Raw genomic sequence first — 46,490 nt, forward strand, 5'->3', positions numbered from 1 at the left:
GTCTCTGGCCGTCCAATTGCCGTCTGGTCGACGCTGAAGAGACAAAGCTCGCTGGGGCCGGTGACGGCAGCTTTCACATGGTCGTTCTCGGCTTCGAATCCGGCGACCATCCGGTGGATGCGTGGATGGCGCGCGCGCTGGAATGCGTGCGCGACAAAGGTGGCCAGTTCAATGCGGCGGGCGAGCGCGATGAAACTGCTGATGCCTGGCGCGAGGCGTTTATCAGCGCGCCGTTCAAGCGCGAGGGCCTGATTTCTTGCGGCATCCTGCACGATACATTCGAAACTGCGATCACCTGGGAGCGCCTCGCCGATTTCCACACCAATGTGAAGGCGGCGACGCACGAGATTATCAAACAGGCAACCGGCGTGCCGGGGCATGTGAGCTGCCGCTTCACCCATGCCTATACCGACGGCTGCGCACCTTATTTTACCCTGCATGCGCAAACCACGCCGGGGCGCGAGCTGGCGCAGTGGAAAGAGATCAAGCAGGCGGCATCGGAAGCGCTGATCCGCGAAGGTGGCACGATCACCCACCACCATGCGGTGGGGCGCGATCACATGCCGTGGTACGGCGCCCAGCGCCCGGCCCTGATGGGTGAGGCGCTGGCGGCGGTGAAAGCGCGGCTTGATCCGAACGGCATGCTGAATCCCGGCGTCATCGTTCCGCACCGGCAATGAGGGCGTCGGCGATGCACGCTCCGATCGCTGTGACCATGGGCGAGCCGGCCGGTATCGGCAGCGAGATCGCGCTCAAAGCTTGGCGCGACCGCGCTCTGGGCGTGGCGCCGTTCTTCGTCATCGACAGCCCGGCGCGGCTGCAACAACTCGCAATCGACTTGGGCCTGGCGGTGCCAGTGCAAGAGATAGATGATCCGAGCGACGCCGCCCTCTGCTTTGAGACCGCGCTGCCAGTCCTGGCGCTATCGCAAGAGGTCGAGGCACAAGCGGGCCAGCCGGAGACGAGCACTGCGGCGGCGGTCATCGAATCCATTGAGCGCGCTGTACAACTGGCCCAGAGCGGAGACGCCAGCGCTGTGGTGACCAACCCTATTCAAAAATCCGTCCTCACGGCGGCGGGGTTCGCCCATCCCGGTCACACGGAATTTCTCGCCGCACTTGCCGGCCCGGATGCCGAAGCGGTGATGATGCTAGCGTGCGCGGAATTACGTGTAGTGCCGGTAACGATTCACGTCGCCCTGGCCGAGGCCGCCCGCACACTGACGGGTGATAAAATTATATATTGCGGGCGGGTGACGGCGGCGGCCCTGACGCGCGATTTCGGCATAGCCAAGCCGCGCCTGGCCTTCGCCGGACTCAACCCGCATGGCGGTGAGAAAGGCAGCATAGGGCAGGAAGAAATCAACATCATCGAACCGGCGCTCAGCCAATTGCGCGCCGAAGGCATCGATGCGCGTGGGCCCCTGCCAGCGGACAGCATGTTTCACAGCATCGCACGCAAGACATATGACGCGGCGATCTGCATGTATCACGACCAAGCCCTGATCCCGATCAAGACGATCGATTTCGAAGGTGGCGTCAACACCACGCTCGGCCTGCCGTTCGTGCGCACTTCGCCCGACCATGGCACGGCGCTCGACATCGCCGGCCAAGGTGTGGCCAGCGCAACCAGCCTGATCGCGGCGCTGAAGTTGGCGGCGGAAATGACCGAGAAGCGGGCGCTGTGGGATAAAGCGGTAGCGGTGAATTCCTAAATCGATACGCAGTTCAGCATGATGTCCTCCGCTGACCGAGGCCAATTACGCGAGGGCAGCGAAGACGAAATCTGAAGGAAGCTGCGAAAACAGGACAAAATCTTGACGGCAAGCTCAGGATGACCGCTCACGTGCGATGGGGTATCCTCCGGGCTGCTGATCGGGCATCGAGTAGCGAAATTTAATAGTTTTGAGGGGCGATATGAAAATTGGTTTTATGCTTCCGGTGATGGGTGCGATGGCGACCCAGGGAAACATGGTCGCGATGGCTCAATTGGCCGAGGCGCGGGGCTTTGAATCTGTTTGGGTGCCCGACCATGTGATCATGCCAACCCGGATCGTGTCGACCTATCCCTATACCAAATCCGGTGGCTTTATCGCTGACCCGAAAGGGAGCCACCTCGACCCAATTACCGCCCTCGCCTTCGTAGCCGGCTGTACGAAGCGGGTGCGTCTCGGGTTTTCAGTGTTGGTCGCGCCCTATCGGCATCCTGTGGTGACTGGAAAGATGATGGCCACGATCGATGTGCTGTCGAACGGCAGACTCGATGTGGGTGTTGGCGCTGGCTGGCTCAACGAGGAATTTGAGGCGCTCGGCGTTCCGACCGAAAGAAAATGGGCGCGTACAGAGGAGCATATTCGGATCTGGAAGGAATTGTGGACCGCGGAGGAGCCCAAATATGACGGCGAATTTCATAGTTTCTCCCACGTCCAGTGCCGCCCCCAGCCCTTGCAGAAGCCGCATCCGCCGATCACCATTGGCGGCAACGGAAAAGCTTGTTTTAGGCGGGTTATTGCCTTGGCCGACGGCTGGCAGGTCGTGTCGGAAGCGCCGGATGACGTCTACAGTATGGGTGGAGATTTGAAGACGGCGCTGGCGACGCTTTATCAGATGGCCGAAGAGGCGGGTCGAGATCCAAAAACAATCGAGATAAACGCGGTGATAATTGCGGGCACCGCGGAGGGTGTGCTCAGAGATATTCCGCAATATGACCGCATCGGCGTGACACGCCTTATTCTGGATTTTCCATCATTTGTCTCTGACCCAAATGAGATGGCGTCTATCCTGGAAAAGATATCGGCGGAAGCGCCAATGGAAGTCACCTAGAACAGTCAAAGACCACGCCTGTTCCTGCGCATTCTCTAATTTTTACGGTCGGATTTTTGCGCCTGTCTCGGTTTCAAAAAGGCTTGCCGCTGCGCTCATATCAGCATCCATACCATATTTAGCGATCGTGCGGTCGAGCATTTCTTGAGCAACTTTACCGAGTGCCATATCTAGGTCATGCTTAAGGCCAATTTTTAGCGCCAAGCTACTATCTTTTTCCATCATAGCTGTAGAAAAGCCCTGATTCATTTTTCCCGATAAAATATTATCGGGCAACGTTATTTCTGTTGCGTAATTTCGACCTGAGCTTTTTTGGATAATATCAACTGCCATGGCTGGCGCCACACCCTCCCGAACAAGCATTGAGATTACCTCAAATGTTCCCATCCGACAGATTAGATTCAGCAGATTATTTCCAAGTTTAATAGAATGCGCGCTTCCCAATGGCCCAGCATGTATAATGTTATGACTTATAAAACCAAGTACTTTTTTAACGCGTTCAAACTGTGTATCAGAGCCACCCACCATAATTGCTATGGTGCCTTCCCGGGCGCCGCGCGGGCCACCGCTGACGGGGGCATCAATAAGCTCTATTTTTTTCTCAAGAATAAGCCCCGATATTTCCCGAGTTACTGTCGGGTCACCAGAGGTCATGTCCGCGATTAAACTTCCCGGTGCTAAGAAATTGGATATTCCATTTTCTCCTAGAACGATGTTTTTAACTTCATTAGAAGTTGGAAGGCAGGTGAGGACCACGTCAGATTCAAGCGCAAGTTCTCGCAAATTTTCTGCGACCGTAACTCCCTCCTGATTCCAAATATCTGGTCTCTTAATATCTGTATCAAATACCGTAAGGGGGACTTTTCCAACTAACCGGCTCGCAAGCGCACCACCCATATTACCAATACCGATAAAACCAACTTTCATTTCATTTATTCCTTCTGTTTTTGGGAGAGCTTGCGGAGCGAGCGCAGCGTAGGCCGAGGGAACCAGCCTGAGCAAGATCGTTTCTGATGCCCGTGTCGATATCTCAGACACCTGTGTTATCACGGCATTGACAAATCGATTCAATCAGACACGCTACCTTCATAGACCTGCGGGGCCTCAGCTATACCGCCACCATAGTGGATAGAGGCGAGCGAGCAGTGAAAAGAAGCCACAGGGAGACGACTTCATGTCAGAGACTAAACAAGTTTGGCATTTTTCAGAGATTGGCACGGACGAAGAAACCAAACGGCTGATGCCGGGATTTGAAATCCAGTATGTCATCACCGACGAAACCACCAAGGACAACGACCAATCCGTCTTCGGCCATTGCGTTTTTCCGCCGCGCTCGCAACATTTCCCACATAAGCACACCGTCGCGTCAGAGGTCGTCTATGTCATCAAGGGCCGAGTGGTAAACGGCTCGGTCGACGAAAATGGCGAGATGGTGGAACAGGAATGCGGCCCCGGCACCGCTTGCTTCGTGAAGACCGGGCAAATCCACTGGACGCGCAATCCTTATGACGAGCCCTGCGAATTCGTCTTCGCGTATTACGGCACGCCAAGCCTGCACAAGAGCGGCTATATCGACCATAAGGACGATATACCGGTTGAAAATACCATGGTGAGCGGCACGGCGAAGCTCGATCATGTGGTGGACAAGAGCCTGCTCTAGGTCGAATTCAACGTACCGGGCATAGCGCCTTTCATTTGCCAAGCATTGACGCCGTCGCATATTTTGAGGCGGCGCCGGGGACGAGCCGCACAGACAGCAGCCGAGTGCGGGTGAGCGCGGGATCGAACAACACTACGCGCAGCGTCTTCCAGCGCGCCGCGGCAGCGCTCGGCCAAGAGAATTGCGCGCTTTCGGATATCGTCGAGACGACCGTGCGGCTAAAAGACCCGCGCGACGTCATCGGCCTTAACGATTCTTATAAGGAATTCTTCAATCCGCCCCTACCAACTCGCGCCATCTTGCGCGCCGACTTTATGTTTGACGCTTTGGTCGAGGTGAAGGCAAGCGCCTATGAACCGCGCGTCTGAAGTTGCTCCAAGGGCGAGAGAATATCGGCACATTGCTATCTACAATATTTTGAAATAATTGCGGATTTACAAAGCAGAATCTAGCCCGCGTGCCGCTTGCCGACATGCTATCGTCCCGCCGCATGACAGTAAATTCCGCGCTCCCCTCCCCGACGCCCAGCAAGGAAGGCAATTTGTGGCCTGCTGTTCCGAACCAGCGCTCCGCGATTATGCTGTCGCTGCTGTTTCAGCTCGAGCAGAGCCAATGGTGGGACCCGGAACGGCTTCAGGCGGCGCAATTTCGCCAGGCCGCCGAGGTGCTGCGCCATGCGCGGCGCACGACGCCCTATTACGCTGATCGATTATCCGAAATCGGCTGGCGCCATGGCCAGCCGTTAACGGCGGACATATGGTCTGAGCTGCCGTTGTTGCGGCGCGAGGATATCCAGGATGCCGGAGAGCGGCTACATAGCCGAGCGTTGCCCAAAAGCCATGGCAAAACTGGAACCATCTCGACATCCGGCTCGACCGGCAAGCCGGTGCGGGTTCTGACCACCGATCTGACCGCCGCGATGTGGATCGCGTTTACGCTCAGAGATTATATCTGGCGGCGCTGCGATTTCGGCGCGAAGCTCGCCGCGATCCGTTACGACTCTTCCAACACCGCGCCTTACCCTGATGGCAAGCAGGCGCAGTCTTGGGGCGGGGCTTACGACGGAGCGCTGCCCACCGGCCCGGGGGCCATGCTCAGCATCATGACTCCGGTGGCGAAGCAGGTGGAATGGTTAGCGCGCCAAGACGCGAACTATCTGATTACCTACCCCTCAAATCTCGAGGCCATCCTGCGCCACTGCCAGGCCGAGAACATCCGCCTTCCGGAATTGCGCGAAGTGCAGACCATGTCGGAGCTGCTAAATCCGACGATCCGGGAGCTTTGCCGGGAGGTCTGGGGGGTGCCGCTTACGGATATGTATACCTGCCAGGAAGCCGGCTATATCGCGCTGCAATGTCATGGCCACACGCATTACCACGCGCAGTCGGAAAATATGATCGTCGAGGTATTGAGCGACGATGGCAGTCCCACCGCGCCGGGAGAAATCGGCAAAGTGGTGGTTACCCATTTGCATAATTTTGCCTCGCCGCTGATCCGCTACGATATCGGTGATTTTGCCGAGGTCGGTGAGCCCTGCCCGTGCGGCCGGGGCCTGCCAGTCTTCAACCGTATTGTCGGGCGGGCGCGTGGATTGATCACTTTGCCCAACGGCGATCAATTCTGGCCGTTCTTCAGCAACCGAAAATTCACAGAAATTGCGCCGATCCGGCAGTACCAGATTGTACAAAAAAGCCTCGAGCGCCTGGAAATCAAACTGGTGGCTGAGCGCAATCTTAGTGCGGAGGAGGAAGACAAGATGCGCACCCTCCTTGCCGAACGTCTGGGTTATCCATTCGCCATGACGTTCAGCTATTTCGATGAAATCCCACGCAGTGCAAGCGGCAAATTCGAGGACTTCAAGTCGGAGCTTTGAGTTTTCAGCTCGCGCCTCACGCTCGAGTGGCAATAAATTCTGCGTATTCGGCGCTTTGACTTGTGCCCGGCCCGGCCTGCGGCCGCCCCACTCTGCCGGCAACGGTGACGATGTTCAACATATCGAAGGTGAAACCCGATGCTGTGAAAAGAGTCCGCAGCTCATCCTCTGAGGTAAGCGAGAAGGACTTCATCCGGCGCATGTAATTTTCTGCTGCAGCAGCCAATTGCTCGGCGTCGATGCCGAGTACGCCCTGCCATTTCAACGCCTGCCGCTGCGCGTTTTCGCGAAACCCTTGCACCCGATCCAGATCCGGATGAATGTCGGCCTCGGTCCATTCGGGATTGATACGGGTCGTCGAAACGACTTCCCCCCCCGGGCGCAGAACTCCCAGCCACTTCGCCACCAAGGACTGGCGCGCCGCAGCGGGCAGCATGGGGAGAAAGGAGTGCGTCACAATGAGATCAAATTGTCGCGTGGTTTCCCACTGAACAATATCTGAGGCCTGAGTCTCGATCCGCACGCCCTGCCGCGCGCCGTACCATTTGCACAGCATCAATGGCGTTTCGCAGATATCGAGGACCATGATCTCGATATTCTCGATGTGCCCAGCATAGGCGTGAAGAAGATGCGCCAGCATGGCGTAATCCGCATTGGCCGAAATCAGAATGCGCGGATAATCCCCGCTTTTCGCCAAACCGCCCAATGCCTCGGCATAGAATCCAGCATGACGCTCGGGCGCGGCAACAATTCCGATAATGCGCAAATATTGCCAAAATCCGTGATACCAGGAGCAGTCTTCGTCCCCACCTCGGCGGCACAGCGCCGACGCCGCCAATTTTGCCAACGGCGCAGAGGTCAGGAGCGGCTCGTAGAGTTCCGCCGGGGCAAAGGCCCCCGCCACAACCGGCATGCTGTTGCGCCGCAGATTTTCGATGAGCGCCCGGCGGGTCGCAATGTCATCGGACCGGGCGGAGAGCATCCAACCTGGCGCCGCAGAGCCGTTGACCAAAAGACTGCTGCCGTCAGCGCCGCGCCACAGCGTGCAATCGAGAAGCAGGGCGATCGGTAGTTCGCTGGCGGCTATGCTCGGGCCGATATTGAGGATCGTGGTCCGGATGCCCGCCCCGCGGTCGAGCGCCAGATGGTCGTCCAAGGCGCCATCCGCCGCCAAAGCGGGCTCCGGCAATAGATACAGGCGCTCAACAATATTGCCAGCGCGCGCTGCCCGGCGCGGCAATTCAAACAGCGGCCCCGCACAGGCCGGTGCGCCCGGCGTGACGACACATTCATCAATGCATTCAAGCGGCCATGCATTTTCAAGACCGGCTGCTAGCAGCGCCTCGTCGCGCGCCATGCAGTGGAGAACGTCCTCACCGTCTTCCCGATGGCCTTTTTCCAAGGCGCTACCAAGTGCTGCCAACAAATCCGCCGTCATTGGGAAACTGCCCTCTCAACCAGTCGTCCAGCATACAGGCCAGGCGTGACTGAGGCAGTTGGAAAACATCATTATTTGTGGCGGTGCGCGCGCCCGGATGTCGATTGCGTGTCGGTCAAGAAATCCCGGATCGGCAAGAGAGAGTCTGCTGCGCCCGCCAACTCATGCTCGGCAAACGCAAGGAGCGCGGCTTCGTGGCGGACCAGGACGTTGAGTGCGGGCTTGTCTTCGTCCGGGCCCTCGGCCTCCAGCGCTTTGAATTTCTCGATGAAGCCGGGATAGCGAGTGGTCATGTTTGTCATCAGATCTCGCCACTGCCGCAGGGCGCGTTCCGTGACCCAATATTCTCCCCGCGCCGCCAGTGCAGGACGGTCGAGGGGTTTCAACCGATGGCGCTCTATTAATGGCAGGAGGATTGTCCATGTCCGGTGCTCGACTTTGGCCAGCTGCACCAATTTTTCCTGCTGGCTGGGTTCCGGAAACACGTCGCAAAGAGCGGTGAAGTACACTTCACCAGCCATTTCGGCCTCATAAGCTTGCAGGAGACCATCCAAATAAAATTGTTCGGCTGAAACGGAAATAGGCATTGATTGAAGGCCGTCCACGTCAGGGTCCAGAGAGAGGGTAAATGGGCTGTGGCCACCAGTTTATGTTTTGACGACCCGTGCCAGCAGCTGACAGCAGGCTTGAACCTCCGCCCGGCAGAGCCGCACACGGCAGAGCCAACTGTATCTTGTGGGAGAGATCAATCGGCTGAAGGGCTGGTCGATCCGATCATTTCGGCGATGCGCGTAGCCAACAATCCTTCGTCATAGGGCTTCTCGATAGTGTTAATTTCGCCCGGTTTGGTATCGCCCAATTGTGCGAAAATTTCTTTGCTGGAACCGAACAAGACCTTGAGACCGGGGAGCCGATGTAGCGCTTCCTCTACAATTTTTAGGCTGCCCATATCTCCCTCCAGCACGACATCGCTCAGCAGGAGTTTGATGTCCGGCGTGCTTTCCAGCGCTGCCAAAGCCGCCCTTCCGTCTTCCGCATGCAAGGGAACATAGCCGAGATTGGCCAGCATCCGCACGACTTCGCGCCGCTGGCGGTTGTCATCCTCGACGACGAGTATTTTTTGGCCCGATCCGCGCGGATGATCCGCGCCGCCTTTTGTCTTCCCACCCGACAACGTCTCGATGATAGCCGGCAGAAAAATGGAAACCGTCGTGCCCTTGTCGGGTGCGCTCGTGATGGTCATGTGCCCACCGGATTGCGTGACGAAACCTTGCACCATGCTGAGCCCGAGGCCGCTCCCTTTGCCGACGTCTTTGGTGGTAAAAAACGGCTCTGAGATGTCGTCAATAATATCTTCGGCGATGCCGCTTCCGGTGTCGCTGACAGAAAGCACCACATAGTGGCCGGCGTCCACCGCACCGCGTTCCGCCTGCGCCGCGTCGAGAGTCACATTTGCCGTTTTAATGCTGAGTTCGCCGCCGTCCGGCATGGCATCGCGCGCGTTGGTGGCAAGATTAATCAACGCCGTCTCAAGTTCGTTCACATCGATCATTACCTGCGCCAATCCCGCTCTCGACAATGTTTCAATCGATATATGAGCGCCGAGCGTACGCTCTAACAAATTCAATATTCCGGTCATGACTTCGTTCAGATCCGCCGACACCGGCTGGAGCGTTTGACGGCGCGAATAGGCAAGCAGGCGGTGGGTCAGGGACGCGCCGCGCTGGCACGCTTCAAGAGCCTCTTCAACGAGCTGCGGCTGAAGGTTGGCATAATTTCCATCTTGCAGCATCGACAGGTTTATCTTCACGATCGTCATGAGATTGTTGAAATCATGCGCGATGCCACCGGTCAGCCGGCCCACGGCGTCCATTTTCATCGCTTGACGAAGCTGCTCTTCAGCCTTCGATTGCTCGGTAATATCCTGAACCGTGCCGGCACGGCGGCTCAATTCCCCGCCCTCATCGGTGAACGCTAGCGCGGCGACGCGGACCGTTCTTATCTCGTCGTCCGGGCGGACAATACGCAGTTCATACGAATAGTCTTTGCTGCCCCGTTCACTTCGTTCGAGCGCGCGCGACACGATCATTTGGTCGTCCGGATGGACCATTTCAGAGAAGCTGTCGAGGTTCGGGCGAAAGACACCCTTCTGCACACCAAATATTCGATACACTTCATCGGACCAAGTGAGCTCCCCGGTTTGCTCGTTAAATTCCCAGCTACCTATGTTGGCGATGCGCTGCGCTTCTTGAAGATGGCTCTGGCTTTTGTGCAATGCCTCCTCGGCGCGCTCATTCTCGGTGATGTCGCGGCCAACGGAGAGTATCGACGGCTTGCCGCGATAGGTGAACGCGCGCCCTGCAATTTCGGCGATTATGATGCCACCGTCCTGCCGCAACAGGCGTCTTACGACGCGCGGGATTACGCTTCCCTTCGTCAGCATTTCGGAAATGCGCTGCGCGGCGGCGGCGTGCTCGTCCGGATGCAGGATGGACAGGATAGTCCTGCCGATCAGCTCTTCCGGAGACTTAAGCCCCAACGAATGGGCGCAGTAATCGTTACAGTAGACCAGGACGCCGTCGGTGTGGATCCAGATCAGTTCCTGCGCGAGATCAGCGACCGCGCGGTAGCGCTGTTCGCTCTCGCGCAATGCATCCTCGGCCAGTTTGCGCTCGGATATGTCGATCGTCGCGCCGGTCCAGTGGCTGCCCGCGAGCGCCTTATCCTTAAAAGATCGCGCCTTGGTGAGAAGGTATCGCACCTCACCACTGGGGCGCACGATCCGATGTTCCAAAGTATACGGCGTGTCAGGTTCCTCGCGCGCAGTGGACCATGAATGCTTCACCCGGTCGCGGTCTTCCTCATGCACATGGCGCAGGAAAGATTCGAAATCGGGGGGAACAGCATCTTGCGCAATCCCGAAAATGCGGCAGAGCTCGGCAGACCATGCCGGTTCGATTTGTTTATTTCCCTCAATATAGACGCTCCAACTTCCGAGATTGGCGATTTGCTGTGCTTCGGCCAGACGCGTCTCGCTTTCGTGCAGCGCGTCCTCAGTGTTTTTCAATTCGGTAATATCCTGAGACAATATGTAGTAACCGCGGACGACGCCGCGCGACCCGAAGTCGGGCATGTAACGTGCGAAAACATATGATTTTCGCCCATCGGTCGAGACAAATTCGCCAAACCGGGTGGTCGCTTCTCCGCACAGTGCTTTTCTGTGCGAATCTGAAATGACCGCAAAATTATCTGGCCCCATGACGTCTTCGACATGGCGTCCGACGATCTTGTCGACCGAGCGCGTGAACCAGATTTCATAGTATCTATTGGCAAATCGGTAATACCCATCAACGTCTACATAAGCGACAAATGCGGGCAAATTATCGGTTATCAACCGAAGACGCCTTTCACTCTCTCTCTGCGCCTCCTCGCTGGCTTTTCGGTCAGTGATATCGATGCTTGAACCAACCATGCTCAGCGCTCTGCCATCGGCCGCGCGTATTGCCTGACCGGTCGAACGAATCCAAATATATTCGCCGCTCGGCAGGCAATAGCGATATTCAACTTGGTAGGGCGTATCGTTCTCTAGGTGATCGTGCAGGCGCCGCAATACCTCGGCATGGTCGTCGGGATGCAGGTTCGATGTCCACGGGTGGCCGCCATCATCAAGGTCGAATCCTCCGGCGAGTTCATCGTCGCCGCGCCCGAAAAGAGCCTGAACGCCGAGCGAGTTCCACGGCAAATTTTGTTCAATGTCCCAATCCCAGACAGCCGTGTTCGCCGCCTCTAGCGCGAGGGTGATGCGTTCCGCCAGCGCGGCACTGATTTTGCTATCGGGATCCGGATCACCGGGCAAGTCAACCGCCCCCCGGGTGCTGCGCCGCGTGATCGATAATCAGAGACTGCAACAAAGACCGAATCATATATCTGACCGATATTTTCTAATTTCCATTTCCGCGCGGTCTTGCCGAACGGCGTGTCCCACAATATCGCATGACAAATTGCCAATGATATTTATTTCGATATTCCGCGATGCCGTCCTAGAACGGCGACGCCTAGAAAGGCGCTCATACAAACAATGGGACCAACCGAAAGTGCTCGAGCCCGGTGCTGGCCCGATGTCAGCGCAGTGACTAGTCGATGCCGTTGGCGCGCTGTACCTCTCGGATGAATTTGACGATGACGCTGACGTCGGCATCCGTCACCTGGGGCTGGGGCGGCATGTCGCCGAAGCGCCAATGATGCGCCCGTGAGCCTTGACGAACGGCGCGCTGGAACGCGAAGTCGCCGTGATGGTTGGGTTCGTAAATTTTGTGGATGAGGGGTGGGCCCTTGTCTGTGCCGCCGCCGACCATGCCGTGACATTGGGCGCAGTTTTGGATGAAGGCCTGGCCGCCGGCCCGCGCCTCGGGCGACAGCTCCGGCAGGGTTACAGATACCGTCTCGGCGGCGGCGGGCGCCGCAAGAAACAGCGCAACGGTGACGGGTGCGGCGAGCAACAGCGCAAAGGCGGCAACGGCGAATATCCGGGCGCCAATTATTCGCGGGTTCATTCTTCAGCTTCTTGAAAATGTTTGGCTAGCGCCATCAGCCGCTTATCGCGCCACGCTTGGCGCGCCGGATGGTCGTCGAGCGGCACGCGGGCGCGCATTTCGCTGTCGGCCTTGGTGATGATCGCATCGGACCAGGGTTCCGCCGGCTCGCCCTGCTTGATGAATTCAAAAAATCCCGGGGCGAGGCGCGCAGCATAATCCTTGAGGCCCCCGGGCGCGTTGAGGTCGATGGTCTCGAACGGCCCGATGAACGTCCAGCGCCGCCCAAGGCCCGCCGAGATAGTCTTGTCGATATCCTCCGCCGTGGCGATTCCGGCTTCAAGCAGGCGAAACGCCTCCCACAGCAGCGCCGCCTGCAGGCGGTTGGCGATAAAGCCGTCGATTTCGCGGGTGAGCCGGACCGGCTCCATGCCGACCGCCAGCATGATATCCCAACAGCTCTGCACCGCCGCATCGCCGGTCCACGGCGTCGGCACCACTTCGACCAGCGGGATGACGTAGGGCGGATTGATCGGATGGGCGATCAAACAGCGCGGCGCGCAAGCAAGGCCCTTGGTAAACACCGACGCCGGAATGCCGGAGGAAGAAGAGCCGATGACCAATTCCGCCCCCGCCACTTCGTCGATCTCGGCGTAGAATTTGGTCTTCACATCGGCGCGCTCGAAGACGCTTTCCTGGGCATAGACCGCACTATCCAACGCGTCGGCGAGGTTGGCGGCGATGGAGATACGCGCCAGGGCCGCTTCAGCATCGTCCAACAGACCGAAACCGACCAGTTCACGCATGTTGTCGGCGACTCGTGAAAGCGCTTGTTTTGATTGCGCCGCGTCGCCGTCAAACAGCGAGACTTCATAGCCGGCGCGGGCGAAGACGATGGCCCAAGCGCTGCCGACCAGACCAGCGCCCAGGATTGCGACTTTGTCAGACATATTCTGCTCTCCTAACGGCGTGATGACATCATGCGGCCAAGGCGGCGGCGTTGAAGGCGGCGAGCGAGCGCTCGATCAGCTTACGATCGATATCGTCGACGATGAAAACAATGCGCGAGCGTCGGTCTTCGTCCGGCCACGCCTTGAGATGTATCGGCGGGTGCACGACATGCTGCACACCGTTGATCACGACCGGCTCCGCCACATCCTTGACGTTGAGAATGCCTTTGACCCGCAGCACTTTCTCGCCATGGGCATGCAGCAGCATGGTCAGCCAGATGCCGAAGGCGGTCCAATCGAGCGGTGCGTCAAAGGTCAGCGTAAAGGTGTGAATATTTTCATCGTGGCGGTTAACGTCATGGCGGTGGCCAGGTTCGCGCGCGGTTTTCTCTTCCGCCGCCAACCAGCGCCGCACCTCGGCGCCCTTGGTCCGGGCATCATAAATATCCGCACGCAACAAGCGCTTGACGTCTACCTCTCCGTCGATTGCTTCAATTAGTTCGGCGGAAGGATTGAGGCGTTCAAGCTTGGTGCGAAGACGCTCGGCATCGGCCGGCTTGGCGATATCGGTTTTGGTCAGCACGATGCGGTCGGCGACGCTCGCCTGCTTGACCGATTCGCCGTGGCGCTTCAATTGCGCCAGGCCGTTTACGGCATCGACCGTGGTGATGATGCTGCCCAAGCGGTAATGATGCTTGATGATAATATCGGAATTGAGCGTGAAGATGATCGGCGACGGATCGGCGAGACCGGTCGTCTCGATGATCATGCGCTTGTAGCGCGGCACCTCGCCGCGCTCGCGCTTGCCATCAAGCTCGATGATGGCTTGCTTGAGATCGTCGCGGATGGTGCAACAGAGGCAACCGCTCTCGAGAAGCACCGTGTTCTCATCCATTTTCTCGACCAGGAAATGATCGAGCCCGACATCGCCGAATTCATTGACCAGAACCGCGGCATCCTTGAGCGCCGGATGGCGCAACATACGGTTCAACAGCGTCGTCTTGCCGCTGCCGAGAAATCCGGTGACGATGAAGAGTGGCGTAAGGCGGCTATAGGCAGCCATGAACTACAACGGCGCAGGCTATTGTGCGCCGGCGGCGCGCGCTTCGAGGCGGCCGATCAGCTTGGCGTCGAGGGGATCGGCGAGCTTGCGGGTCATGTTTTCCATGGCCTGCCAGATCTGAGGCAGATTGACCACCACCTCGCTCGCGCCACCGCTGGCGTTTTGCACGACATATTGATTGCCCGCCCATTCCCGCGCGTTGCAGCCATAATGGCCGAGCACATCATTGATCAGGGTGATGCGGTAATCGCGCTCCAAATAGCGATCGCGCCCGGCGGGCGGATCGTCGGAGCGGCCCGCATTGGTTCCGGCTTCGGTCCAATGCGGGCCATCCATCAGCACACCACAGAGCGCGCACATAAGAGCGCTCCCCGGCCCCGGCCTATTTCTTTTTCTTGGCCGATTTTTTCTTCGCGTTTGGCCGCTTGCCTTTAAACGGGCTGCGCTTGATGAAGTCATCGGCGATTTGGTCAAACGTCATCCAACGCACGCCGGAATGCTTGTTAATATGGCCGAGTATGCGTTCCAGCATCATGAGAGTCTGCGGGCGGCCGGAAATATCAGGATGGATGGTCAAGGCGTAGACGGCGTAATCCATCTCGCGGTAGACCCAATCGAATTGATCGCGCCACCAATCCTCGATATCGCGCGGGTTGGTCCAACCGCCACTGTTGGGCACGTTTTTCATGAACATCATCGGCGGTAGATCGTCGAGGTACCAACTGCCGGGAATCTGCACGATCGGGAAAGTCGTGCCCTTGTCCATTGGCTTCATCCAGCTTTTTGCTTGCTTGGAATAATCGATCAGGGTCCAGCTTTCGTTGATGCGCATCCAATAGGGCGTGAAATCGTTATGCATCTGGCTGTGGTCGTATTTGATGCCGCGTTCCATCAGCAAATGTGGCGTCGCAGCACTCATTTCCCACCACGGCGCGACATAGCCGGTGGGCCGCTTGCCGGCGAGTTTTGTGACCTGGTCAAAAGTTTTGTCCAGCACGTCGGCTTCTTGCTGGGGCGTCATGGCGATGGGGTTTTCATGGGTATAGCCATGCAGGCCGATTTCGTGCCCGGCGTCTGCGACGGCCTTCATTTCCTTGGGAAAGGTCTCGATCGTATGCCCGGGAATGAACCAGCTTGCCTGAATGCCGAGGGTATCGAACAGCTTCAGCATGCGTGGGGTGCCGACTTCGGCGGCAAATACGCCGCGTGAGATATCGGACGGCGAATTGCCGCCCGCGTAAGAACCGATTTGTCCGGCGACCGCATCAACATCGACGCCGATTGCGCAGATGATTTCCTTCTTCGACATAACGCCCTCCATGGCATTTTAGAATTGCCGGGAGATTAGGCAAGCGGCGGTGTGATATCAAGCGCGCATGCCCGCCGCGATAAGTAATTTGTTCCGCATTAACCGGGTAATTAGGTGTGAACCCTGTCATCATGGATATGCGCAAGGAGGGTAGCGGCGTTTGTTAACGACGATAAGACTGACATCGGGTTTGGTGCTGTTCGCTTATGTGGGCACACATCTGATAAACCACGCCTGGGGCCTGGCCTCCATTGAGGCGCTCAATATAGGGCGCGACATTTTTGTTGCCGTGTGGCGTAGTTGGCCTGGCACGATCCTTCTGTACGGCGCCCTTCTTACCCATTTCATCCTGATCTTGTGGAGCCTCTATAACCGGCGCACTTTCCGGGTGCGCGCCTGGGAGGCTGCGCAAATTTTGCTCGGCCTGGCGATCCCCTTTCTCCTTGCTGAACATGCCTTGGGGACACGCGGGCTCAACGCCACGACCGGGGTCATCGATGACTACATTTATGAAATCCTGGTTCTCTGGGTTTACGCGCCGGAGAAAGGCGTCGTGCAAACCGTGCTGCTCGTCGTCGCATGGCTGCATGGCTGCATGGGCGTTCATTTTTGGCTGCGCCTGAAACCCGGGTACAAGAGCTGCTCACCTTATCTGTTCGCGTTCGCCATTATCCTGCCGGTCACGGCGGTGTTCGGCTTCGTCGCGGCCGGCCGCGAAATCAAGGTGCTGGCCGAAGATCCGATGTGGCTCGAGAGCATGACCCTCCACATCAACTGGCCGGACCAGGCGGCGGTCGTCTGGGTCGGCTATTGGAAGGAGATAATCTGGGAAATTTGCGGCGGGCTGCTGGCGCTGGTCGTGGTGGCGCGCGTTGTCCGCTGGGCGGTTGAACTCCGGCGCGGCTTCGTCCGACTCACCTATCCTGGCGGCCGCGTCGCACAAATTACACCCGGTATCACCGTGCTCGAAGCCAGCCGCGAAGCCGGTATCGAACATGCCAGTGTGTGCGGCGGGCGGGGGCGCTGCTCGACTTGCCGTATTCGTTTGGGTGAAGGGCGCGAGCATGTCGAGGCGGCGAGCGCGGACGAACAAAAGGTCCTCAAACGGGTGGGTGCGCCGGAGCATGTGCGCCTCGCCTGCCAGTTGCGCCCGACGAAGGACCTTGAGGTTATCCCGCTGCTGCCGCCTAACGCTTCACCCAAGGACGGCCACCGCAGGCCCGCCCATCTTCAGGGCAGCGAGCGCGAAGTCGCCATTCTGTTCGCCGATATTCGCAAATTCACCCAGTTTTCGGAAAACAAGCTGCCCTATGACGTAGTCTTCGTCCTTAACCGTTACTTCCGCGCCATGGGTGAGGTGGTCGGCCAGACCGGCGGTGAATTGGACAAATTTATCGGCGACGGTGTGATGGCCCTGTTCGGCGCCAATACAACGCCCGAAGAGGGTTGCCGGCGGGCGCTTGAGGCGGCGCGCCTCATGAGCATAGCGCTCGATGACTTAAACCAATCACTGCGCGCCGATTTGGATGAGCCACTCAGAATCGGCATTGGCATTCATCTCGGCATGGTGATCGTCGGCGAGATGGGGTTCTCAAATGCGATCTCTTTCACAGCCATCGGCGATGCCGTCAACACGGCGTCACGCTTGGAGCAGGCGACCAAGGAATATGCCTGCCAACTGATCGTCTCAGAGGATGTTTGCAAGCGCGCTGGGGTTTCTCTGGACAATTTCCCGCTGCATGAAATTCCGATTAGGGGGCGCAGCGCACCTGTGCAGATACGTTGCGTCGACAAGGCCTCGAATATGGCGGATGTCGATTTGGATCTTGGCCGGCGCACCAAGCGGGAGCGCTCTTCGGCGGCGGAGTAAACGCCGCCGGTCAGCGATACTTCGCCGTTCGTTCCTCGGGCAGCGGCGTGTCGGCGCGGAGATCGGTCGCAAATCCAGCGCTGGGGCGGACATCCGGCAGGCGCAGATATGCCAAGAGCGCAAGCAACACAATGGCTGCGAGAAAGCCAAAGACGGCGCGGTAGGCATCTGTCGGCGAAGCGCCGGCCACTTGCGGAAACGCCCCCATGATCAGGCCTGACGCGGATTGCACAATCGCCGGACCGCCCATCAGGGCGATCGCGATCATGGCAATGCCGCGGCCGGCCAGGCGGTCGGGAAATAGCGCCCGCCCATGTCCGGCGATAACGATGTTATAGGCGCTGCAAAAGCTGATCAGGACGAACAGCGCCGTGGCCAAGGCGAGCGGTGGGCGGGGAATGAGCGCCAGCAACAGGAAGGAAATCAGCACCAACGCAGCGCTCCCGGCGACCAACCATTTGCGCGTATCCAGCCGCTCTTCCAATGGGCCATAGGCGATATTGCCGATGATCAAGGCGACCGCCATGATTAGCAAAATATTGCCGCTGGCGATCGTGTCGAGACCGTAGACATCGATCAAATAGGGACCGCCCCACAGACCGACAATGGCCGTCAGCACTGGGTAAGAAGCGAACGCCATGCCCATGACCGTCGGCAGGCGCGGCGTCTTCAAGACTTCAATAACTCCGGTAACACTCTCTTTCAGGCCCTCGGGCTTGATGATATCGGGTTCCCTGCCTAGCGGTGAATCGCGGACCAGCAGAAAAATCAGCAATGCGCCCAACGCGGTCACCGCGCCGGCGCCGTAGAACGCGTAGCGCCAACCAACGCTCTCGGCAATTAGGCCGAGCGGTGTGGTCGATAGCAGCACGCCGATACCGCCGATCGCGATCATCCGCCCCATCCAGGTGGCATAGCGCTCCGCCGGCACCCAGCGGCCGAACACGAACAACGCGCCGACCAGCACGCCGCTGACACCGAGGCCCATCATCAGGCGGCCGGCCAAAAGACTAGCGAATCCGCCAGCCAAGCCGTAAGTCACCGCGCCGGCGACGGCGAAGGTCAATATGACTGGCAGCGTCCGGCGCACGCCGAAACGGTCAAACAACATGCCAAGCGGGATCTGCGCCACCGCGAAGGATACGAAAAAGACTCCGGTCAGCCCGCCCAGCGCCTCTGCCGATAGCGAAAATTCGGCGCTCAATTCCTTAGCTATGACGCCGTTGGACATGCGGTAGAATTGGCTCATCGCGTAAGCCACGCCGATGACGGTGACGATCGTGGCGAACTGGCGTTGGCGATTGTCAGATTTCATCGGATGCTGGCCGGGTTAAACGAAACGGACGGTCTGTGCGGAATAACGGCGGCACGGCTTGGCCTGCCCGTCGGGCCGCGATAAACTTGACTACTATTAACTGGCTATGATGGTAAATTCGACTTAAGTGAATAGAATAATTATCAAAATGCTCGAAAGAAAATGACGAGTTCGCGGGCATTCGCAAGAATCCTCACCCTTTGCGCTGTGCTTCTGGCTGGGATTTTTTCCACCCCGCCGGCGCACGCCGAGTTTGACGAAGGCGTGCAGGCCTATTTGGCTCAGGATTATGAAGCCGCGCTGGCTGCTTGGCGGCCGCTCGCTGATAAGGGCAACGCGGAAGCACAATTCGGCATCGGGCTATGCTACGAGAACGGACGCGGTGTGGAACGGAACCTCACGCAGGCCGCCGTTTGGTATCGCAAAGCGGCTGAACAGGGCCTGGATGAGGCTCAATTCAACCTCGGCAATCTATATCTTAACGCCGCGGGCGTACCCAGGGATTTGGTCGAGGCGGTAAGATGGTATCGCCGCGCCGCTGAACAGGGCATGCCGCATGCACAGGTCAATCTCGGCTATTCCTACGAGACCGGTTCGGGTGTGACGAAAGACGCTGAAAAGGCGGTGTCGTGGTATCGCCGCGCCGCCGAGCAGAATTTTCCCCAGGCGCAATATTATCTCGGCGCCGCCTATGAGCGTGGCAGTGGCGTTGAAGAAGACCTTCCCCTCGCTGCCGCCTGGTATCAACGCGCCGCCAAGCAAGGCGTCGTGCTCGCCGTCAAACGCCTGGAGGCGCTCACGGACAAAGATATAGAGCCGGCTGTGATCGTCGCAAACAGCGCGCCGGCAGAACGGGAACCCGTGGCGCCCAAAGCGCCGGCCGTGGCGGAGCAGAAGACGCCGCCTGAGACAACGGCAGTTGAGGCTGAGGTTGAGGCTGAGGTTGAGGTTGAGGCTGAGGTTGAGGTTGAGGTTGAGGTTGAGGCTGAGGCTGAGGTTGAGGTTGAGGTTGAGGCTGAGGCTGAGGTTGAGGCTGAGGTTGAGGCTGGGGCTGAGGTTGAGGCTGAAGTAAAAGAAAACAATCCGGTTGAAAGCGCACCGACACCCGAGCCTGAAGCGCCGAGCGCCGCCGCAACGGCAGCGCAAACAGCGACGGCGGCAGCGCCAGCAGGTGACATGCCGACAAACAACCAGACCGCGACCGCATCCGGTGCGGCGCCGACAACCGCCCGGGCCGGCGAGCGTGTGGAGAGCCTAAGCGGCAGTTTCCGCCTCCGGCTCGCTTCCTACCGCCAGCCAGCGAATGCCGAAAAAGGCTGGCGCATCCTGTCCACCAAGTACAATGATCTACTTGCCAGCTTCAACTATGCTGTTGCTGAGGTGGATTTGGGCGCCGACAAGGGCATCTATCACCGCCTTGAGGCGGGGCCGGCGGGGTCTCTGAACGAGGCGCAAGAACTGTGTGCCAAAATCAAAGCGCGCGGCGATAGCTGCACCGTGGTGCAGCCGTGACCCGGGCGCCTGGCGGCTAGCCAGCGCGCTTCCAGTCCGGCCCTATAACCCGTCCCGGGGATCAACGCGCACATGAATTCGGCGGCTCGCGAAGGATGGCTTGAACGGCAGGAGACGGCCGAGGCACTGGTACTCAGCCTCGGCGGTCGTTGGGACATGCGCTGCGCCGAGCGCTATGAGAAAGAGCTGCGCCACCTGACGATGCCGGGTGAGAAAAATTTGCGCATCGATTTTTCCGCCATCGAATCGCTTGATACCGCTGGGGCCTGGCTGGTCCACCGTCTGGCGAAGCGGCTGCGCGACGACGGAATTGGCGTGGATTTCGCCAATTTGCCGGCGGCGCATGCCGATATTCTCGAGCGCTTGGCGCATATCGATAGCCATGTCGAGATCGAGCCGCCACGGCCAAACGCTATCGCGGCGGTGGTCGCCCGCTGCGGCAAAGGCGTGATCGATATTGGCGTCGAGATCCTGGAAAGTATCGCTTTCCTCGGCCTCACGGCGGTGAGCCTGGCGCGCGCGGTGGTGCAGCCGCGTTTGCTACGCGTGCCGGCCATTTTTTATCACATGGAACAGGCCGGCCTGAACGCCATCCCGATTGTCGCCCTGATCGCCTTTCTCATCGGCCTTGTGATCGCCTATCAAGGCGCAATCCAGCTGCGTCAATTCGGCGCCGAAATATTCGTTGTCGATATGGTCGCAGTATCAATATTGCGCGAACTGGCGATCCTGCTGACCGCAATCGTCGTTGCCGGGCGCTCCGGCAGCGCGTTCACGGCGCAAATCGGCGCGATGAAAATCAATGAAGAAGTCGATGCCATGCGCACCATTGGCCTTGATCCGATGCAGGTATTGGTCTTGCCGCGTGTGATCGCGCTGATGATCGTGTTGCCGCTTCTCGGGTTTGTCGCCGATGTGATGGGGCTCATCGGCGGCGGTGTGATGTCGATGATCGAGCTTGGTATTTCGCCAGCGCAATTCATCGATCGCCTCGGGCAATCTTTCGCGCCCTGGACGCTCGGCACCGGCCTGGTCAAGGCACCGGTCTTCGCCGCGATCATCTCGACCACGTCATGTTATATGGGTATGAAAGTTACTGGCAGTTCCGAAAGCCTCGGCAAACTGACGACGCGGTCCGTGGTGCACGCCATCTTCGCGGTGATCGTTGCCGACGCCGTGTTCTCCATATTCTTCGCCTATATTGGGATCTGACGGTGATGGAAACAGCGAACGATATCGCCATTCGGGTTGATAACATCACGGTCGGTTTCGACCGGGTGACGGTGCTTGAAAATCTTAGCCTGGACGTCCGGCGCGGCGAAGTGATGGGGTTCGTCGGGCCCTCCGGTTCGGGGAAATCGGTTCTGCTGCGCACTATTGTCGGGCTCAACCAACGGCGCGCAGGGCGCATCGAGGTATTGGGCCAGGATTTGGATACGCTCAATCATCGCCGGCGCCGCGACCTAGAAGCGCGGTGGGGCGTTCTGTTCCAGAGCGGCGCGTTGTTTTCCTCTTTGACGGTAGCGCAAAACATCGAAGTGCCGCTGTTGGAACATAGCAAGCTGCCGCGCGACGTGGTCGAAGAAATATGTGCCCTCAAGATCGGCCTGGTCGGACTGCCGCGGGAAGCGGCCGCCAAATTTCCGATGGAGCTGTCAGGCGGCATGCGCAAACGCGCCGGATTGGCGCGGGCGCTGGCGCTCGATCCCGAAATACTCTTTCTCGATGAGCCGACCGCCGGTTTGGACCCGATCGGCGCGGCGGCCTTCGACGAATTGCTGCGCAGCCTGCAGCGCAGCCTCGGCATCACCGTATTTATGGTCACCCATGATCTCGACAGCCTCTACGCGGTCTGTGACCGCATCGCTGTACTTGGCGACAAACATGTTATCGTTACCGGTACTGTGGAAGACATGCAGCAACAGGTGCACCCCTGGATCCGCGACTATTTTCATGGTCCGCGCGGGCGGGCCGCACAAATCCCGGGTCCGCGCGGGCAGGCCGCAAAAGGGGTGGAGAGCGCATAGAGATGGAAACCAGGACCAATCATCTTTTGGTCGGCGCGTTCGTTCTGCTGCTAGTTGCAGGGTTGGTGGCGTTTATCATCTGGGCGGTCAAAGCCGATGTAGACGCCAAACACACCAACTACCATGTCTACTTCAGCGGCTCGGTTTCCGGCCTTAGCAATGTCAGCGAAGTTCGCTATCGCGGTGTTCCGATCGGTACGGTGACGGATATCCGCATCGACCCCGACAATGTGGAGCGCGTGCGCGTCACTCTCGACATCAGCGGCGAAACGCCAATCAAAGAGGATTCGATCGCATCGATTGAAATGCAGGGAATCACCGGCGTGGCGCTGGTGCAGATTTCCGGTGGCCGGCAGACGAGCTCGAACTTGAAAGCACGAGAAGGCGAAAAATATCCGATCATCAAATCAAAAAAATCCGGTCTTGAAAAACTCTTCACCGACGCGCCAGAACTTATCAACCGCGTTCTGACCCTGGTCGAGACCGCGACCCGCCTATTCGATGAGAAGAATATGGCGGCGATCAGCGGCACGCTCGCCAACACTGAAAAAATGACTGCCACCCTCGCCGGCAGCGCTGAGAAAATCGATGCGTTCCTGGTTGACGCCTCCGGTACCGCAGCGGAATTGCGCGCGACCATGAAAGAAATGCGCGGCGATATTGCACATTTGATGGCAAATGCGGATGCGACCTTGATCTCGGCACGTGCCACCATGGACACGATCGGCGACGAAACTGCGGCATTGGGCGGTGACGCCCGCGCCTTGATCGCGGATCTGCGCGGCTCCGCGCATTCGCTCAGCAGTATGAGTGAAGAAATTCAGGGATTGGTGGCGGACACTCGCGTGCCGCTAAATGATTTCACCACCGAGGGCCTGTATGAATTTTCCCGCTTGATCACCGAGATGCGGACACTGGTGGCGAGCCTGTCGCGCATTGCCGACGGTTTGGAGAGTGACCCAACTGGTTACTTATTCGGCAACAAAGAAGGAGGGTTCAAAACGGAATGACCATAACTCAACAAATATATTTGGCCCGAGGATGGCGGCGCATCGCCGCAGCAATGCTGGTGCTCGCAGTTGCCTTCACTGCTGGTGGCTGCTCGCTCGACGGCTTATTGGCGGGCAGCGGCCCGGCGCCCAGTCTCTATGTGTTATCGCCAAAAAGCACCTTTGCCGACGATCTGCCCTATGTGGAATCCCAGCTCGTCGTCGAGCTGCCGATCGCCTCGGAAGGGCTGAATACGCACCGGATTGCGCTGCGCGAGAGCCCGCTCACTCTCGATTTTTTTGCCGGTGCAAGATGGACCGAGCGGGCGCCGCAAATGGTGCAAACGCTGCTCGTTGAATCCTTCGAAAATACCGGCAAGATCGTGTCGGTCGCCAGACAAGGCGTCGATCTTAGGGCCGATTTCGTGCTCAAAACTGAGCTACGGGAATTTCAGGCGGAATACTCCGGCAATGATGAGGCGCCGCATGTTTGGGTCAAACTGAACGCAAAACTGGTGCGCATGCCAGCGCGGACCATCATCGCGTCGGAAACATTCGAGGCGCGCTACGCCGTCGGCGGATCGTCGATGAAAGATGTCGTCGTGGCGTTTGATGAAACGCTCAACAAAGTGTTGAAGAAAAGCGTGCTCTGGACGATGGGCCGGCTACGTTAAAGAGAATTAACCGTCAGGCGGGATAGCGCATAAGCGCTGTCGTCGGCAAGCCATCCAAGCGCTCGCGGCCGCCGAGGCCGATAAGCTCGATCAAGAATGCGGCGCCGACCACATTGGCGCCGACCTGATTGAGCAACTGCATGGTTGCCCGCGCGGTCCCGCCGGTCGCCAGAAGGTCATCAAGAATGACAACTCGTAGCCCCGGTTTGATGAAGTCTTTTTTTATTTCCACCGCATCGGTGCCGTATTCGAGCGAATATTCAAGTTTGATCGTATCGCCAGGCAGCTTGCCCTGCTTGCGAATCATGACGAAGCCACAACCCATTCTGTATGCCAGGGGCGCAGCCACAAGAAAGCCGCGTGATTCAATCCCGACCAGGAGGTCCGGCGCATACGGCCCGATCGCGTCGGCGAGCTGCTCAACGGCCTGGGCCCATGCGCCGGAGTGCGCCAATAGCGGCGATATGTCGTAGAACAAAATTCCCGGTTTCGGAAAATCGGGAATTTCAGCGACATGATCCTGAAGTCTTATCGACATGATTTGAGCGCCGCTACGGAGTCAGCTGAACGCCCGGTTTACTTGGTCGCCTCTTTCAAATAGGCGATCAAATTGGCGCGTTGTTTATCCTTTTTGACACCCTTGAACGCCATCTTGTTTTTCGGGATATAGCCCTTGGGGTCCTTAATATAGTCGTTGATGGTCGTTTCATCCCACACAATGGCCGCAGTTTTCATAGCGTCCGAATATTTGAACCCTTCCAAGGTGCCAGACGTGCGCCCGAACAATCCGTGCATATTGGGCCCGACCTTGTTCTTTCCGCCGGCTTCAAGGGTGTGACAGGCTTTGCACTTCTTGAAAACTTTCGCGCCCTTTTCGGCGTCTCCGTCGGCAAACGCCGCGCTGCTGGCGATGGCAATTATGGCGGCGGCGCTCATCGCCAGAACGTTCCGTAAGATCATGACCTGTCTCCTTAAAACTGTGTCCGTGAGAGGGCGGAGAATATGCTGCGACCGCGCGCTGTTCAAGCGGCGCAATTGTCGCAGGTAAAACTTCCTCGCGCCGCAGATTTACCATCGCACGCCGCCACCACCCGGAACTTGGAGGCTATTGTTTGCGATATTCCTCATCGAGGAAGAAGCGGCTGTCTTCCTCTTCCTGGACGGCATGACACTCGATGCAAAATCCCACCTTGGCGGAACCTTTTCCACCCGTGGTGCCGAGAATCTTGCCGTTGGGCAGAATCAGCGTGTACCGCCAATCACCGGATTCGGCATTGAACCCGGCGGCCATCTTCTCCATCAGGAACATGGGACCGGCGCCCACTTTGCCGTTCGGCTTGACCGAAAAACTATCTTTGGCAAGGACCGTGCCCTCCGGAGACGGGCCGGCATTTTCAAACAAGCCGTAGTTGGAGCCTCTGGCGTTGGCGTAATTATTGACGAAACGGCCGCCATGCGTGCCGGAGGTGTAGGGCTGGGCCGCATAATTGGTCCAGGATTGGTAGGCCGTAACCCACTGATTTCCGGATTTGGCGTAGCCCGCCTTCAAACTGCCCTTAATGCAGGCATATGCCGCGTTCGCCTGAGCAGCGCTAAGTTCAACATCGTCCGCCGCACCGCACGGGCCGCAGGGATTGCAGGCGCCACACGGGTTGCACGGGTTCGCTGCCGCACAGGGATTGCAGGGATTGCACGCTGCGGCGCAAGGATTGCACGCGCCGCACGGATTACAGGGATTCGCTGCCGCGCAAGGGTTGCAGGCCGCAGCACAGGGATTGCATGCGCCGCACGGATTGCAGGGATTTGCCGCCGCGCAAGGATTGCACGGGTTGCAGGCGCCGCCCATGCCCGGGACCGTACACTCCGCCGCCGCGCCGCACGCTCCGGCCCCGCAGGGGTTACAAGGATTGCAGGCCGCGCCGCAGGGATTACATGGGTTACAAGCCCAACAAGGATTGCAAGCGCCACAAGGATTTGCCGCCGCGCACGGATTGCAGGGATTGCAAGCGTTGCACGCCGCCAGAATAATCTGGCCGACATCGGCGCTACGCGCAACTGCCGCCGGATTTTCGCCCCGGGTGGCAGCGTTGGCAGGCTGCATGCCGCTCACCGCTGCGACGCTGATGCCGATAACCATGGGGATGAAAGTGCTGGAGAGTAATTTATTCTTCTGTTCCATGCCGTGCTCCCTGGAAAAAATCTTGTTGTCACATTATTCAGATTTGAATATTCGTCGGTCGCCGCGCATCCGCAATGCAAACCCGGTCAAATTCTTGTGATTTTTCGCGGCGCGCCGGACCGATTAGCTTTGAACGGAGATGAAAGCCACGCTATCCCACATGCCCCGGCTCTTGTTGGCAATCCTGTTCGGCTCCGCCTGTGTCTGGAGTGGCACGCGCGGCACGCTCGCCAATCAGGCTTTCGTCGCACCGCAATCTGTTCTGATCGCCGCCAGACCGTTTATCGCCGGCTCGGACGGGGCTGAGCGCGAAGCCGCCTATGTGCTGGACGAAGCGGCATACGGTCACAACCGCACACGCAAATCTGGCTGGTACGACCGCGAGCGTCAACGCGCCACGCTTCATTTGCCTGCGTATGAGATCACCCGCACGCCGATCACCAATGCGCAATATGCGGCGTTCATAGAGGACAGCGGCCACCCCGCGCCGGATGTCAACGAGGCGACTTGGAAAGGCTATCGCCTGGTTCACCCGTTTGCGCGCACCCGGCGGCATGCCTGGCGCGATCAACAGCTGCCGGTGGGCCGGGAGGCGCATCCTGTTGTCCTGGTGTCCCACGCAGATGCCGAAGCTTATGGCGACTGGCTCAGCGTCAAAACGGGGCAGTTATGGCGTCTGCCAAGCGAACTGGAGTGGGAGAAAGCGGCGCGCGGAGAGGCCGGAACATATTTTCCATGGGGCGATCATTTCGAACCCGCCCACCTCAACAGCCACGATGCTGGACCGTTTGACACCCTTCCAGTTGGCCGCTTTCCCGCCGGCGCCAGTCCCTTCGGTCTGCTCGACGCGGCCGGGCAGGTGTTTGAATGGACGAATACAGCCGGTAACCCAGGGCGATTTCTCGTCAAGGGTGGTTCGTGGGATGACAAGGGATGCGGCGTCTGCCGCCCAGCAGCGCGCCACGCCCGGCCAGCCGAAATCAAACATATCCTAATAGGCTTTCGCCTGGTGTCGGCGAGGCAGTAGAATTGCAGGTCATTTTCGGCAGCTGATCACATTAATTTTATGACCCTAACATTTTTGTGGAACATTACCGTTACGCTACCTAAGCTGGTGCGGTCCCTCACTCGTGCTTCAAGGTTTAGACCATGTCTAAAAACATAGAGATCGCCGACAAACAACAGACCCAACATCAATTGGATATGGCGACCCAACCCGCCAAGCGGCTACGCATGATGCTAGCTGCAGGCGAGGATGTTCTCGAAATTTGGCGCGTTCTTGCTCTGACAGACGACAACGTCGTCGGCGAGATCCTTCGCCATCAGGGCATGTTTTACCGATGGGATCATTACCCCAAAGGCGATGTGTACGACCGCCAAAGCCATGCGCAATATTTCTATCACGCGCATTCGGTAGGTGGCCGCGATCCGGAGCATGGCCATTTTCATACCTTCATGCGCGCGAAGGGCATGGCGCGCGGTGTGAAGCCGATCAATCGCCCAGACCGTTCCGCCTGGCCGACCGGCACCGACGCGCTGAGCCATATCATCGGAATTTCGATGGACGCGAAAGGTATGCCGATTCGGTTGTTTACCACCAACCGCTGGGTTACCGGCGAGGCGTGGTACAAAGCGCGCGATGTGGTCAAGATGATCGGGCTTTATTCAATTGACCACGTGCAACCGTCCTGGCCATCCAACCGCTGGGTGAGCGGCATGGTCCGGCTTTTTTGGCCGCAGATCATCGTGTTAATTCAGGCGCGCGATCTGTGCATCCAAGCCTGGGAAAAACAAAATCCGGGAAAGGACGTTTTCGAGGACAGGGGCTTGGAGGTAACCTCGCAGGCCGATATCGACGTCGATGTTCAAATCGCCGCGGTCAAAGCAGCCCTGGCGGTGAAGGCGGACGCAAAACAAGCGAGAATGGAATAGCTCGAAATCTTACCGCCCAGTACCGGCCCGGCAAAATCTAATCACATAACCCAAATAAAAAGACCGCTTCCCGCGTGACGCAGGAAGCGGCCCTTTTTTGGATGTTAGGCTCCGTCAGGCGATCAACCGCAAGGATTGCAGGCGCCACACGGATTGCACGGATTGCACGCCGCACATGGGTTGCACGGATTGCAGGCATTGCAGGATGCCAAAACGATGGGCTTCTCGCCCGCCGATACGGCGGAGGGAAGGAGGGCGGCACCAGCGGTCATGGTCACAACCGTCATTGCTACGATGGTTTCTTTCAACATTGTTTCAACATCTCCTTTGATTTCACATTTAGTTCTACCGGACTCATCGAAACCGCGAATGCGGGTATTCGAAACCTGGACAGTAAGGAGATAATGGGGGAAACAATGTCCTAAGAAAAGGGTCTCGCAGTCGAATCGCGATAAATTGATGGCGAGTTACTTTTGACCCGTTCCTACTTTACGCACTCGACCCGCAAGCCTTTCCTACCTCTTATGTGAGCTCATATGTGAGCGAAAACGGCGAACAAGATGACTGTAAAAGATCGTGCAGCCCTAGCAGAATTAGCCCATGTCCTCGCGTTGCAGGCTGGCGAGGCGATCATGCGCCTCTACCGCCAAGGTATCGCTGTGCAAACTAAGGACGATGCCTCACCGGTAACGGAGGCGGATGAAATTGCCGACGCGCTTATCGTCGCCGGGCTGGCCGCCGGCGCGCCCGGAATTCCCATCGTCTCCGAGGAAAGCGTGTCGCAAGGCCGCATGCCGGACATCAGCGGCGGCCGGTTTTGGCTGGTCGATCCACTCGACGGAACCAAGGAATTTATTTCCTGCACGGATGAATTCACCGTCAATATCGCGCTGGTCGAAAACGGCAGCCCCGTTCTCGGTGCGCTGCATGCCCCAGCGCTGGACGAATGTTACCTCGCCGATGGCCGTGGCGCGTTTCTGATTGCCAAGGATGGCAACAGGACGCCGATTCGCGCGCGCCCGCTGCCGCCAGACGGTGCCGTTGTCGTTGCCAGCCGCAACCACCGCGATGCCGCAACCGACGAATTCATCGCCCGCCACCAAACATCGCGCATTACCAGCGCTGGCAGCGCCCTCAAATTTGGCTTGCTGGCCAAAGGCGACGCAGACCTCTACCCGCGCTTTGGCCGCACCATGGAATGGGACACCGCGGCGGGCCATGCCGTGCTGACGGCGGCGGGCGGCAGCGTAAGGCGCATGGATGGGACGGTGCTTCGCTACGGCAAGGACGGTCTCGACAATCCGGCATTCGTTGCCCGCGGCGTGGAATGAACATGCCATCGCGGGGCGTAAAAAGACTGACAGCGTCGGCAGGCGATATCGCGATTGCTGCCGATATTCTGCGCGCTGGTGGGTTGGTCGCCTTCCCCACCGAAACGGTTTATGGCCTCGGCGCCGACGCGCGAAACCAGGGCGCTGTGCGAAACCTTTTCGCGGCAAAAGCACGGCCGCCCGACAAACCGTTGATTGTTCTCGTGCAAGACTGGTGCGAAGCCGCGCGCTATGGCGTGCTGGACGAACAGGCTGATTGTCTTGCTAGCGCCTGCTGGCCTGGTGCACTCACGCTCATCGTAAATCGGCGTGAGCCATGCGCTCTGAGCATGGAAATTAACCCGCTCGGCGTGACTGTCGCGCTCCGCGCGCCAGGCAATGATACCGCCCTTCGCCTGCTGCGCGCCTTCAATGGCCCGATCACCGCGCCGAGCGCGAATCCGAGTGGCGCCGAACCACCGATCACGGCAGGGGAGGTTGTCAGCGGCCTCGGCGTTGCGATCGATGCCGTGCTCGACGGCGGTCCCTGTCCGGGAAGTGAGTCGACAATCGTCGATCTCACAGGCGGCGCTCCCCGGCTGCTCCGCGAGGGCGCGATATCGCGGCGCCGGATCGCGGAAATATTATATCCCCACCCCTTAAGGTAAACATCTGGACCGCCGAAATACTGGGTTGGTTGCGATCAGACAGCGAAGGAGCGTAGAGTTAGGGCTTAAAGTTGCTTAAATATGTATGGACGGCGTAGCGCATGACAAAAATTCTGGTAATTGAGGATGAAGCCCCGATTCGGGACAAGATCGTTACCGTTCTCAAGTACGAAAACTACGAAGTGATCGATGCCCGAAACGGTCGAGAGGGTGTTGCGTCGGCGCGCGAGAATCGCCCCGACTTAATCATTTGCGATGTGCTGATGCCGGATATGAACGGCTATGGCGCTTTGGCGGCGTTGCGTGATGATCCTGGCACGTCCGACATACCGGTCATATTTCTCACCGCCGCCGCCAGCCGGGCGGACATGCGCAAAGGCATGGAAATGGGTGCGGATGATTACATCACCAAGCCTTACACGGTCGAAGAACTCCTCGCTGCGGTGCGCACCCGATTGGATCGCCAGGTAATCATCAAGAGCAAAAGCGCAATCGATGGTGAACATGGCGAAACCATCGCCGATTCATAATCCGGTCGCGCGGCACTAACAGGCGCGCCGGGCGAGTGCGTGTCACGTGATGAGCGAACTCGAACTTTCTGCCCCCTCCTGTCTATTATCGTGAAGTTTCGCTGGCTCAGAATTGCTTCGGCTTTGGCGCTTGCAGCCACGCTCGGCGCCTGCGCTTCGCCGCACCAGCAATCTGTCGGGCCCTTCAATATCGCGTCGCATTTCGAAGCCGATATATTCGTCGCCGCGGACGGCGCTCGTCTGCCTTTGCGACACTGGCTTCCCGAAGGCGAACCCAACGCCGTGATCCTCGCACTGCATGGGTTTAACGATTACAGCAACGCGTTCGAGGAAGCCGGACAATATTGGCGCGGCCACGGCATTGCGACGTACGCCTATGATCAGCGCGGCTTCGGCGCGACGCAGCATGCGGGTGTTTGGCCGCCGCAAAACTCGCTCATCGCAGATGTACAAGCGGCGATCGGAATTTTGCGCACGACCTATCCAGGCCGGCCGGTGCATGTGCTGGGGGAGAGCATGGGGGCTGCGATCCTGCTCAGTGCGGCGGCGGAGCAACCCTTGGATGCGGATAGCTTAATTCTCGCCGCACCCGCAGTGTGGGCCCGCTCTACCATGAATCCGTTCTATCGCGCTGCGCTGTGGCTGGGCGCGCATCTGTTTCCCGCCATGGAATTAACCGGCCGCGGGCTCGGCGTTGTCGCCTCTGACAACAGGGAGATGATCCTTGGCCTTCAAAGAGACCCGCTGGTGATCAAGCACACCCGTATCGACGCCATGTGGGGTCTGGTGAACTTGATGGATTCGGCGCTCGAAGGCAGCGCCGAGCTGAGTGCGCCGGCGTTGATATTATACGGCGCCAACGACCAATTAATTGCCCCCGGCCCGACTTCCGAAATGGTATCGCGGCTGTCAGCGGATATACCGGTCGCGCTTTATGAAACCGGCTGGCACATGTTGTTGCGCGATCTTGCCGCCGAGATCGTGTGGGCAGATATCGTCGCATGGATTGCCGATGATAGAACGCAATTGCCGTCGGGCGCCGTTGCCGCCGGCAAAATCAAATTTTCTCGGCCGGCACGCTAGCTGGCTCACAGGCCACGCCGGGTTCTGGCTCTCCCCAATGGGGATCGTCAAGCCAGTCACTGAATTTGTCTTCGTCCACAGGCCGGCTGATGTAATAGCCCTGGGCGCAATAGCAATCCATGTCTTTCAAAAGATCGTATATCTCGCGGTTTTCCACACCCTCGGCAACGACTTTCATGCCGAGATTATTGGCGAGATCGATAACCGAGCGCACGATTGTCTTATCGTCGGCATTCTTGTGCATGTTGAGCACAAAAGAGCGGTCGATCTTGATTTCCTGCGCCGGTAAACGCCGCAAATATGACAGGGACGAATATCCCGTACCAAAATCGTCGATGGCAATGCCGACGCCGAGTTCAGCGAGACTGGTCACAACTTCCATCGCCTTGTCGGCATCGATCATGATGGCGGTTTCGGTTATCTCCAATATCAGGCAGTCGGGCGGGATTTGATGAAATTTAAGGCGCTCCGAAACATGCTCGGGCAAGCTCGCATCGTGCAGCACGCGCGATGACAAATTGACCGAAATGCTCTTCGGTTTGCCGGCCAGCTGCCAAATCCGCGCCTGCGCCAAAGCGGCGTCGAGAACCGCCAGTGTCAGGCTGTTGATGAGGCCGGTGCGCTCGACTAGCGGGATGAAATTGTCAGGGTAGATCAATCCCTGCTTCGGATGATTCCAACGTACCAAGGCCTCGGCGCCGATCACGCGGCCGTCATTCATGGCCACTTTTGGCTGATAATGAAGCGTGAGTTCGTTGTGATCGATCGCATCGCGGATATCGCCGGCGAGAATCAATTTCCCGGATGGCGATCTGTTCTGATCCGGCGCGCAGGCAACGAAACCGCCGCCGGACCGCTTGGCCTCGTTCATCGCGACGAGAGCTAGACTGACTAAGCCCTTATCGTCCGAACCGTTATCCGGGTAGAGCGATATACCGATGCTCACGCCGAGCAACAAACGGTGACCGTCAACCAGCATCGGGGCTTCCACGGCGCTGGCGATTTTTTGCGCAACCACCATGGCGCCGTCGATCGTGGCAGTTGTGGGCAACACGACGGCGAATTCGTCGCCGCCCAAACGCGCCGCCGTGTCGGAATCACGCTCGACCTCTGAAATCCTGACCGCGACCTCCTTGAGAACGTGGTCTCCGGCTTGATGGCCGAGACCGTCGTTGACGTCCTTGAACGCGTTCACATCGAGCACCAGGAGAGGAAGTTTGCGCTTTTCACGCCGCGCAATGGCAATAAAGCCGCTCAATTGATCGTAAAACAGAGTGCGGTTCGCCAGCCCGGTCAGAAGATCATAACTGGTCAAGCGCTCAAAATCCCGGTTGACCCGGTCAAGTTGGGAGGCAAGACGGCCGAGATTGTCGTGCGATTTGCTGAGTTCGGCTTCGAGCTCCGTCAAACGCGATTGTGAAATCTCGGTAGTGTGCAACGCGAATCGATCGTGAGATGTTTCCAAGCTCTTGATTCCGAACTCTTTATGGCCACGAAAATCGCGGACAAGTGATGCGGTGCAGGTCTGGATTGCCTGCCTCGAAATAGGCAAACCAGGCGCCGACACACATAGAGTAGGGAACAACGCCTAACCGTTCGTTAAGTATGGCGGATTGTTGTGAATTGTTTGCGGTTGCGCGGTCGCGCTAGTCGCGCAACGCCGCCAATTGGTCGCCATAGGGCGCCGGATCCACCGCCACGTCGATCAGACCGGCGCCGTCATGCGCCAAAGCAGCGCTGATTGCCGGTTGCAATGGCTCGTGCAGCTCTACCTTCCACGCGCGGCAGCCTTGGCCGAGCGCGGTCGCCGCGAAATCCACTGCCGGATAACGTACGCCGATCGGCCGATCCTGGCGGCGCTGTTGCTTCACGTCGATCAAGGAAAGCGCCGCATCGTTCAGCACAATCACGGTCAGGCGGCACCCCAGGCGGGCCGCAGTCGAGAGCTCGGCCATGCACATCATCAGGCCGCCATCGCCGGTAAAAGCGATGGTTCGACGCTCCGGCTCGACTAGGGCAGATGCGATTGCCGCAGGTAGGGCGAATCCCATCGTCGAGAGGCCGGTGGATTTGAGCACCTGGCGCGCCTCAAAAGCCTGAATGCGCGCCATCGCGGAAACCATATGTGCGCCGGCATCAATGGTGAAGCGCGTATCGGCAGCCGTTCCGGCCAGCGCGGCGAGGGTCGCATCGATCACAGTTTCCGCCGTATGTCCGTCCCCACCGCCGAGTGTGAGACGCATGTTCATCCTGTCTTTTAGGCCTGCGACCTCATCCGTCGTCCAGGCTGAGCGCCGGCAAGAGGCGCTGAGCGCCGCGATCCCGTCGCTCAGGGGTCCGACCAATTCCGCCGTCGGGGCAAACGGATAGTTCAGCCCGGTGCGATCGCTCAAAGCCAATACCGGCACATCATGGCGCCATGGCGCCGGAATGAGTTCAACCGGCTCGACGCCGGCCCAAAGGATGAGATCGGCGCCCCGGATCGCTTCCGCTTCGCCGGCAGCGCCGGTAAGATGGCCGATCATTTGGCGGTGCGCATCCGCAATCACGCCTTTGGCCTTGTAGCTGGTCATGATGGGACAGCCGAGGCGCTCTCCGAATTGTAACAATCCGGCGGAAAATTCGGGGTTAGCGGCCTGAAGCCCGACCAAAAGGACGGGGCGCTGGCTGCTCGCCAGTAAATCGCGCGCTAGATCCATCGCATCCTTCTGGGCATCACTAACCTGCCGGCCGCCGGATTCCATCGTGACGCCGTTGGCCGATTCGTCATTCGCCGCTTGAAGTGTGGCGATCCTCGCCGCGTCCCCGGAAGAGAGTTCGACCAGAACCGGCCCCTCAGGAGGGCGCTGGGTTAACGCCACGAGATCGGCGAACTGCGCAGCGCCGGATTCCGGCGCCAGACGTACGCATGCCTTGGCGATCGGGCGAAACATTGCCTGAAGGTCAAACACTTGATGCGGCGGAAGATTCTCGCCCGCATCGCGCGAATCGCAGATTAGCAGCAACGGCGCGCGCTCGAGGTGGGCATAGGCTACACCATTAACGGCGCTCGCCGCGCCCGGGCCAATCGCGGTCAAGACGATTCCAGGCGCGCCGGTCAACTCCGCCGAGACCGCTGCCGCGAGCGCAGCCGAAGTCTCACCCCGGCAAAGGATAAACGTCATGCCCGCCTTGTCGGCCGCAGCGATCAAATCAAGGCTGGAGCCTCCGCCCGGGACGCCAAATAGAAACCGCACGCCACAAGATTTGAGCGTCGCAATCATGGCTTCGGCGAGGGTCAGGGACGAAATCTGTGACGTGACCTGTGAAGGAGCAGCTGGCGTCACCTTTGGGACCACTTTTGGCGCCGTCATTGCGGCCCACCAATCTTGTATTCGATTGACTTGATCACGTTTTCACACACCCGAATGGTTATTTCCGGCATCCTATTGATAGCTGTCCTTGGCTGCAATCCGTCAACGGCCATCGCACGACCGAGCGGCGATACGACCAAATCGGACCGCGAGAACAAACTCTGAGAGGCACATTCTTTTTTGCGGCACAATGCGGGCACTAATTGTATAACTCCCCGGATTGCAAACACGATCAAGGGTAAAAGTACCGTGAGCCAAAAGAGCAGCAGCGTCGGCGCCGCGAAATCCAAGGCGTCATCCACTGCCAAAGCGGCAGCGACCAAACCGTCCGCGTCAACAAAGAAAGCGGCCAAGAGTGCCAGTGACGCCAGCAGCGCGTCAGACACCAGCACCGAAACACCGGCTGATTCAGGCGCTGAAAAGTCTGCCGATTCCGGCGCGAAACAATCTGGTGATGCCGGCACGGAAAAATCGGCCAAATCCGGCGGAGAAAAAGCGCAGAAAGAGACCGTTTCCAGCAGCGATGTGCATTACGGATATTTCTCAAGCGTGCGCACACCCGCCTACCGCAAGGGCTGGGACGATATTTTTGGCAATAAGAAATCGTCAGACGCCGACGATGAGGAAGACGGAACCGCGGTTCGCGCTAAAAACGCGCGCTCGACAAAAAGATCCACGATCAAACAGCCGATCACGCTCGAACTCGATATCGCCGAGCTACCGGAAGAGTTGCGCGCCGCGCTGACCGATGAGGTCCGCCGCAGGGTCAAACGCCAGCGCGTCAACTACGACAAGCTGGATAAAGCGGGTGCCGTGCGCTGGAACATCGTTTGCGAGATTAGGCGCTAAAACCGACCTTGCCGGCGACACACGCGGCAAGAATTTCTATGGGACGGTGGTGGGCACAGTTGGGATTGAACCAACGACCCCTACGATGTCAACGTAGTGCTCTCCCGCTGAGCTATGCGCCCGTGAGAATTCGATTAGCATCCGAAGGGGGCGTGAGGCAAGTCCTCTATGCTGCGGCCAAAGCGCGATCAATCTCCTCTACCAGAGTGCGCAAGTGAAACGGCTTGGAGAGAACCCGAGCATCTGAATTTTTGGAGGCCTGGGTGTTAAGCGAAACGGCAGCAAAGCCGGTAATAAATATTACCTTCAGGCTAGGAATAGCCAACCTTGCGCGCCGCGCAAGTTCCAAGCCGTCCATGCCGGGCATGACGATATCGGTAACCAACAGGTCGAAATCGCCATCGGCGATATGCGGCAATGCCTCGAAGCCATCGCAGACCGAGCGGACCTCATGACCGACACGATAAAGCGAGCGGGCCAGAAAGGAGCGCATCGATTCGTCGTCTTCTGCCAACAGTATTTTTGCCATGCTGGCCCCGTTTCGCGCCATGTACCCGCCCAACAAGGTGCGCGCGAGCTGTTAAGAAGTCGCTAATTGTGGCCTTCTAGTCGGTGTAAAATGGCCGCTACGGCGCGGCAGCGGGCGATCACCGTGACACTCTGGGAAATTTGGTCTACACCCGGAGCATGAGAGCCAGGGAAGATATTCTCGATACGCCGACCAACGAAAAAATTGTGCGCCAACGAATCGGCGACGCCGTCCAGTTGCTCCTGCCACGCCAGCAGACGGCGCCTCTGGTGTGTTCCTCGCCGCATAGCGGCAGCGACTATAAGGATGACTTCCTCAGCGCTTCGAAGCTCAACGCATTCGATTTGCGGCGCTCCGAGGACAGCTTTGTCGACGAACTTTTCGCGCATGCGCCATTACATGGCGCGCCGCTCGTAAGCGCTTTATTTCCGCGCGCCTACATCGACCCCAACCGCGAGCCCTATGAGCTTGACCCGAATATGTTTTGCGATTCCCTGCCGGCTTTCGTGAAGACACGATCCGATCGGGTGCGCGCCGGCTTCGGCAGCATCGCCCGGGTTGTTGCCAATGGCGCGGAGATCTATCACACGAAGCTAACTTTTTCCGAGGCAGAGGCGCGTATCAAAAATTATTACACGCCTTATCACGATTCGGTCCGCCGCTTGGTGGATGAAACCCGTGAGCGCTTCGGCTTTGCCATCTTGATGGATTGCCACTCGATGCCCTCGGTCGGCGGGCCGAGTGACCGCGACGCCGGCCGGCGCCGCGCCGACATTGTTTTAGGCGATCGTTTCGGCACCTCCTGCGCGTCAGAGGTGATCGAACATGCGGAATTGGCGCTGCTCGAGCTTGGCTTTCGGGTGGCGCGCAATGAGCCCTATGCCGGCGCACATACAACCACCCACTATGGCCGCCCGGCTGAAAACGTTCACGCCATACAAGTCGAAATCAGCCGAGGGCTGTATATGGATGAAGCACGCTATGCGCGCTCGGATGGACATGCGACGCTGACCCAGCGACTTGGAGAATTCGTGCGCATCATGGCTGAAATAGAGGCCCGCCCCCTTAAGCGGCGCGGCAACGGTTCCTGACGGATATTCTTCGCGACGCAAATTAGCCGGTAAGCTGCATGCAGGTAGCGCCGGCAAAAATCGTGCGAGACCCAGGGAATCACTTGCTCACAGGCTTTCTGGCACGCGCCGTCTTTTCATAGTTTGGCGGCTTGTCCGGGCTCTGCCTTAGTTATTCTTCAAATATTCCTAGCAGTTATGCCGCTGTACTGCGGTTAGCTGGAATGTCGGCCAATCATTTGGCACGGTGCTTGCTTCCACATTTAACGAAATGCGCATGATTCTCCTGTTGCCAGCAACGATCGCGGCCGCACTTGCTGTGGTGGCCGTTAATTCATCCTCTTCACCGGCGAGGGCGGAGCAAACTGGATTGTCAACCGGCGAAATATGCGCGCGATACATAGCTGAAGCCGAGAAAAGGCTCGATATTCCGAGCCAGCTTTTGCTGGCTATCGCCATGGTGAAATCCGGCGTTTGGGACCGCGAGCGAGCGCGCAATATCGCTTGGCCGTGGACCGTTTACGCACGACAGAACGGCCACCGCTTTGCCAGCAAAGCGGAAGCTCTCGTCAAGATTCGCGAAAATTACAATCAAGGCGTGCGCAATATCGACATCGGCTGCATGCAGATAAATCTTCAATATCACGCTCATGCGTTCGGCAGCTTTGAAGAGCTCCTCGATCCAGCAAGTAATGTGGCCTACGCCGCGTTGTTGCTGAAGAGCCTCTTTTGAAGAGCTCCTCGATCCAGCAAGTAATGTGGCCTACGCCGCGTTGTTGCTGAAGAGCCTCTACCGCGATGCGCGCTCCTGGAGCACCGCCATCGCACGTTACCATTCCTGGACGCCTAGGCTGGCGCGTGTCTACCGCGATAAAGTCAAGCAGGCCTGGGCGGTAGCACGCCGGACCGCCTACGAAGACCGTGTCCAAGCGGATGCTGAACGCAACAAGCAGTCGCGCCAAGCGACGCATGCCGGGTAAGTTCTCGCGTTCAATAACTTGCCGTCGTTACAGCGCTTGATCGGATTTCCGTTCCAGCGATAATGGGATCAGGATCGCCCGCATGGGGCGATCCCTATAATCAGGGAGACGGAGGCTATGAAACTCAGTCGCAGACAATTTTTCCAGGCCGCATCCGGCGCAGTTGCTTTTGCCAGCCTGCCGCATGTTCTCGGACGCGCGGGCATCGCCGCGGAAGAGCCAATTCGTGTCGGCAATATTCTCGACAGATCGGGCATCCTCAATATTTACAGCCTGAAGCAGATTTCCGCCGCCGCCATGGCGGTGGACGAAATAAACGCTGCGGGCGGCCTACTTGGCCGACCGGTAGAGCTGTTGTTCTACGATTCGCAGTCGGACGGGCAGTTCAACACCAAATACGCTACGCAGGCGATGTTGAAAGACAAGGTGCATGTCATTCACGGCGGCATCACCAGTTCCTCGCGCGAGGTCATGCGCCCCGCCGTGCGCAAGTTCAAAGGCTTATTGTTCTATAATTCACTTTATGAAGGCGGCGTGTGCGACCGCCGACATGTCTCCACAGGCATGGTGCCAGCGCAACAATTGGAGCCGCTGATCGATTACGTGGTCAAGGATCAGGGCGCCAAGAAGGGCTACATCCTGGCGGCCGATTACAATTACGGCCACATCACCAGCAAATGGATGCAGAAACTCATCCGTGACAATGGCGGCGAAGATCTGGCGGTGGAATTTTTCCCGTTGGATGTGAGCAATTTCGCCCCGGCAATCTCGCGCATTCAGGCGGCCAAACCGGATGTGGTGTGGTCGGCGCTGGTCGGCGGCGCTCATATCGCTTTCTATCGCCAATTCGAATCCACCATTGGCAAAAAGAATATGATGCTGGCTTCGAGCACCTATGGCGTTGGTCTCGAGCAGACCCAGCTCAGCGCCGACGAGGGCGACGGCATTATTCTCGGCACCTCGTTTGTCGACGATCTGAATACCGCAGCGGCCAAGGACTTCGTCAGCCGCTTCCACGCCTATACCGGCGACAATGGCTATGTCGGTGAATATGGCGAATATGGCGAACGCGGTATCAAGCTCTGGGCCGAAGCGGTGCGCCAAGCCGGCAGCCCGGATCCTGACGCGGTCATGGATGCGCTCTCCAAGGGTGGCGTCTCCGTAAATGGTGCCGGCGGCACCTATACGATCGACGGCCAGACCAACCACACGACGATGGATATCCATATCGTGCGCGGCAATCGCAATAAAGGCTTCGACGTCATCAACTCGTTCTCGCAGCGACCGCCGAAGGATACGCAGCTCGTGTGCGACCTTCACGCCAACCCGGACGATACGATGCAGTATGAAGTCGAGGTCAAATAAGACCCAATAGCCGAAATAGCGTTTCTCACGGCCACCCGCCAGCTGGCGGGTGGCCGTGCAGACGCAACCCTGCGTTTTTGTCCGCCAAGTTCTGAATTTCCCGGGGCACCCGTTGGATCAGGTCGCGATCTACGCCTATCAAATCGGCTTTTCTTTTGGCCTGTTTATTCTGGTCAGTCTTGGGCTTGCCGTTATCTTTGGCATGATGCGCGTTATCAACCTGGCCCAGGGCGAGTTCCTCATGCTGGGCGCATATTTCTGTACCATCATCACCCAGGCCGGGGTGAGCCTGTGGATCGCAATATTTCTTTCCGGCCTTGCGGTTGGCCTGTTTGGCATTCTCGTCGAACGCGCGATCATCCAATTTCTCTATGGCCGCATCGTCGACACGCTGCTCGCGACTTGGGGCCTCAGCTTGTTTTTGGTCGGCGGAATTACCTGGATATTCGGTCCACAAACGGAAAGCATCTCTTCGCCGCTGGGCAACATACCAGTCGGCGACTATAGCGTTTCGCAATATAGCCTGGTGATGATCGCCTTCGCGATCGCTCTCCTGGTCGGCACTTATTGTCTATGGCGTTTCACACGGTTCGGCTTGGTGGTCCGCGGCACGATGCAGAACGCCAATGTTTCCGCCAGCCTCGGTATTAACACCAGCCTCATCTATATGCTGACCTTCGGCTTTGGGTCGATGCTGACCGGTATTGCCGGGGCGGTCCTGGTGCCGGTGATCGGCGCCTATCCCACGCTCGGCGTCGGCTATATCGCCAAGGCTTTTATCACCGTCATCTCAGGCGGCCAGATGGCGTTGTTGGGGACAATTTCAGCGGCTGGATTGTTCGGCACCATCGACGGAATCGTTGCTTATATCGGCTCTTCGGTGATCGGCGAAATGAGCGTGCTGTTTGTTGCCATTATTCTGTTGCGCCTGTTACCGCTCGGCATCACCGGCAAATTCAAACGCGGCGTTTAAACGATGGCGCTTAAAATATTTGCCCTCGACCCGCCCAGCACGCCGCCGAAATGGTGGTGGTGGCTGTTCGTCGGCGCGACTTCTGTCATTTTACTGCTGATGCCGGAATATCTTGAGCTCTATGTCATTATCGACCTGACAAGCTACTTCATCTTTGCACTGTTAGCCCTCAGCATGAGTTTTCTGTGGGGCTATTGCGGCATCCTCAGCTTTGGGCAAACCGCATTCTTTGGGCTTGGCGGCTACGGCTATACGGTGCTGGCGCTGAATACCGGCGACACCACAGGTTCCATCTTCTTCGCCCTGGCCTTGCCCATGCTGTTCTCAGCCATCGTCGGTTATTTCATGATCTATGGCCGCATCAGCGACATTTACCTGAGTGTCATCACCCTGGTCGTCACCTTGATCCTAGAAAAGGGCATCCGCGCCACGTCAGGTGAACAATATGTCATTGGCAGTGTGCGCCTCAACGGGCAGAACGGCATTCCCACCGTGCCGTCCTTGAAAATTCCATGGGACACTAGTGTGGAATTCAGTTTCGAGGGATTTTTCCAACTTGCGGTGGTCCTGATGGTGTTGATCTATGTGGGTCTTCGGATGCTACTGTTGACCAAATACGGGCGCATACTAGTGAGCATCCGCGAGAATGAACGGCGCACCGAATTGCTGGGCTATGACTCGCGCAAATATAAACTCAGCGCCTTTGTCCTCGCCGGCGGCATAGCCGGGCTTTCAGGCGCGCTGTTCGCCATTTGGGGGCCACTTGCCCATCCGCAAATGTTTGGCCTTGGCCGCGCGGCGGACGTCATCATCTGGGTGCTGGTCGGCGGCAAGGCGACTCTGATCGGCCCGATCGCCGGCGCCATCGGGATCGAGTATTTGAAGCTTTGGCTCGGCACGCAGGGTGTCGGCCAGGTGCCCTTCGTTCTCGGTTTGGTGTTGATGCTTTTCGTATTACTGTTTCAGCAAGGCGTGTTGCCGAGCGTCGGCATGGTGCTGTCCTACGCGCAGCAAAAATTACGCCGGCGCTAGTACCAAGGAGCGGAGTGGCGGTGGACGATATCATCCTTGAGACCCGCGGCTTAGAAAAGCGCTTTGGCGGTGTGCGCGCTATTGCCGGCGTTGATTTCAAGCTGGCGCGTGGCGAACTGCGCTGCCTGATCGGCCCCAACGGTGCCGGCAAAAGCACGTTCTTCAAGATGTTGACCGCTCAACTTAGGCCGTCCTCAGGGCGCATTATATTTGATGGCAGCGACATCACTCGCGCGGCACCGCATCAAATTAGCCGTCTCGGCATAGGCATCAAAAACCAGGTTCCAGATGTCTATGACGGCCTCAGCGTGCATGAAAATCTATGGCTTGCCGCGCGCTTTCGTCATGATTCGGAAAACACGCGCAAAGCCGTGAACACGGCGCTTGGACGCCTGGAGCTGGACGGGATTTCGGCAGACCTGGTCGGTGAGCTGGCGCATGGCCAACGACAATGGGTCGAATTCGGCATGATCATGGTGCTCGAGCCTCGCATCATCCTGCTCGACGAACCCACCGCCGGTATGAGCGTCGATGAGACCAGCCGCACCGCCGATTTAATCCGAGAGATCAATCGGACAACGACGGTGGTCGTTGTTGAACATGACATGCAGTTTATTCGAGAGATCGCCAAGCAGGTTACCGTGTTTCATCAGGGTGGTATTTTGGCTGAGGACACGATGGAGAATATTCAGCAGAACAAGACAGTGCGCGAAGTCTATCTGGGGGTATCGGGACGTGCTTGAAGTCGACACCCTGCATTCCGGCTATGGCCGAATTCCCATCCTGGAAGGCGTCTCGCTGTCGCTTCAGGAAGGCGAAATTGTCGGCATTCTAGGCCATAACGGCATGGGGAAAACCACGCTGCTGCGGACGTTGATCGGTGAAATCAAGACCAACCGAGGCACTATCCGTTTCAACGGAAAAGACATCACACGCCTTTCCAGGTTCCGTCGCGCGCGGCTTGGGATGGGCTATGTGCCACAGGGGCGCGACATCTACCCGCAACTCACCGTCCTGGAAAACATGAAGATGGGGGAGGTCGTACGCGGCGGCGAAAGTGCAATCCCCGAGATGCTGGAATATTTCCCGCTGCTCAAGGACCTGTTAAATCGGCCGGGCCGCGCGCTGTCCGGCGGCGAACAACAAATATTGGCGCTCGCGCGCTGCCTCGTTGGGCGCCCCAAACTTATTCTACTGGACGAGCCTACCGAAGGAATTCAGCCTTCGATCGTCGATCAGATCATGGAGAAGCTGGATACGCTGAGCACCGCCCTCGGCCTCACCATTCTCCTGGTGGAACAGGATTTGCAATTCATCGCCAAGCTGGCGGGCCGAGTCCTCATCATGCAGAAAGGGCGGATCATCACCAGCATTGCGCCATCGCAGTTAAACGACCAGGAGATCGTTGACGAATATCTCGGAATCTAAGGCCCGCTACTTCGCCAAACTCGCTTCGGCCACAAGGCGGTCGCGAAGGTCGCGTTTCATCACTTTGCCGTAATTATTCTTGGGTAAACTGGCCTCAAATATATATTCCTTGGGCCGTTTGAACCGCGCGATATGAGCCAGGCAAAGGGTGTCCAGAGCCTCGGCAGTCACTTCTGGGCCTTCCGCTCGAACCACGAACGCCACCACTTCCTCGCCCCAATCGGCGTGCGGCCGGCCCACGACGGATATCTCGCGCACGCCCTCATGGCGCAGTAGCACTTCTTCGATTTCGCGCGGATAGATATTGGTGCCGCCCGATATGATCATGTCTTTGGAACGGTCCATGAGGGTCAGAAAACCGTCTTCATCGATACTGCCAATATCGCCGGTATGCAGCCAGCCACCGCGCAACGTCGTGGCGGTCGCCTCGGGGTTCTGCCAGTAGCCGGTCATCACCACATCGCCGCGCACGATCACCTCCCCAGCCTGTCCGGTTGGCACTTGTTTATCATCTTCATCGACCACGCGAAATTCCACATCGGTTCGCGCGATTCCAGTGGAGGCGATCCGCTCGGCATAGCGCGGATGATCCGATTCCGCGTAGAAGTGTCTCGGCAGATAGCTGATAGTCATCGGCGCTTCACCCTGGCCATAAATCTGCACCAGCTTGGAGCCAAATATCTTCAGCGCTTGCACAACGTCGGCGACATACATCGGCGCGCCGCCATAATAGAGAAGCTTCAGATTTCTTGTATCGGCTGCGGCCATGGCGGGGCTGTTCATGAGCCGAACGATCATGGTCGGCGCCCCGAACAGGGTGACGCCGGAAAACTGCGGAATGAGACTGAGTACCTCTTCAGCTTCGAATCCACCGCTTTTTGGAATGACGTTGTTGGCGGCCTTGGCCACGTGGGGAAGCGCGTAAAGCCCCGAGGCGTGAGAAAGGGGTGCCGCGTGAAGAACGCAATCTTCCGGGCTGATGACGTCCATATCGGCATAGTAGCTGAGCGTCATGACCAATAGATTGCGGTGGCTCAGCGTCGCGCCCTTGGGCCGCCCGGTGGTGCCGCTGGTATAGAACAGCCAGGCGGGATCCTCAGGCGCGCGGCTCTCATGAGGCAACGCCACACCACTGCATAATTTTTTATAAGCATCGCTGCCCGCGGCGATGACGGTTTCCAGGGACACAAGTTCCGTCATCAATTCTTCAATGGCGGGCACAAGTTCCGGGCCAGAAAAACACAGCCGCGCGCCTGAATTATCAAAAATATAGGCGAATTCCGCCGGATGAAGCTTGGAATTGATCGGTACGGCAACGAGGCCGGCATACCAAATTCCGAACAGGGATTCTAGAAATTCAGGCCGGTTGGACATGGTAATCGCCACTCGGTCGCCCGCTTGCAGGCCATAATCCCGTTTGAGCGCACCGCCTATGGCTCCCGCAGCACGGTGAAAACTGGCATAGTCAGACCATGTCTCGGTGCCCCAGGTGATGGCCGGTCTGTCCGAATAACTGAGGGCTGCTTTAGCCAGCAACGCCGCGATGTTCATGCCCGTCTCCGTTTAATTGCCGCCCGTGTGAGATACCCTGAAAACCGGCCGTCTCGCCGTTCTATATAAATAGAAACGGCGCGGAGGGACATATCATTGCCACGCCGCGCCGTCCAATTAACTTACGCCTAGCCCCGGGGCGGCGTGCAAAATAAGGCTTTAGAACTGCCCCTCTTGAATCCGGTAGATATCCGGATTCTGCGGGTTCTCGATATAAGATAATCGCAGAGACAATTTCTGGACTTTCGCATCGCCATTTTCACCTTGATCATCGGAAGCACGCGTGGCGTTCAACACCAGAAGCACCATGCGACTATTATCGTCGGTACCGCGGAACACCAGGGTCTTGCCAACTTCGACCGGCTGATTGACTTTTACGTTCTTATATCCAGCCGCACTAAAATAATTCCGCAAAATATTCGCAGTCGCGACAAGCTTTTGCGCGGTGGTTTCAGCATCCACCGAATGGCCCCAAACAATATTTACGTGAATAAGTTTCTTCGAGCCATAGCCGAATATATAGGCGACCTGCGACGGGCCGCTTTCCGGAATCAAGTTATTGACCGGTACAATTAGGCTGGTGGTCTTCTCGAGGTTGTTCTCCTCGCGCACAACGGCATCGCCCTTAATGCCGAACTCCTTGGCGACCAGCTTCAGCACTTCCTCTTCGGTCATGCCAAAATGTGCGGTGCGAAACCCCTCGATAACCGCGGATTTTTCATCGCCGTCTGAAGACGCCGCCATCGCGTGTTGCGTAGAAAAAATTAGTAGTGCGGCGAAAGCTGCCGCAACCAGGAACTTCATGGATTTAGTTTGCATTGCTCTCACTCGTCGCTGTTCTATCAACTAATCCCGCCCAATTGCTGAGCGACATAAAATGAGAATATACCAAATGCAGCCAGCCACGTTGCCGCCACTCTAGAAAGACTTCGCTGGGCAGCGCATTGAACTTTCCTTCATCGATGATCCGGAAACCGCCGAGGGATAGTTTCTCACCGGATTTCAATGTCACTTCCGCAGCGCGCGCGCTCAACAGGCCGTGTTCAGATACGGCCTCCGCAAATTGGCGGGTATATTCATGCTGTGCTTGAAAGGCCTGACAAAATTCCAGCGCGCGATTGGTAATATCGGTCGCTTCGCCGTTTTGGAACAGGCTGCGTTTGCCGCCAATCCCCAAGAGCTCTGACTCCGCATCCACGCAAAGCGTAAACTGCAAGCCATCGGAACTGCTCATAAAGATGAACGGATAGCGCCGAATATAGGCCGGCACATAGACGTTGGATTCCCAAGCGCCGCCATTGTCGAGAAACATATTCTGGCCAGATCGAAGACCCAGTACGACGACCGGCAATGCCGGGTCGGCGCTTGTAAAAACGATGGGATAATGACGAACAGCGAGGCCGAACTCGACCGCGTTGAGAGGTACGGAATTGGTCGCCTTAGAAAAGCTGTAATCGCCGCCCTCTTTGATCGAGAGTTCGCTATGCTGTTCGCTATTGAGTGTCCTGCCCCCCTATAACTGTGCCACGTAATTCGTGATATTTTACGAAGATGAGGAGGTATTTGGATGGCAAGGAAACGATATTCCGATGAGGATGTATTGAACCTGCTGCGTCAGATAGAG

At 58.1% G+C, this 46,490-nt stretch carries 47 protein-coding genes, 1 tRNA gene and 1 pseudogene; 28 read left to right on the forward strand and 21 right to left on the reverse strand.

The window, feature by feature from the left end:
• The 3 genes from O3A94_12130 to O3A94_12140 all read left to right on the forward strand — a co-directional run.
• On the forward strand, positions 1-680 hold a 680-nt coding region (locus O3A94_12130), incomplete at its 5' end, for an FAD-binding oxidoreductase (protein MDA1357000.1).
• An 11-nt stretch (positions 681-691) separates the two neighbouring features.
• Positions 692-1,714 carry a 4-hydroxythreonine-4-phosphate dehydrogenase PdxA gene (gene pdxA / locus O3A94_12135; GenBank protein MDA1357001.1) on the forward strand — a complete coding sequence of 341 codons (1,023 nt, stop codon included), beginning with the start codon at positions 692-694 and terminating at the stop codon, positions 1,712-1,714.
• A gap of 202 nt (positions 1,715-1,916) precedes the next feature.
• On the forward strand, positions 1,917-2,822 hold the full coding sequence (locus O3A94_12140; GenBank protein MDA1357002.1) for an LLM class F420-dependent oxidoreductase: 906 nt from the start codon (positions 1,917-1,919) through the stop codon (positions 2,820-2,822).
• A 42-nt stretch (positions 2,823-2,864) separates the two neighbouring features.
• Here the strand turns inward: O3A94_12140 and O3A94_12145 are convergent, their stop codons facing one another.
• Entirely contained in the window at positions 2,865-3,860 is a 996-nt protein-coding gene (locus O3A94_12145) for an NAD(P)-dependent oxidoreductase (GenBank protein ID MDA1357003.1), read from the reverse strand.
• 136 nt (positions 3,861-3,996) lie between these two features.
• Between O3A94_12145 and O3A94_12150 the strand changes: the two genes are divergently transcribed.
• The 3 genes from O3A94_12150 to O3A94_12160 all read left to right on the forward strand — a co-directional run bounded on the left by O3A94_12150 (position 3,997) and on the right by O3A94_12160 (position 6,355).
• Positions 3,997-4,482, forward strand: a complete 486-nt coding sequence (locus tag O3A94_12150; GenBank protein MDA1357004.1) for a cupin domain-containing protein — start codon at positions 3,997-3,999, stop codon at positions 4,480-4,482.
• 35 nt (positions 4,483-4,517) lie between these two features.
• Positions 4,518-4,850 (forward strand): RidA family protein, encoded by a 333-nt coding sequence (locus O3A94_12155; protein ID MDA1357005.1) that lies wholly within the window; start codon positions 4,518-4,520, stop codon positions 4,848-4,850.
• A 173-nt stretch (positions 4,851-5,023) separates the two neighbouring features.
• On the forward strand, positions 5,024-6,355 hold the full coding sequence (locus O3A94_12160) for a phenylacetate--CoA ligase family protein (protein MDA1357006.1): 1,332 nt from the start codon (positions 5,024-5,026) through the stop codon (positions 6,353-6,355).
• A 16-nt stretch (positions 6,356-6,371) separates the two neighbouring features.
• Here the strand turns inward: O3A94_12160 and O3A94_12165 are convergent, their stop codons facing one another.
• From O3A94_12165 to O3A94_12200, 8 genes are all read right to left on the reverse strand, one after another.
• Positions 6,372-7,793 (reverse strand): class I SAM-dependent methyltransferase, encoded by a 1,422-nt coding sequence (locus O3A94_12165; GenBank protein MDA1357007.1) that lies wholly within the window; start codon positions 7,791-7,793, stop codon positions 6,372-6,374.
• Positions 7,794-7,864: 71 nt separating this feature from the next.
• Positions 7,865-8,380 (reverse strand): hypothetical protein, encoded by a 516-nt coding sequence (locus tag O3A94_12170; protein MDA1357008.1) that lies wholly within the window; start codon positions 8,378-8,380, stop codon positions 7,865-7,867.
• Positions 8,381-8,538: 158 nt separating this feature from the next.
• A complete protein-coding gene (locus O3A94_12175) occupies positions 8,539-11,649 on the reverse strand; it encodes a PAS domain S-box protein (protein ID MDA1357009.1) in 3,111 nt (1,036 codons plus the stop codon).
• A 277-nt stretch (positions 11,650-11,926) separates the two neighbouring features.
• Positions 11,927-12,346: a cytochrome c gene (locus tag O3A94_12180; GenBank protein MDA1357010.1), complete on the reverse strand. Its 420-nt coding sequence runs from the start codon at positions 12,344-12,346 to the stop codon at positions 11,927-11,929.
• Positions 12,343-13,275: a 3-hydroxyacyl-CoA dehydrogenase gene (locus tag O3A94_12185; protein MDA1357011.1), complete on the reverse strand. Its 933-nt coding sequence runs from the start codon at positions 13,273-13,275 to the stop codon at positions 12,343-12,345. The genes O3A94_12180 and O3A94_12185 overlap by 4 nt, the downstream gene beginning before the upstream one ends.
• Positions 13,276-13,303: 28 nt before the next feature.
• Positions 13,304-14,338, reverse strand: a complete 1,035-nt coding sequence (locus O3A94_12190) for a GTP-binding protein (GenBank protein MDA1357012.1) — start codon at positions 14,336-14,338, stop codon at positions 13,304-13,306.
• An 18-nt stretch (positions 14,339-14,356) separates the two neighbouring features.
• The gene (locus O3A94_12195) at positions 14,357-14,698 is read right to left on the reverse strand and encodes a hypothetical protein (protein MDA1357013.1); all 342 of its coding nucleotides are present in this window, start codon (positions 14,696-14,698) and stop codon (positions 14,357-14,359) included.
• Between the two features lie 22 nt (positions 14,699-14,720).
• A complete protein-coding gene (locus O3A94_12200) occupies positions 14,721-15,647 on the reverse strand; it encodes a polysaccharide deacetylase (protein MDA1357014.1) in 927 nt (308 codons plus the stop codon).
• Between the two features lie 160 nt (positions 15,648-15,807).
• Here O3A94_12200 and O3A94_12205 point away from each other — a divergent pair, with 160 nt between their 5' ends.
• On the forward strand, positions 15,808-17,517 hold the full coding sequence (locus tag O3A94_12205) for an adenylate/guanylate cyclase domain-containing protein (protein MDA1357015.1): 1,710 nt from the start codon (positions 15,808-15,810) through the stop codon (positions 17,515-17,517).
• A 10-nt stretch (positions 17,518-17,527) separates the two neighbouring features.
• Here O3A94_12205 and O3A94_12210 read toward each other — a convergent pair whose 3' ends face one another.
• Positions 17,528-18,832 (reverse strand): MFS transporter, encoded by a 1,305-nt coding sequence (locus O3A94_12210; protein ID MDA1357016.1) that lies wholly within the window; start codon positions 18,830-18,832, stop codon positions 17,528-17,530.
• Between the two features lie 162 nt (positions 18,833-18,994).
• Here O3A94_12210 and O3A94_12215 point away from each other — a divergent pair, with 162 nt between their 5' ends.
• The 5 genes from O3A94_12215 (at position 18,995) to O3A94_12235 (ending at position 24,034) form a co-directional block, all read left to right on the forward strand.
• The gene (locus O3A94_12215; protein MDA1357017.1) at positions 18,995-20,344 is read left to right on the forward strand and encodes an SPOR domain-containing protein; all 1,350 of its coding nucleotides are present in this window, start codon (positions 18,995-18,997) and stop codon (positions 20,342-20,344) included.
• A 72-nt stretch (positions 20,345-20,416) separates the two neighbouring features.
• Positions 20,417-21,556, forward strand: coding sequence for an MlaE family lipid ABC transporter permease subunit (locus tag O3A94_12220; protein MDA1357018.1), 1,140 nt, complete (start codon positions 20,417-20,419; stop codon positions 21,554-21,556).
• A gap of 5 nt (positions 21,557-21,561) precedes the next feature.
• Positions 21,562-22,371, forward strand: coding sequence for an ABC transporter ATP-binding protein (locus O3A94_12225; protein MDA1357019.1), 810 nt, complete (start codon positions 21,562-21,564; stop codon positions 22,369-22,371).
• 2 nt (positions 22,372-22,373) lie between these two features.
• A complete protein-coding gene (locus O3A94_12230; protein ID MDA1357020.1) occupies positions 22,374-23,381 on the forward strand; it encodes an MlaD family protein in 1,008 nt (335 codons plus the stop codon).
• Positions 23,378-24,034 (forward strand): ABC-type transport auxiliary lipoprotein family protein, encoded by a 657-nt coding sequence (locus O3A94_12235; protein ID MDA1357021.1) that lies wholly within the window; start codon positions 23,378-23,380, stop codon positions 24,032-24,034. Before O3A94_12230 ends, O3A94_12235 begins: the two co-directional genes overlap by 4 nt.
• A 13-nt stretch (positions 24,035-24,047) precedes the next feature.
• Here the strand turns inward: O3A94_12235 and O3A94_12240 are convergent, their stop codons facing one another.
• The 3 genes from O3A94_12240 to O3A94_12250 form a co-directional block, all read right to left on the reverse strand.
• A complete protein-coding gene (locus tag O3A94_12240) occupies positions 24,048-24,566 on the reverse strand; it encodes an adenine phosphoribosyltransferase (GenBank protein ID MDA1357022.1) in 519 nt (172 codons plus the stop codon).
• A gap of 44 nt (positions 24,567-24,610) precedes the next feature.
• On the reverse strand, positions 24,611-24,994 hold the full coding sequence (locus tag O3A94_12245) for a cytochrome c family protein (protein ID MDA1357023.1): 384 nt from the start codon (positions 24,992-24,994) through the stop codon (positions 24,611-24,613).
• Between the two features lie 145 nt (positions 24,995-25,139).
• Positions 25,140-25,583, reverse strand: coding sequence for a cytochrome P460 family protein (locus O3A94_12250; GenBank protein MDA1357024.1), 444 nt, complete (start codon positions 25,581-25,583; stop codon positions 25,140-25,142).
• A gap of 205 nt (positions 25,584-25,788) precedes the next feature.
• Here O3A94_12250 and O3A94_12255 point away from each other — a divergent pair, with 205 nt between their 5' ends.
• The 7 genes from O3A94_12255 to O3A94_12285 all read left to right on the forward strand — a co-directional run bounded on the left by O3A94_12255 (position 25,789) and on the right by O3A94_12285 (position 31,736).
• Positions 25,789-26,313 (forward strand): hypothetical protein, encoded by a 525-nt coding sequence (locus O3A94_12255; GenBank protein ID MDA1357025.1) that lies wholly within the window; start codon positions 25,789-25,791, stop codon positions 26,311-26,313.
• 60 nt (positions 26,314-26,373) lie between these two features.
• Positions 26,374-27,240 carry an SUMF1/EgtB/PvdO family nonheme iron enzyme gene (locus tag O3A94_12260; protein ID MDA1357026.1) on the forward strand — a complete coding sequence of 289 codons (867 nt, stop codon included), beginning with the start codon at positions 26,374-26,376 and terminating at the stop codon, positions 27,238-27,240.
• A gap of 122 nt (positions 27,241-27,362) precedes the next feature.
• Positions 27,363-28,145: a hypothetical protein gene (locus O3A94_12265; GenBank protein ID MDA1357027.1), complete on the forward strand. Its 783-nt coding sequence runs from the start codon at positions 27,363-27,365 to the stop codon at positions 28,143-28,145.
• A 560-nt stretch (positions 28,146-28,705) separates the two neighbouring features.
• Complete coding sequence (gene cysQ / locus O3A94_12270) at positions 28,706-29,476, forward strand: 3'(2'),5'-bisphosphate nucleotidase CysQ (protein ID MDA1357028.1); 771 nt, start codon at positions 28,706-28,708, stop codon at positions 29,474-29,476.
• A 2-nt stretch (positions 29,477-29,478) separates the two neighbouring features.
• A complete protein-coding gene (locus O3A94_12275) occupies positions 29,479-30,123 on the forward strand; it encodes an L-threonylcarbamoyladenylate synthase (protein MDA1357029.1) in 645 nt (214 codons plus the stop codon).
• Between the two features lie 101 nt (positions 30,124-30,224).
• The gene (locus O3A94_12280; protein ID MDA1357030.1) at positions 30,225-30,653 is read left to right on the forward strand and encodes a response regulator; all 429 of its coding nucleotides are present in this window, start codon (positions 30,225-30,227) and stop codon (positions 30,651-30,653) included.
• A gap of 90 nt (positions 30,654-30,743) precedes the next feature.
• Positions 30,744-31,736 (forward strand): lysophospholipase, encoded by a 993-nt coding sequence (locus O3A94_12285; GenBank protein MDA1357031.1) that lies wholly within the window; start codon positions 30,744-30,746, stop codon positions 31,734-31,736.
• On the opposite strand, the gene O3A94_12290 is transcribed toward O3A94_12285, so the two are convergent.
• Positions 31,711-33,201, reverse strand: a complete 1,491-nt coding sequence (locus tag O3A94_12290; GenBank protein ID MDA1357032.1) for a bifunctional diguanylate cyclase/phosphodiesterase — start codon at positions 33,199-33,201, stop codon at positions 31,711-31,713. The two genes, O3A94_12285 and O3A94_12290, sit on opposite strands and share 26 nt — an antisense overlap.
• 181 nt (positions 33,202-33,382) lie before the next feature.
• Positions 33,383-35,089 (reverse strand): thiamine pyrophosphate-binding protein, encoded by a 1,707-nt coding sequence (locus O3A94_12295; GenBank protein ID MDA1357033.1) that lies wholly within the window; start codon positions 35,087-35,089, stop codon positions 33,383-33,385.
• A 249-nt stretch (positions 35,090-35,338) separates the two neighbouring features.
• On the opposite strand from O3A94_12295, the gene O3A94_12300 reads away from it, so the two are divergent.
• Positions 35,339-35,938, forward strand: a complete 600-nt coding sequence (locus O3A94_12300) for a hypothetical protein (protein MDA1357034.1) — start codon at positions 35,339-35,341, stop codon at positions 35,936-35,938.
• A gap of 47 nt (positions 35,939-35,985) precedes the next feature.
• On the opposite strand, the gene O3A94_12305 is transcribed toward O3A94_12300, so the two are convergent.
• Positions 35,986-36,060 (reverse strand) — tRNA-Val (locus O3A94_12305).
• 44 nt (positions 36,061-36,104) lie between these two features.
• Positions 36,105-36,467 (reverse strand): response regulator, encoded by a 363-nt coding sequence (locus O3A94_12310; GenBank protein MDA1357035.1) that lies wholly within the window; start codon positions 36,465-36,467, stop codon positions 36,105-36,107.
• A 158-nt stretch (positions 36,468-36,625) separates the two neighbouring features.
• On the opposite strand from O3A94_12310, the gene O3A94_12315 reads away from it, so the two are divergent.
• Positions 36,626-37,558: an N-formylglutamate amidohydrolase gene (locus O3A94_12315; GenBank protein ID MDA1357036.1), complete on the forward strand. Its 933-nt coding sequence runs from the start codon at positions 36,626-36,628 to the stop codon at positions 37,556-37,558.
• 168 nt (positions 37,559-37,726) lie between these two features.
• Here O3A94_12315 and O3A94_12320 read toward each other — a convergent pair whose 3' ends face one another.
• On the reverse strand, positions 37,727-37,996 hold the full coding sequence (locus O3A94_12320) for a hypothetical protein (protein MDA1357037.1): 270 nt from the start codon (positions 37,994-37,996) through the stop codon (positions 37,727-37,729).
• On the opposite strand from O3A94_12320, the gene O3A94_12325 reads away from it, so the two are divergent.
• From O3A94_12325 to O3A94_12355, 7 genes are all read left to right on the forward strand, one after another.
• Positions 37,995-38,270, forward strand: coding sequence for a hypothetical protein (locus O3A94_12325; GenBank protein MDA1357038.1), 276 nt, complete (start codon positions 37,995-37,997; stop codon positions 38,268-38,270). The genes O3A94_12320 and O3A94_12325 overlap by 2 nt on opposite strands.
• Positions 38,271-38,295: 25 nt before the next feature.
• The gene (locus O3A94_12330; protein MDA1357039.1) at positions 38,296-38,517 is read left to right on the forward strand and encodes a hypothetical protein; all 222 of its coding nucleotides are present in this window, start codon (positions 38,296-38,298) and stop codon (positions 38,515-38,517) included.
• 117 nt (positions 38,518-38,634) lie between these two features.
• A complete protein-coding gene (locus tag O3A94_12335) occupies positions 38,635-39,882 on the forward strand; it encodes a transporter substrate-binding protein (GenBank protein ID MDA1357040.1) in 1,248 nt (415 codons plus the stop codon).
• Positions 39,883-39,994: 112 nt separating this feature from the next.
• On the forward strand, positions 39,995-40,855 hold the full coding sequence (locus O3A94_12340) for a branched-chain amino acid ABC transporter permease (GenBank protein MDA1357041.1): 861 nt from the start codon (positions 39,995-39,997) through the stop codon (positions 40,853-40,855).
• Between the two features lie 3 nt (positions 40,856-40,858).
• Positions 40,859-41,887, forward strand: a complete 1,029-nt coding sequence (locus O3A94_12345; protein ID MDA1357042.1) for a branched-chain amino acid ABC transporter permease — start codon at positions 40,859-40,861, stop codon at positions 41,885-41,887.
• Between the two features lie 20 nt (positions 41,888-41,907).
• Positions 41,908-42,630 (forward strand): ABC transporter ATP-binding protein, encoded by a 723-nt coding sequence (locus O3A94_12350; GenBank protein MDA1357043.1) that lies wholly within the window; start codon positions 41,908-41,910, stop codon positions 42,628-42,630.
• Positions 42,623-43,315, forward strand: a complete 693-nt coding sequence (locus O3A94_12355; GenBank protein MDA1357044.1) for an ABC transporter ATP-binding protein — start codon at positions 42,623-42,625, stop codon at positions 43,313-43,315. The genes O3A94_12350 and O3A94_12355 overlap by 8 nt, the downstream gene beginning before the upstream one ends.
• Before the next feature lie 6 nt (positions 43,316-43,321).
• Here the strand turns inward: O3A94_12355 and O3A94_12360 are convergent, their stop codons facing one another.
• The 3 genes and pseudogenes from O3A94_12360 to O3A94_12370 all read right to left on the reverse strand — a co-directional run bounded on the left by O3A94_12360 (position 43,322) and on the right by O3A94_12370 (position 46,355).
• Complete coding sequence (locus tag O3A94_12360; protein MDA1357045.1) at positions 43,322-44,866, reverse strand: AMP-binding protein; 1,545 nt, start codon at positions 44,864-44,866, stop codon at positions 43,322-43,324.
• 159 nt (positions 44,867-45,025) lie between these two features.
• Positions 45,026-45,541 carry a hypothetical protein gene (locus O3A94_12365; protein ID MDA1357046.1) on the reverse strand — a complete coding sequence of 172 codons (516 nt, stop codon included), beginning with the start codon at positions 45,539-45,541 and terminating at the stop codon, positions 45,026-45,028.
• Positions 45,542-45,674: 133 nt separating this feature from the next.
• A pseudogene (locus O3A94_12370) lies at positions 45,675-46,355 on the reverse strand (SapC family protein).
• Positions 46,356-46,490 lie beyond the last annotated feature (135 nt).

The sequence above is a fragment of the Pseudomonadota bacterium genome, assembly GCA_027624955.1.
Lineage (GTDB): Bacteria > Pseudomonadota > Alphaproteobacteria > UBA828 > UBA828 > PTKB01.

Bases quoted from the DNA above. Each gene is read 5' to 3' on its own strand.
- pdxA (MDA1357001.1), top strand. From the start codon at position 692: ATGCACGCTCCGATCGCTGTGACCATGGGCGAGCCGGCCGGTATCGGC.
- O3A94_12140 (MDA1357002.1), top strand. From the start codon at position 1,917: ATGAAAATTGGTTTTATGCTTCCGGTGATGGGTGCGATGGCGACCCAG.
- O3A94_12150 (MDA1357004.1), top strand. From the start codon at position 3,997: ATGTCAGAGACTAAACAAGTTTGGCATTTTTCAGAGATTGGCACGGAC.
- O3A94_12165 (MDA1357007.1), bottom strand. From the start codon at position 7,793: ATGACGGCGGATTTGTTGGCAGCACTTGGTAGCGCCTTGGAAAAAGGC.
- O3A94_12170 (MDA1357008.1), bottom strand. From the start codon at position 8,380: ATGCCTATTTCCGTTTCAGCCGAACAATTTTATTTGGATGGTCTCCTG.
- O3A94_12180 (MDA1357010.1), bottom strand. From the start codon at position 12,346: ATGAACCCGCGAATAATTGGCGCCCGGATATTCGCCGTTGCCGCCTTT.
- O3A94_12185 (MDA1357011.1), bottom strand. From the start codon at position 13,275: ATGTCTGACAAAGTCGCAATCCTGGGCGCTGGTCTGGTCGGCAGCGCT.
- O3A94_12190 (MDA1357012.1), bottom strand. From the start codon at position 14,338: ATGGCTGCCTATAGCCGCCTTACGCCACTCTTCATCGTCACCGGATTT.
- O3A94_12195 (MDA1357013.1), bottom strand. From the start codon at position 14,698: ATGTGCGCGCTCTGTGGTGTGCTGATGGATGGCCCGCATTGGACCGAA.
- O3A94_12200 (MDA1357014.1), bottom strand. From the start codon at position 15,647: ATGTCGAAGAAGGAAATCATCTGCGCAATCGGCGTCGATGTTGATGCG.
- O3A94_12210 (MDA1357016.1), bottom strand. From the start codon at position 18,832: ATGAAATCTGACAATCGCCAACGCCAGTTCGCCACGATCGTCACCGTC.
- O3A94_12215 (MDA1357017.1), top strand. From the start codon at position 18,995: ATGACGAGTTCGCGGGCATTCGCAAGAATCCTCACCCTTTGCGCTGTG.
- O3A94_12220 (MDA1357018.1), top strand. From the start codon at position 20,417: ATGAATTCGGCGGCTCGCGAAGGATGGCTTGAACGGCAGGAGACGGCC.
- O3A94_12225 (MDA1357019.1), top strand. From the start codon at position 21,562: ATGGAAACAGCGAACGATATCGCCATTCGGGTTGATAACATCACGGTC.
- O3A94_12230 (MDA1357020.1), top strand. From the start codon at position 22,374: ATGGAAACCAGGACCAATCATCTTTTGGTCGGCGCGTTCGTTCTGCTG.
- O3A94_12235 (MDA1357021.1), top strand. From the start codon at position 23,378: ATGACCATAACTCAACAAATATATTTGGCCCGAGGATGGCGGCGCATC.
- O3A94_12245 (MDA1357023.1), bottom strand. From the start codon at position 24,994: ATGATCTTACGGAACGTTCTGGCGATGAGCGCCGCCGCCATAATTGCC.
- O3A94_12260 (MDA1357026.1), top strand. From the start codon at position 26,374: ATGCCCCGGCTCTTGTTGGCAATCCTGTTCGGCTCCGCCTGTGTCTGG.
- O3A94_12265 (MDA1357027.1), top strand. From the start codon at position 27,363: ATGTCTAAAAACATAGAGATCGCCGACAAACAACAGACCCAACATCAA.
- cysQ (MDA1357028.1), top strand. From the start codon at position 28,706: ATGACTGTAAAAGATCGTGCAGCCCTAGCAGAATTAGCCCATGTCCTC.
- O3A94_12275 (MDA1357029.1), top strand. From the start codon at position 29,479: ATGCCATCGCGGGGCGTAAAAAGACTGACAGCGTCGGCAGGCGATATC.
- O3A94_12280 (MDA1357030.1), top strand. From the start codon at position 30,225: ATGACAAAAATTCTGGTAATTGAGGATGAAGCCCCGATTCGGGACAAG.
- O3A94_12295 (MDA1357033.1), bottom strand. From the start codon at position 35,089: ATGACGGCGCCAAAAGTGGTCCCAAAGGTGACGCCAGCTGCTCCTTCA.
- O3A94_12310 (MDA1357035.1), bottom strand. From the start codon at position 36,467: ATGGCAAAAATACTGTTGGCAGAAGACGACGAATCGATGCGCTCCTTT.
- O3A94_12315 (MDA1357036.1), top strand. From the start codon at position 36,626: ATGAGAGCCAGGGAAGATATTCTCGATACGCCGACCAACGAAAAAATT.
- O3A94_12325 (MDA1357038.1), top strand. From the start codon at position 37,995: ATGGTGAAATCCGGCGTTTGGGACCGCGAGCGAGCGCGCAATATCGCT.
- O3A94_12320 (MDA1357037.1), bottom strand. From the start codon at position 37,996: ATGGCGATAGCCAGCAAAAGCTGGCTCGGAATATCGAGCCTTTTCTCG.
- O3A94_12335 (MDA1357040.1), top strand. From the start codon at position 38,635: ATGAAACTCAGTCGCAGACAATTTTTCCAGGCCGCATCCGGCGCAGTT.
- O3A94_12345 (MDA1357042.1), top strand. From the start codon at position 40,859: ATGGCGCTTAAAATATTTGCCCTCGACCCGCCCAGCACGCCGCCGAAA.
- O3A94_12360 (MDA1357045.1), bottom strand. From the start codon at position 44,866: ATGAACATCGCGGCGTTGCTGGCTAAAGCAGCCCTCAGTTATTCGGAC.
- O3A94_12365 (MDA1357046.1), bottom strand. From the start codon at position 45,541: ATGACCGAAGAGGAAGTGCTGAAGCTGGTCGCCAAGGAGTTCGGCATT.